Here is a 56,595-nt window from a genome sequence, read left to right as displayed (position 1 = left end):
TTTCATGAAGCGTCGGGTCTGGCGCGAAAGGGTCTTGGTCCGCAGCGTTGCGGCCACCAGATTGAAGCGCAGCCGCGACTGGAAGGGACGAACTGTCAGCCCGGGGCGCAGCGCAACATGGGCCGAAAGCTCGTCCACGACAGCAACGCCCCAGCCCTCGCCAACGATGCGCGAGGCCGCGTTCATGAAGCGGGTTTCGATCGAAGGGCGGTATTCCATCCCGCATTCGTGGAAACAATCCGCGATCATCATACCGACCCGGTTCGCAGTGCGGGGCCCGACCAGCGGATGGCCCTCCAGATCGCGCGGCGTGACCTGCGCCAGCGCCGCCAGAGGATGACCCTCGGGGCAGATGCAGACCGCGCGCAGTTCCGCGATCAGTTCGAAGTCAAGCGCCTGCCGGTCATAGGCCGAGATGACGAAGGCCACGTCCGCCAGGCCGTTCTCGACGACCTGAAGCACGCTGTCGAGCGGTCGGGTCTCAAGCGAAATCTGGATCTGGGGATATTGGCGCGCATAGTCGGCGATGGCGCGGGGCAGCACCGCCTCGCTGATCTCGGCGGTCGAGGCGATGCGGACCCGCCCGATCCGTCCCGCGCGCAGGTCGGCGGCGCGCTGATTGACCGCGTCGCGCAGCAGGAAGAGGGGCTCGGATTCCTCGAGGAGGATCATCGTCTCCTCGGTCGGGATCAGCCGGTTCGACTGCCGCTCGAACAGCGGAAACCCGAGCAAGGTCTCGACATGTCGGATGGTGTTCGAAATCGAGGGCTGGGACATCCCCAGCTGCTCGGCCGCGCCCACGGTGGTGCGGTACTGGACGACCGCGCGCAGAATTTCGAGCTGCCTGAGGTTCAGCATGTCCCGCGCGCGTTCCCTTGCGTGCATCCCCTCAGCTTCGCGTCAGGCGGATGCGGTGAAAGTTCCGAACCTTGTCTGCAAAAGGCCCGAACCCCTTGATAGCGTTGAACTCGGGCGTTTCATAGACCTCGGGGCCGGTGATCGTATAGATCGCGACATGTCGCGCGCCGCCCTCGAGGCATTTCTCGCGTCGTGCATCCAGCCAGCCGGGGCAAGCAAGGATCTCGGGCAGGTGGACGTTGTCGTACCAATCGTCGAAGGCCGCCTCGTGCTCGGGGTCGACATCGACGAAGACAATATGGGATTGCAGTTCCGTCACGGCGAAAGCTCCAGACAGGGACGCAGGGCGGCCATCAACGCCGCGCGTTCTTCGGGCAGCACCGGCGGGGTCGGTGCGCGGCAGGCATCGTCGGGGATGCGGCCCAGCTCGACCAGGCAGGCCTTCAGACGCGCGGCGGCCATGTGACCGGGGGCGGCATAGACGAGGCGCGCGAAGTCGAACAGTGCCTCATGGATCGCCAGCGCCTGCGCGTGGCGGCCTTCGCGGACATGGCGATCAAGGGCCACGATCAGCTCGGGAACCACGGCGGCAAGGCTGACCGCGCTGCCATCGCTGCCGATCACGTAGCAGGTATAAAGGTGCTCGTCCCCCGAAGCCATGACCGCGACATCAGGCCGCGCGGCGCGGGTGATCCGACGCGTCACCTCATAGGCACGGGTTTCCCAACTGCCTTCCTTGATGCCAGCCACGGCTTCGATGTCGAGAAGCGCGCGCAGCACGTCAGGGGTATAGGCCAGCTTTCCCGAACCGACCGAACCCTGGAACAGATAGATCGGCGCGCCCGCCACCTCGGCGATGCCGCGATGATGAGCGATGATCGCGCGCGGGTCGGCCCCGAGCGTCCATGAAAAGGGCGCAAAGACCATGATCGCATCGGCACCGGCATGCAGCGCGGCCTCGGCATCCTTGCCTGCCTGCATGGTCGATTCCGAACTGACCGCGGCAAGGATGCGCGCCTTCGGCGAAACCTCACGCGCGATCCGCACGATTTGCGCCTGTTCCTCGCGCGAGGTGAAAACGCCCTCACCCGCATGGCCGTTCAGAAGCAGCCCGTCCAGACCCGGCGTCGCCATCACGGCGGCGAAATGCCTCTCCTGCGCCGCCGCGTCGATCTGGCCGTCGGACGTCATCGTGCAGATCGTGGCGGCGTAAAGCCCGCCGTTCATTGCAGCACACCTGCCGAGACCAGCGCCTTGCGGACGCCCTCGACGACATCATCGGATTGCTTGAGCAAGGGCAGACGCGGGGCAGAATTCCTGATCACGCCCATCAGGCGCAACCCGTCCTTCATCCGCGTATGCATGTCGACCACGGGCGCAGGACCGTAGACCGCACGCACCACCGGATAGAGCCGCTCATTCGCCGCGCGCATCCGGCCAAGGTCCATGTCCTGCGAGGCTTTCCAAAGATCCGACAGCAAGTCCGGCACAAGACTTGCCAGCCCCGACAGGATGCCATCGCCGCCAAGCGCCACCTGCGCAAAGAACCAGTGGAAATTCGAGGGCAGAATGGCAACATCGGGTGCCGCCGCCTTCACCGCGCGCCGGTTCTCGTCATAGGCGAGAAGCGTGGCCGAGCCTTCCTTGATGGCGACGACCTCCGGGATCCGGGCCATCTCGGCGAGAACCGGTGTCGAGAAGCCAAAGCCCGAAGCGATCGGAAACTGAAAGATCGAGAGAGGCATTTGCAGCTCCGCACCCAGCTTCTCGATAAACTTTACGCCTGCGGCCGTATTCGCGTTGCCGCCGCCAAGCGCTTCGGCCGGGAAGATCACCGCGACATCGGCGCCGGCCTCCCGCGCGGCCTCGGCCTGCGCAATCGCCTCGGGGTAGCCGGTCGGGACCACCCCGGCCAGCAGGACGCGATCCTTGCCGATATGGTCGCGGGTGCGGCGGATGACCTCGGCGCGTTCCTCAGCGGTCAGCGCCGTTGCCTCGCCGGCATGGCCGTTCACGAAGACGCAATCCGTCGTCTCCGGGCGCGCGCAATGGGCCAGCACGCCCTCGTACCCCGCCCAGTCGACGGCGCCGTCCTCATGAAAGGGAAGCACGGTTGCGACGGTAATGCCGCCAAGATCCTTGCCGGAAATCATGCGATGACCTTCTTTCTTGGAAATTTGAGTGTGGCATCGGCCTTCAGCACCTCGACGCCCTCTTCGTTCCGGGCACTCGCCTGCCAGTCGACGGTCCGGTTCTCGGGGTCGATGGCCGAGATCCAGATCTCGAATGTCAGCGTGTCGCCATAGCGGACCGCGCCGGTGAACCAGAAACAGTCGCGGATCGAGACGCCGACCGTGCCCACCAGTTCAGCCGTCAGGACCGAGGTGCAGATCCCCGCGACAAGGATGCCGGGGGCCAGCCGCTCGCCAAAGCGCGTGGTCGAGGCATAGCCCTCATCCACATGGACCGGCCCGAAATCGCCGGTCGCGGCGATATACATCGCACCATCGGCCTCGGTCACGGTCTTGGCGACGCTGACCCGGTCGCCGACTGAAAACTCGTCGATGTTGCGGATGTCATACATCGGATGCGTCCAGCGGCACGAGGCGCGCCTTGCCCGTGATCACCTCGATCCCGTCGAGCGTCGCGGAAAGGTCGAAGCGGACGCCATCCGCCGCGCTTTCGGCGACCGTCGCCGTCGCCTCGAGCGAACTGCCGACGGGAAAGGCGCGGGCAAAGCGCAGCTCGATCCCGCCAAGGCGGAAGCCCGGACCAGCGAGACGGCTGAAAGCGGTGGAGAAAAGGCCGGCTGCCGCAAGTTCAAAGACCAGCATGTCGGGCTGGCCCTGACTGCGCGCGAATGCGCGGTCCACATGGGCGCGGCCCATATTACCCGAGATGCCGGTGAAAAAGCCCTGCTCGGCCACGGTCATCGTCTTGCGGAAGGTCATCGACTGACCCACGGCGGGAAGTTCGCTCATGTTCCGATCCTTCACAGGGCAAGGCCGCGCTTGATGACCGAGCGGGCGATCAGCATGCGATGCACCTCGGAGGTGCCGTCATAGATCCGCGTGACGCGGGCATCGCGATAGATCCGCTCCAGCGGCAGTTCCTTGGTGAAGCCGTAGCCGCCAAAGACCTGAATGCCCCGGTCGGCCACGCGGCCGAGCATCTCCGACGCCTGCACCTTGACCATGCTGACCTTGTCGCGCGGGTCCATGCCCCGGTCCTGCTCCCACGCGGTGTTCAGCACCATCATGCGGGTGGCGAAGATCTCCATCGCGCTGTCGGCGATCATCTGCTGGATCATCTGGAAGTCACCAATGGGCTGGCCGAACTGCTGGCGTGTCGCGGCGTACTGGCGCATCAGCTCGACCACGCGGCTGGCCATGCCCACGGCGCGCGCCCCGATATGGCCGAGGCGAATGCCCCCGACATTGGCCATCATCACCTTGAAGCCCTCGCCCACTGGACCAAGCACGTTTTCCCTCGGGATGCGGACATCGTCGAATGTCAGCTCGGCATGGCCATAGCCGCGATGGCCCATCATCGGCTGGCTGCGCGTGACCTTGAAGCCGGGCGTGTCCTTGTCGACGATCAGCAGGCTGATGCCGCCGCGCGCCCGCTTTTCGGCATCCGTTACCGCCATGACGATGACGTAATCAGCGATGTCCCCGTCCGAGATGAAATGCTTGGTGCCATTCAGCACCCATTTGCCGCCGTCCAGACAGGCATTGGTCTTGATCGCGGCCGCGTCCGAACCCGCACCCGGCTCGGTGATCGCCATGGCGCAGATCTTGTCGCCCTTGACGGTCGGATACAGGTATTTGTCGCGCAGCGGCCCCTCGAAGCGTTCCAGCATCGGATAAACCTGCCCGAAGATGCGCCGGATCAGCGCATCCGACGTCTGGCCCAGCTGCTCCTCGACAAGGCACATGTCGAGCACGCCAAGGCCGCCGCCGCCGACCTCTTCGGACATGTTCAGCGCATAGAAGCCCAGGGACTGCGCCTCGGCCCGGACCGCAGCCAGCTTGTCGGCAGGAATGCGGGCGTTCTCCTCGGTCTCCTGCTCGAGCGGCTGGACCTTTTCGCGCACGAAGCGACCGATCGCCTCGGTCACCATCTTCATTTCATCGGAAATCGCGAAATCCATCTCAGCCCCGCATCTTTTCGGTTTGTGCGACAGCCCCGCTGGTGATCAGCGCGTCGATTTCGTCCTGGCTCAGCCCGACCTCAGCCAGGATCTCACGAGTCTGGCCGCCCAGCGGTTGCGGCGTCAGCCGCACCTCCGGCAGCGCGCCGTCATAGCGGATCGGATGCGACAGCAGCGTCATGGGCGAGCCGCCCTGCGTCCGGGCGTCGATGAAGGCGCCCAGATGCTCGATCTGCGGGTTGCCGCGAAGGCTGTCGTAATCGCGCACCAATTCGTGCCAGACGCCGGCCTGCGCCAGGCGCTCCTGCGCCTCTGCCGCAGTCAGCACGGCCATGCCGCCCGCGACCAGCGTGGAAATCTCGGCCCGCCTGTCGAAGCCGTCTTTTTCGCTGAACCCCGCCAATTCTGGCAGGTTCAGCGCCTCGGCCAGATCGGCGGGTTTCGACATCGAGATCATCAGATGACCGTCCGCGACCGCGTAAATTCCGTAGGGCGCGGGGCTGAACCAGTTGGCCATTCCGGCCTGACCACGCGGACCGCTGCGATCCGCGCCATTCATCCATGCGGTGATCGATTCCCCCTGCAGGTCCAGCGCAGCCTGCAGCATGTTGACTTCGATGCGCTTGCCCTCGCCGGTCCGCTCACGCTCGTAGAGCGCGGCCAGGATCCCCGCCACGGTCAGCGCGGCGGCATGGTGGTCGATCGGAACCGTTCCGATGGCGACCGGGCCGCTTTCCATACTACCGGTATGGGCCGCAAGGCCGGACATCGCCTGCAGCAGCACGTCCTGACCGGGCCGGTCGCGATAGGGGCCGTCGCCGCCGTAACCGGTGGTCGCCGCATAGATCAGACGCGGGTTGATCGCGCGCATCGCGGCCTCGGACAGGCCCAGCCTCTCCAGAGTGCCGGGGCGGAAATTTTCCATCACCACATCGGCGCGCGCGATCAGGCGGCGCACGGCGGCAAGCCCGTCGGGCGACTTCAGGTCCACCGCGATCGAGCGCTTGTTGCGCCCGGTCGTCATGTGATTGACGCTGGTTTCATCCACGAAACGGTTGCCGACGGCCCAGTTGCGCTGGAACGCCCCTCCCAGCGGCTCGACCGCGATGACATCCGCGCCGATGTCGCCAAGGAACTGCGCCGCGGCCGGTCCTGAGAGAAAATGGTTGAAGCTGAGTACCGTAATGCCGTCCAACGCGCCCATGTCGTTACCCCTGTTGGTTCTGGTTTCCGACAGGTTAGGTCAGGCGGCGGGATCAGGGGAATATAGCCGGGTATGATATCGGCGGCCGATAGAATTTGGAAATCAAATACTGACTGACCCCATTGCCCCGGTGCGGCCGTTCAACACGGCGATCGTTGAAGCCGCGCCTGCGGGCAGGACAAGCGGCTAGCCATGCCGCAATCCGGCCTCTTTCATCAGCGGCAGGATCCGGTCGCCGAAATAGGCGAGGTCGGGCGCGAAGTCATAGAAGGACAGCTGGAAGCCATCGACGCCCGCTGCCTTCAGCCTGACCAGATTCTCGACGATCTGCTCGGGCGTTCCGATCAGGTAGATATTGCCGCCAACCTTCGCATAGGGGTCGTTCTTCGCCATATGCCCTTTCCAGGCCTGCGCATCGCTGTCGAAGCGGCCAGCGCCCATCGGCTTGCGCCCGCCGTGATGCGCGACGATGCCATCGGCATAGGCAAGCGCCTCGGCCTCGGTATCGCGGGCCACGATCAGCGGGTTCAGCAGCGTGCGGATTTCGCGCCCCTGGGCGCGGGCGCGCGCCTTGGCCTTGGCCGTGTGGTCCGGCAAGGTCTCCAGCGCCGAGGCGATGTCCGCTCCGCCCGGTGAGGTCACGAAAACGATGTCCGAATAGCGCGCCGCCAGATCCAGCCCGGCATCGGATCCGGTGGCATTGACCAGAATCGGGCGCCCGAAATTCGGCTTCGGCGTGACGAAGGCATCCTTCATCTGCCAGCGCTCGCCGACATGGGAATAGTTTTCATCCGCGGCCCAAAGCTGGCCGACCGCATCGAGGAAATCGGCGGCCAGCTCATAGCGCCGGTCATGCTCGATCCTCGTCCAACCGAACATCTCATGCTCGACGGCGCGGTGGCCGGTCACGACATTGATGCCCCAGCGTCCGCGGCTGATATGGTCCAGCGTCGCCCCGAATTTCGCCAGATGCAGCGGGTGCCACGGACCATAGAGGACATGGATCGTGGAAATCAGCATGATCCGCTGCGTCACCGCCGCCAGTGCCGCCGTGGTGATGAAACTGTCCAGCGCCTGACCGTTCAGCACCTCGCCATAGCCACCCTTCGGCAACCACTGGCTGAGCGCAAAGACCAGATCGAAGCCTTGCCGCTCGGCCTCCAGCACCAGATCGCGGTTATAGTCAAAGCGCCAGTCGGTGCTGCGGGGCAGCGTGGAATCCGTCCAGCCTCCGGCCTGAATCGGCAGGAACAGGCCCAGCAGCGTCGGTTGGCGCAAGGCGCGGGACAGCGGACTGTCGGGAAAATCGGCCGGACCGGGCAGATGGGTCGTCCGGGCGGCCTCTGGGGCATATTGCAGGGTCATCGCGGCCTCATGCAGTGACGAGTTGCGGGCGACCGGGCACCGGCCCGGCGATGGGACGCGCCTGCAGTCCGAAGGAATCCGGGATCGCCCCGGTGGCGGCAAAGCGCCCGATCAGCCGGTCGTGGAAGATGCGCGGATTATGCGAGGCCAGCGTGCGGGCATTGCGCCAATGCCGGTCCAGCCCGTGCGAGCGTTTTGCAGCCGAGGCGCCCAGCGTGTCGAACAGCACCGTCGCCGCCTCGAGCACGAGATCGGTCACGATCGTGACCGTCTGGCTGACATGCAGCTCGGCGATGGCGCTGAGTTCGTTCAACCGCTCCGCGTCGACCTCGTCCCGGCCGCGGTCATGGACGTCCTGCAACCCGCGCGCGGCCTGAAGCGTCGCGGCCCGCGTGACATAGGCGACCGAGGCCAGCCGCCCCAGCACCTGCTGGATCTGGGGATCGTCCGCACTGCGCTCGGCATTCGAGCGGCCGGGATAGCTGCGGTTGCGCGCAATCACCTGATCGGTCGCCTCCTCTGCGATGGTGCGCGCGATCCCGGCCATGGTCGCGATGTGGTAAAGCTGGAAGAAACCATGCGCATGGGGGAAGCGATCCGCAGTCGGGCGCACCCATTCGCGGCGGATCACCACATCCTCCAGCAACGCGGTGCCCGAGGCGGTCAATTGCTGGCCAAAGCCATCCCAGTCGTCAAGGATCGTCACGCCATCGGCCTTGGTCGGCACGATCAGCGTGACCGTCGCGCCTTCGGGCGTCAGGGCATAGGTGTTGAGATAGTCGCCATAGAGCGAACCGGTGGTATAGAACTTCCGCCCGCTGAGGCGATAGTCGCCGCCATCCGGGCGCAGCACCGTCTCATAGCTGCGGTTGGTGGCGCCGCCGATTTCGGACGCACCGCTGCCGACCAGCTTGCCCGAGGCGATCTCGGCCGCGACCAACTGGCTCCATGCAAGGCCGGGCCGCGCCAGCGCATCCTCGAGGATCCCGGCATTGGCACGCAGCGCATTGGCAAGGTTCGGGTCAGCCGCGCCCAGTTCGATGACGGCGGCGAAGAATTCGACCAGATCGAAACCTGCCCCGCCTTGCGCCTCGGGCAGGCGAAGCCGGGTCAGGCCCAGCCGGATCGCTTCGGCAACTTCCTGATGCAGCAGCCGGTGCTTGGCCTCGCGATCGACCGCCTCGGCGCGAACCTGCTCCAGAAAGGGCCGGGCCTTCGCGGCAAAAGCCTCATAGCGGGCGCTGACGGGAAGGGCTTCGATAAACTGTGCCATAGGATGCTCATGTCGTTGAAAGGTTCAGGCCAAAGCCTGTTCGCGCGGCCGGGCGGTCGCGGCAGCAAAGCGGTTGGCCGGGATCTTCAGCCCAAGATGGCCGCGCAGGGTATGGGCGTCGTATTGGTCGCGGATCAGCCCGCGCCGGCGCAATTCGGGCAGGACCAGCTCAATGAAATCGTCGAGCCCGGTGGGTGAGGGCGGCATGATGTTGAAGCCGTCCGCGCCACCTTGGGTGAAATAGGCCTCAAGCTCATCGGCAATGGTTTCGGGCGTGCCGACGATCTGCCAATGGCCGCGCGCGCCGGCGATTTCCAGATAAAGGTCGCGGATCGTCAGGTTCCGGCTGCGGGCCTTTTGCAGCAGCAACAGCGGGCGCGAGACATGGCCACGCTCGCCCACCTCGACCTCGGGAACCGGATCGTCGTCGGAATGGCCGGAGAGGTCGATGCCGCCAAGATGCAGCGACAGGTATTCGCGCCCAACCTCGGGGGTGATGAGGTTTTGCAGCGTGGCGAATTTCTCCTGCGCCTCGTCATCGGACCGGCCGACGACCGGAAAGACGCCGGGCAGGATCAGGATGTCCTCGGGCGCGCGGCCGAATGCCACCGCGCGGGCCTTGACGTCGGCATAGAATTCCTGCGCCTGCGCCAGTGTGGGCTGCGCGGTAAAGACCAGCTCGGCCGAGCGCGCCGCCAGATCGCGCCCGGCGGGCGAGGAACCGGCCTGCACCAGCACCGGCTGGCCCTGCGGAGAACGGGGCTGCGACAATGGCCCTTTCACCCGGAAATGCTCGCCCCGATGGTGCAGGGCATGGACGCGCCCCTCATCCAGATAGCGCCCGGCGGCGCGGTCATCCGCCACCGCGCCAGCCTCGAAACTGTCCCAGAGGCCACGGACCACTTCGGCAAACTCGGCCGCCTGCCGGTAGCGATTGGCATGAAGGCGGTAATCGTCGCCGAGGCCGAAATTCTCACCCTCCAGTTCCGAGCCGGAGGTGACAAGGTTCCACCCTGCCCGTCCGCCCGAGATATGGTCGATCGACGCGATATAGCGCGCCATGTTGTAGGGGCTGTTGAAGCTGGTCGAGACCGTCGCGACCAGCCCGATCCGCTGGGTCGCCGCCGCGATGGCCGCAATCAAGGTCAACGGCTCGAAATAGGTCGCGCGAGTTGTGCGGCTGGCATAGTCCAGATTGGACGACGGCACCGCGATCTGGTCGGCCAGGAACACCAGATCGAAGCTTGCCGCCTCGGCCAGTTGCGCCAGCCGGATATAGTTGCGGATATTGATCCCCGCATCGGCCCGCGCAGCGGGGTGGCGCCACGCGGCGACATGATGGCCGGAGGGATGGAGAAAGGCCCCGAGGGCGATTTTGCGGCTCATCTCATGTCCTCATGCGGCGGATTGCGGGAATGCGGGCAGATCGGGGCGCGGCAGGTCCAAATGCTCGCGCAGGGTGCTGCCGGTATAGTCGTCGCGGAAAAGCCCCCGCCGGCGCAGTTCCGGCAGCAAAAGCTCGCTGATCGGCCCCAGCGAACGCGGCAGCGCGGGCGGCATGATGTTGAACCCGTCCGCCGCGCCGTTCCTGAAATAATGCTCCAACTCATCAGCAATATCCGAGGCGGTGCCGACCAGTTGCCAATGGCCGCGCGCGCCCGCGATATGCAGGTAAAGCTCGCGGATGGTCAGGTTCTCGCGCCGCGCCAGATCGACCAGCAGCTTCTGGCGGCCTATGGCGTCCTTCGTCGGCGGCAGATCGGGCAGCGGACCGTCCGGGTCATGGTCGCGCAGGTCCAGCCCGCCGGCAAAGGGTTGCAGCAGTTTCAACCCCACCTCATGCGTGACCAGTGCCTGCAATTCGTCGAATGCCGCCTGCGCCTCGGCCCGCGTGCGCCCGATATAGGGCGAGACGCCGGGCAGGATGCGCAGGCTGTCGGGCGCGCGGCCGTATCGCGCCATCCTGCCCTTGACGTCCTGATAGAACTGGAAAGCATCGTCGAAATTCTGATGCGCGGCAAAGATCACCTCGGCGGAGCGCGCCGCGATCTCGCGCCCCGCATCCGAGGCGCCGGCCTGCACGATCACCGGATGCCCCTGCGCCGAGGGCGGAACCCCCAGCGGCCCCCGCACGCTGAAATGACGCCCACGATGGGCGAGCGGGTGGAGGTTCTCCGGGTTGAAGAGCCGCCCGGCCGCCTTGTCGATCGGGAAAGCGTCGCCCCCCTGCCAACTGTGCCAAAGGCCGCGGACAACCTCCTCGAACTCCTCGGCGCGGGCATAGCGTTCGGCATGGGGCGGATGCGCGTCGAGCGAATAGTTCGGCCCGTCCTCGGCATTCGAGGTTGTGACCAGATTCCAGCCCGCGCGCCCGCCGCTCAGCAGGTCGAGCGAGGCGAAGCGCCGCGCGAGGTTGAAGGGCTCGTTATAAGTGGTCGAGGCCGTGGCGACCAAGCCGATGCGATCCGTCGCGACACTCAGCGCCGAAAGCAGCGTCAGCGGCTCCAGCCGCACGGCGCGTTCGTCCGATCCGATGGAGGATTGACCGAACTCGCGGATCGAGGCGCTGTCGGCCAGAAAGACCATGTCGAACTTCGCCGCCTCGGCAGCCTTCGCGATCTCGCGGTAATGGTCGAATGAGGTCGCGGCGCCCGGCGGTGCGTCGGGCAGGCGCCAAGCCGCAATGTGATGCCCCGCCCCCATCAGGAACAGGCCCAGCGACATCCGGGCAGAGCTGGAAACGATGCGGGTCATGCTGCTATCCCCTTAAATATACACTGATCATATGGACGATTATTGCCTCGTCTAGGGATGCGGGTTTGCGTATTTCCCTGAAAAACAGTGATGAAAAGTCCCTTCGCCCGGCTCGCGGAGAACACCGGAACCCCTGCGAGGGATTCCAGCGTCCGGTGTCAGACCTCGCCGATCCAGGTGCGGGCGACGTTGCCGCCAAGCCCGGCTGCGCCCGGCGCATAGTCGTGAACGCGCAGGCTGCTGACCACGGGCTGCACCGGCACGGCCAGATTGATCACCGGCAAGTCCTGCGCGATGATCTGCTGGAATTCCTTGAAATATTGCGCGCGTTTTTCCACGTCAGGCTCGATCGCGGCGGCCTCCAGCAGGCGGTCGACCTCGGGGTTTGCATAATGGCTCGCGTTCGAGAACGGCAAGCCGAGCTTGAAGTTCTTGCTCCAATAGACACGCTGGACGCCAACCGTCGGATCGAAGGTCGAAGAGAGCGATTCCACCGACAGATCCCAGGCCCGGTCGGTATAGACGGTCTTCACATAGGTCGCGAAATCAAAGCGCTGGATCTCCGCCGCGATCCCGATGGCGATCAGCGATTGCGCGATGAAATCGGAATAGGCCGGCGCGTTGAACGGGTTCGTCGTCACCCGCAGCCTGAACCGGCTGCCATCCTTCTTGCGTGGGAACTCCGCCTCGTCCAGCAGCTTTTCGGCCAGCGCGGTGTCGAAAGCCGCAAAGCCGATATCGGGGTTGTGGAACTGCTTGAAGCTGGGCGGGATCGGCGTCGGCGAAGGGATGGCATAGCCGTAAAGCACGAGGTTGATCAGCGCCTTCACGTCGATCGCATGGGCTATGGCCTGCCGGACCTTCAGCTCTTTCAACTCGGGCGTGTCCAGATTCAGGACCAACTGGTTCAGCAGCCCGGAATAGGTATAGACCCGGTCATCGACCCTGAGGGTGGGGACCGAGCGGAACCGCTCGATATCGGCGAGCGCGACGGGGTTTTCGCCGATATCGACCTCGCCCGTCTCAAGCGCCGCCGCCCGCGCCCCGGCATCGCCGATCAGGCGGATGATCACCCTGTCTAGGTGCGGCTGCCCCTCGGCCCAGTAATCGGCATTGCGGTCCAGCGTGATATGGCTGCCGGGGGTCCATTCCTTCAGGACAAAAGGCCCACTGCCGATGATCTGCCCCGGACCGGGATTCTGGCCGGGTTCCAGCCCCTCGAAGACATGCCTGGGAACGACCGGCGATTCCGAGGCGGCGAGCGCCGACAGCAGCGCCGGCGCGGGCTTTGCCAGCTCGATCCGAACGACATGCGGGTCCGAACTGTCGATGCTTTCGACATGCGCGAAGGTGATGCGACCGCGCGGATGCGCCTCCTTCAGACGCAGGATCGAAAAGGCCACATCGGCCGAGGTCAGCGGCTGCCCGTCATGGAATTTCGCATCGGGCTGAAGCTGGAAGACATATTCCAGCCCGTCCGGCGTCACCGTCCATTCCCGCGCAAGGCTGGGTCGGGGCGTCAGGTCATAGTCATAGGTCAGCAGCCCGTCGAAGATCTTGGAGCCCACGAATTGCGCGCCGCCCGCGCTGGTGTTGATGGCGACAAGCTGCGACGGCTCGGGGAAATAGGCGATCTTCAGCGTGCCGCCACTGACCGGCCCTTCGGTCGCGGCATGGCCGCCGCCGGGCAGCGCCACATAGGCACCGGCGGCAAGGATGATCTGGTGAAACTGGCGTCGGGAAAGGGTCATGGATCTTCTCTGCGGTAAGGGGAGGACAGGCGCGTTCCCCGGCACGGGGCGCGCTTGATGCCGCACGATGCATGTGCGGCAATCCTGATGAGCGCAGGTTATCGAATACTCGAAAGATGGTCTTTCCCTTGTTTGACCCGACCGAAGCATGACAACTTCGCGCCGATGCCCCGCCGTGGATCGGCAAGGTTTTCCCCGCGCCCGAACGGTTCCGCGCGATGCGAATCTCCCACGTCAGGATCTGCGCCTCACGCGCATTTTTTCTCAGGGAATAACAATCCAAACTTTGCGGCCATATCGCAAATCTCACCTCTGCCGCATGGGCATATCAGATCAGGGCATTCGTCCGGGCGGTTTCGGGCCAGGCCCGCCCCCTGACCTGTCCGATGCGCAATTTGATAGTCTACTGTTCATGTGTATTTTGAACCCCATCCCCGGTTGACGGGGCAGCCGCAGAAACGCAGCGAGGCCGATCATGGCGCAAAGAAAATCCGTCCCGCGCCAGATCTGGCGCATCTTCCTTCACGCCATTCCCACCGTGCTGGGCATCGTCGTGCTGAACTTCCTGCTGCTGCAACTGGCGCCCGGTGATGCAGCGGACGTGATCGCGGCCGAGGCGGGATCGGCGACCGAGGAGACAATGGCCGCGCTGCGCCGCAGTATGGGGCTGGACCTCTCCGTTCTCGAACAGCTCAAGACCTATCTTCTGCATCTCGCGCAGCTCGATCTGGGGCACTCCCCCCGCTACGCCATGCCCGTGCTTGACCTGATCATGCAGCGACTGCCCGGCACGCTGATCCTGATGGCGACGGCGCTGGGGCTGGCCGTGGTGCTGGGCGTCGCGCTTGGCGCGGTGATGTCCAGTTTCGCCGGCCGCATCCCCGACCGCCTGCTGTCGGTCCTGTCGCTGCTCTTCTATTCCATCCCCGGCTTCTGGATCGGGCTGATGCTGATCCTGCTGTTCTCGGTCAAGTTGGGCTGGCTGCCCTCGGGCGGGTCGGGCACCATCGGCAGCAGCCTGACCGGCTGGGCGGCCGTGCTGGACAACGCGCGCTACATGATCCTGCCCGCGATGTCGCTGTCGCTGTTCTATGTCGCGATCTACGCCCGGCTGACCCGCGCCGCGATGCTCGAGATCCGCAATCAGGACTATGTCCGCACCGCGCGCGCCAAGGGCCTGTCGCCGCTGCGGATCACCCTTTCGCATATCCTGCGCAACGCGCTGATCCCGGTCACGACCATGGCGGGGATGCATTTCGGAAACATGCTGGGCGGCGCCGTCGTAGTCGAAACGGTGTTCAGCTGGCCCGGCCTTGGACGGCTGGCCTTCGAGGCGGTGATGGCGCGGGATTTCAACGTCCTCCTGGGAATCCTGCTGCTGTCCTCGCTGGTCGTGATCGTGGTCAACGGGCTGGTGGACCTGCTTCAGTCCCGCCTCGACCCCCGGATAGGAGCGAATTGATGCCCGCCGACAGCACGCTTCACAAGGCGCTGGCGACCCCCGCCGCGCGCAACGCGCCCCAGTCGCCCGCCCCGCAGCCCGAATGGCGCCATATCCACGCCCCGGACGCCCGCAGCGCGACCACGGCACACCTGCCGCCGCGACAGGGCTATGCCGAGCTGAAGCTGTTCCTGCGCAATCCGAATGCCATCTTCGGCATCGTGGTGCTGCTGGCGATGGCCATTTGCGCGCTGACCGCGCCCCTGCTTTTCCCGCGCGATCCGCTGGCGATGGTGGGGCGGCCCTTTCTGTGGCCCGGACAGGATCCCGCCTTTCCGCTGGGGACGGATTCCATGGGCCGCGACGTGCTGGCCGGGCTGGTCCATGGCGCGCGCATCTCGCTTTACGTCGGCGTCGCCGCGACCGCGCTGGGGCTGGGCGTGGGCATCGTCGTCGGTGCGCTCGCGGGCTATTTCGGCGGCGTGACCGACCGGGTGCTGTCGCGCCTGATCGAGATCTTCCAGACCTTGCCCAGCTTTGTCCTTGTCGTAGTCCTCGTCGCGATCCTCGGGCCAAATGCGACGACGATCACGCTTTCAATCGCGATCGTCACCTGGCCCACCGTCGCCCGCCTGACCCGGGCCGAGTTCCGCAGCCTGCGCCAGAACGACTTCGTCACCGCCGCGCGCAGTCTGGGCTTTGGCCACGGCCATATCATCTTTCGCGAGATCCTGCCGAACGCGCTGCCGCCGATCATCGTGACCAGTTCGGTCATGGTCGCGGGGGCGATCCTGATGGAATCGGCGCTGTCCTTCATGGGCCTTGGCGATCCCAATGTGGTCTCCTGGGGGTCGATGATCGGCGGCGGGCGCGAGATGATCCGCACCGCCTGGTATCTGACCGCCCTGCCCGGCCTTGCCATTGTCGTAACGGTGCTCGCGCTGAACCTGATCGGCGACGGCCTGAACGACGCCCTGAACCCCCGCTTTTCGGAGGATCGCCTGTGAGCGCCGTTCTTGCCGTCGAAAACCTGTCCGTCGCCTTCGGCCCCGCCCGGCCGGTCGAGCGCGTGAGCTTTCACGTCAACCCGCGCGAGACGCTGGCCATCGTGGGCGAATCCGGCTCGGGCAAATCGCTGACCGCGCTGTCGATGATGGGCCTGCTGCCCCGCAACGCCAGGGCCTCGGGCCAGATCCTGATCCGCACGCCGCGGGGTCGGGTCGACATGCTGGCCTTGCCCGAACGCCGCCGCCGCCTTTTGCGCGGCAAGCAGATCGCGATGGTGTTTCAGGAACCGATGACCTCGCTGAACCCGGTCCACACGATCGGCCGCCAGATCGAAGAGACGCTGATCGCGCATGAGGATCTGGACCGCGCCGCCCGCCGCGCACGGGTGCGGGAACTGATGAACCTCGTCCGCATCCCCGACGCGGCGCGGCGCATCGACGACTATCCGCACCAATTGTCCGGGGGCATGCGCCAGCGCGTAATGATCGCGATGGCCGTGGCCTGCCGCCCCCGCATCCTGATCGCGGATGAGGCGACGACGGCGCTGGACGTGACCATTCAGGCGCAGATCCTGCAACTTCTCGACAATCTGCGGCGCGAACTGGACGTGGCCGTGGTGCTGATCACCCATGACCTTGGCGTCGTCTCGCAATGGGCCGACCGCGTCGTGGTCATGTATGCCGGCCTACATGTCGAGGAGGCGACGCCCGCCCAGCTTTTCGCCGATCCGCTGCACCCCTACAGCCACGGGTTGCTTGCGGCCTCGCCCCGCAATGCCGAGGGGCTGACCTATCGCGATGCGCCGCTGGCCGAGATCCCCGGCTCCATCGCCTCGGCCCGCGCAGAGGCGGGCTGCCCGTTTCGTCCGCGTTGCCCCGCCGCGCGCGAGGTTTGCGGCGCGGTCGTGCCCCCTCCCGTCGCGTATCGGGGCGACCGGCTGGTCGCCTGCCATTTTCCCGGCATCCTGACCGAGGAGGCAAGACATGTCGCTGCTTTCGCTTGAGAACCTCGCCACCGCCTATGACACGCCGCATGGCCGCTTCCGCGCGCTGGAAGGCGTCAGCTTTTCCGTCGCACAGGGCGAGACGGTGGGCCTTGTCGGCGAATCCGGCTGCGGCAAGTCCACGCTGGGCAAGACGCTGATGCGGCTCGTGCCCTCGGACGAGGGCAGCGTCCGGCTGGACGGGGACGAGATCACCACCGCGCAGGGCCGCGATTTGATGCCGGTGCGGCGAAAATTGCAGATGATCTTTCAGGATCCCTTCGCATCGCTGAACCCGCGCCACAGCATCCGCCGCATCCTGACCGGGCCGCTGAAGATCCACGGCGTCGCCAGTCGCGCCGAGCGCAACCGCATCGCCGAAGAGATCGTGAGCCGCGTCGGCCTGCCCCCGGATGCGCTGGACCGTTACCCGCATGAGTTCAGCGGCGGTCAGCGCCAGCGCATCGGCATTGCCCGGGCCCTGATCCTGCGCCCGCAGATGATCGTCTGTGACGAGCCGGTTTCGGCGCTGGACCTGTCGATTCAGGCCCAGATCATCAACCTGCTGGCCGAACTCAAACGCGAATACGGGCTGTCCTATCTGTTCATCAGCCATGACCTTTCGGTGGTGCGCTATTTCACCGACCGCGTGCTGGTCATGTATCTGGGCCGGATCGTCGAAAGCGGTCCGACGCGCGAGGTCTGGGACAATCCGCGCCATCCCTATACCCGCGCGCTGATCGACGCTCTGCCCGATGCAGGCAACCCGCGCGAGGTCGCGCCCCTCTCGGGCGATCTGCCCGGTGTCCAGAACCTGCCCGGAGGCTGCCGTTTCCACCCGCGCTGCCCCCATGCCACCGACCTGTGCCGCAAGGTCGAGCCGCTGATCCCCGAGAATGGCGATGCCCATGCCTTCGCCTGCCATCACCCGCTGCCCCTCACGGCCTGACATTCCCCGAGGTTCCTTGATGCCGAAACTCTCCCGCTGGCTCATGCCGCTTGTGTTGGCTGGCCTTACGGCCCTGCCCGCCCTTGCCCAGTCTCCGCAGCGTGGTGGCACGCTGACGCAGGTGCTTGCCCTGCAACCGCCGATGCTGGTGCCGTTGTCGCCGGACGGCTCACGTTCGACCGGGCCGAAGATCGTCGAGGGCCTGCTGCGCTATGACTTCGACCTGAACCCGCTGCCGGCGCTGGCGACGGGCTGGCATGTGTCGGACGATGGCCTCGAATACCGCTTCGACATCCGGCAGGGGGTCAAATGGCACGACGGCCAGCCCTTCACCGCGGCGGATGCGGCTTTCTCGATCCAGCTGCTGAAGGAATATCACCCGCGCGGGCGCACGACCTTCGCCAATGTCACCGCGATCGAGACGCCCGACGATCACAGCCTGATCCTGCGCCTGTCCCGGCCCGCGCCCTATCTGATCCGCGCCCTCGCCGCCGTCGAAAGCCCGATCCTGCCCAGGCATCTTTACGAGGGCAGCGATCCGCTGACCAATCCGTGGAACCAGAAGCCCGTGGGCACCGGCCCGTTCCGCTTTGCCGAGTTGCAGGGCGGCAGCTTCCTGCGGCTGGAACGCAACCCGGATTACTGGGACAAGGGCAAGCCCTATCTGGACGGCGTGGTCTTTCGCATCCTGCCCGACGCTGCCGCCCGCGCCGTCGCGGTCGAGACGGGCGAGGCCGACCTGACCACCGGCAACCTGATCCCGATGGCCGATCTGGAGCGGGTTCGCGCCCTGCGCCATATCCGCATCGAGGAGCGCGGCACCATCTTCGAGGCCGGGGTGAAGCGGATCGAATTCAATCTGGACGAGCCGCATTTCAAGGATCTCCGCGTGCGTCAGGCTGTCGCCCATGCGATTGACCGCGACACCATCCGCAACGTGATCTGGTATGGCTATGGCCAGCCCGTTTCGGGACCGATCAGCCCGGACCTGTCGCCCTTCCGGGCCGAGGGCCTGCCGGACCATGCCTTCGATCCGGCGAAGGCCGAAGCCCTGCTGGACGAGGCCGGCTATCCGCGCGGCGCGAACGGCATCCGCTTTTCGCTGCCGCTGGATTTCCGTCCCGCGACCGAGGGCGACCGCCGCACCGCCGATTACGTCAAACAGGCACTGGCGCAGGTTGGCATCGCCATCGAGGTTCGGGTGCAGGATTTCCCGACCTATACCCGGCGCGTCTATACCGACCGCGACTTTGCCTTCACCGTCAATTCCATGACCAATACCTTCGACCCGACCGTCGGTGTCCAGCGGCTCTATTGGTCGAAGAACTTCCGCCCCGGCGTGCCCTTCACCAACGGGGCGCATTACGCCAATCCGCAGACCGACGCGCTGCTGGAGGCCACCGCGGTCGAGACCGATCCGGCAAAACGCAAGGCGCTGTGGGACCAGATCCAGACGCAGGTGATCGCGGATCTTCCCGATATCAACCTGCTGTCGGATTTCAATTTCTCCATCATCAACGGCCGCGTGCAGGATGCCGTGACCGATGCCGAGGGCATCAATGGCAGTCTTGCCGATGCCTGGATCAAGGACGAGGTGACCCAATGACCGACATCTTCCATTACACGCGCTGCCCCGCTCCGACCTCAACCGGGGTCAGCGCCGGGCTGGGGATCCTTCAGGCAGGCCTGCGCGACCACGGCCTTGACGCGCGGGCGCTTCAGGACATCCCCGACCCCGAGATCCGGCGTCATCATTTCGAACATGGCATCGCGAATCTGATGCGCGAGGGCGGCAATATCCCTGCGATCTGGGCGCGCTCGCACGGGGCGGACACGCGGCTTCTGGGCATCACCTGGCTGGACGAATTCCAGGCGGTGATCGTGCGCGAGGACAGCGAATTCACCGATGTCGCGTCGCTCGGCGGGCACCGCTTCGCGCTGCCGCTTTCCTCGGGCCATCGGCTGGACGTGTCGCGCATCACCTCGGTCCGCGGCATCCAGCAGGCGTTGCGCTATGCCGGGCTGGGGCTCGACGCGGTCACGCTGGTCGATGCGCGCGACCTGCGCGGGGTGCTGCCCGGCCAGACCGGCGGCGAAAGCTTCGACGCGGAACTGGCGCTGCTGGATCAAGGCCACGTCGATGCGGTCTGGCTGAAAAGCGCCGCCGGAGTCGCGGCGCTGCGCAGCGGACGCTATCGCGCGGTGCTGCGGATCGACCAGCTCTCCGATCCGCTCTTGCGGGTCAATAACGGGACGCCCCGCACGCTGACCTTCCATGCCGATTTCATCGCCGCCCGGCCCGAGGTGGTGCGCCGCATCCTTGCCGACGCTCAAGGCGCGGTGGCGCGCATCGCGCAGGACCGGGCGCGGCTCTGGGCGATCCTTGCCGGCGAAACCGGCCAGTCGCCCGAGGATGCCGAGGCCGCATTCCAGTCCTTCGTGCCGGAAAACCTGCTGCCCTCGCTGACGGTCGACCGTCTGGCCGCGTTGCAGGATCAGGCGGATTTCCTGCTGGCGCAGGGCCTCATCCCCGAACATGTCGATGTCGCGGGCTGGGCGCTCGACTGGAACGACCTGCCGAATGCGGATCGGGCCGCATGACCCATCTTGCCCCGATCATCCCGCTGCCGACGCGCGACACCTATCTGGAAACGGCGCGCGCCTTTGCCGCCGAGGTGGCAAGGGACGCCGTGCGTCGCGATGCCGAAAACCACGACCTCAGGCGCGAATTCATCGCCTGGGGCCGGACCGGCCTTCTGACCCTGACCATCCCGAAGGCGAATGGCGGGCCGGGCTTGGGCTATGCCGAGCTGTCACGCATGATCCAGATCGTCGCCGAGGCCGATGGCGCGCTGGCCCAGACAACCCAGACCCATTTCGGCACCATCGACGCCTTGCGCACCTTTGGCAGCCCCGAACAGCGGCAATGGGTCTTTGACCTGATGCTGAAGGGCGCGGTCTTTGGCAACGCGCAGGTCGAGCGCGGCCAGCGCGGCGTGGGCCTGCCGAATGTCCGTATCCTTCGGGACGGCGACGATTACGTCCTCAGCGGCCAGAAATTCTATACGACCGGCGCCTGGAACGGCGACTGGATCCGCGTCTCGGCCACGGACGAGGAGGAGCGCTTCACCTTCGCCATCGTGCCCCGCGACGCGGCCGGGCTGAGCTTTGGCCATGACTGGGATCTGTTCGGGCAAAAGGGCACGGCCAGCATGTCGATCACCTTCGACAATGTGCGCGTGCCTGCCGACCGCGTCCTGCACAAGCACGAGGGCGCCGGGCCCTTCCTGCCGCTTTGGGCGACCTTCATGCTGGTTCATTCCGCCATCGACATCGGCATGGGCCGCGCCGCGCTTGATGCCGCGCGCGAATTGATTGCGGCGCGCGGCAGGCTGGCCCCGGAGGCGATCGGCCACGGCCATGCGAGCTATCTGGACGACACCCATATTCTCTACCGCTTCGGTGAATGGGAAACCCGCCAGAAGGCGGCGGAACTGCTGCAAGAGGACGGGGCGCGTGGGCTGGATGCCGTCATCGACAGCGACGATGCCGAGGCGATCGGCCGCGCGACGCTGGAGATCGCCAAGGCCAAGACCTTTGGCGGCGAGGTTGCGCTGCGCATGGCCAGCGACCTTTTCGAGTTCGGCGGCGCCGGCGCGGCGAACCGGACGCTCGGCCTCGACCGGCTCTGGCGCAACCTGCGCGTCCATACCCTGCATGACGCAAGTTGGTGGAAATATGCCCAGATCGGAGAGCATGCGCTCAGCGGCAAGCTGCCCCCGCCTTTGCCGCATCAATAGCCCAGCCGGCTTTCGTAATATCCACCATCATGGTAGAGCATGGGGAACATTGCGAAACGCGGATCATCCATGCTGACCATGAAGGGGAAATACGGCATCAAGGCGCTTATCGAGCTGGCGCGCCTTGATCCGGGCGAAGTGCGGCAGTCGACTGCCATCGCCAACGCGAACGGCATTCCCAAGAAGTTTCTGGACACCATCCTTGCCGATTTGCGTCAGGCTGGTCTGATCCAGACGCGCAAGGGCCGCTCGGGCGGGTATTCCCTTGCCCGGCCGGCCGACACGATCAGCGTGGCCCAGATCCTGCGCGTGATCGACGGGCCGATCGCGCCGATTTCCTGCGTCAGCAAGACCGCCTATCGCAAATGCCACGATTGCCCGACGCAAAGCGCCTGCGAGATCCGTTTGCTGATGCTGGAAGTGCGCGATGCGATGCTGGCCATTCTGGAGCATCGCACCCTGCAGGATCTTTGCAGCTCGGTCCCGCTGAGCGGTCCGCTTACGGGCGAGGATCAGGCGGCCAGCGCCTGATCCCATGCGCGGCGGTCCACCCAATCCGCAATGCTGAAATCGGCGGCAAGGAAACCCTCGGCCAGCAGGAAATCCTTGTAGCTTTCCACCGCGGCCAGGGCCTCGGGCTCCAGCGACAGACCGAAGCTCTGGGCAAAGCGCGGGCCGTGGGCCACATGGATCTGCTCTTCGCTGGCGCCTGTTTCACGGGCGGCAAAGCGGGCGGTGTCGTCGGGATGGGCGGCGGCCCATTCGCCCGCCTGCCGGATGGTCCCGATCAGGGTCGCCGCCAGATCGGGCCGTTCGTCCAGCAGCGCCGCATCGACGGTCAGGAGGCGCGGCGTCCCCGAATTTATGCGGATCGCGGGATCGTCATGGAAGCCGAAGGACACCGCCTCCTGCGCCGCGATAAGGTTCGCGGCGGCAATCCCCGAGGCACCCTTGACGAAGATCGCATCGACCTCGCCCCGGAACAGCGCCGCGATTTCCGGGCCATAGGGGATGCGGCGGGCAAGGCCGAAGCGGTCGGCCTCGTGGCTATCCAGCACGCTCTCCGAGAAGGCGATGTCGACCAGCTCGACCTCGCTGCGCGCCAGACCGGCGATGGTCAGGGCGGAATCGAAGGCCTTGAGCGCACTGGCCCGCCAGAAATCGACGACGAAAACATCACCCTCGGGTTGTTTCGGGACGCCCAGCCTGCGCCCTTCCAGATCCGAGGCGCTGCGGATGCCGCTTTCCGGCAGCGCGATGATCGCTTGATACTCGTCGGTCCAGGTGACGCCGATCAGCCGGGTATTCCGCCCCTCGGACCGGGCGCGGATCGGGGGCACGTTACCGCCAAGGCGGAACGACCATTTCAGGGTGTGGTTGAAATGGCTTTGCCGGATATTGCGGTCCTTGCTGTCGATGATCGAGGCAAGCTCGACCCCCTTGGCCGCAAAGGCGCGATCCAGCAGGCCAAGCTGCACAGCCAGCCCTACCGGAGTCGGAACCGGGCAGCGTGTATACCAAAGCGTATCCATGTTCACCTCATGCGACGAAATGCAGATCGGCGGCATTGCCGAAAAGGCCGGTGCCGTCGGGCGTGTGCCCGGCCAGCCTGCGGCTGAAAACCGTGTGTTCGGGGCTGGTCACGGTATAGATCGACGGCACGTCCTCATGCAGGATCTCCTGCACGCGCCGCCATTCCTGACGCCGGGCCTCATGGTCGTTCTGCACGGCCGAGGATTCCAGCAGCCGATCGACCTCGGCGTTCTGGTAATGGGCGCCATTGCTGAACGGGATGCCGGGCTTGAAGTTCTTCGACCAATAAAGCCGCTGCACACCCACTTGCGGGTCGAACAGGTTCGACATGCCGTTATACAGGAAATCCCAGTCGCGGTCGGTATAGACGCGCTTGGTATAGGTCGCGAAATCCTGCGCGCGGATCTGCGCATCAACCCCGACCTGTTGCAGCGCCTGCCGGATATATTCTGCGCCGCGTCGCGTGCCCTCGTTGCCTGGAACGTAGTCGAGGGCGACGCTGAAGCGCGTGCCGTCCGCGCCGCGCGGATGGCCCGCCTCATCCAGCAGCGCCTCGGCCTTCTCGGGGCTGATCTCGTGCAGGGGCAGGTCGGCGAAGTGATAATCCTTCAGCGCCGGGTGGATCGGGCCGTTCAGCACCGCGCCATAGCCGTAATTCGTGAGGTTCAGCAGAACCTGCGGGTCGATCACATGGGCGAATGCCTTGCGCACCCGGCGGTCCTGAAAGATCGGGCGGTCGAGGTTGAACTCGACCCGGCGGACGCCGTTCGCATATTGATAGCCGTTCCATTCCAGCCCCAGCTCCGGGTTCTGCTCGATCCGCGCCAGATCGGCCAGAGGGATGGGCTCGCCCGGCGCGACATGCACCTCGCCGGATTCGATCGCGGCGGTGCGTGCGGCGGCGTCGGGCAAGAAGCGGATGACCAGTTGGTCGATGGCGGGCTTCGGCGCGTCCCAGTAATCCGGGTTGCGATCATAGACGATATGGCTGCCGCGCACCCATTCGCGGAAAAGGTAGGGTCCGGTGCCGATGGGCGCGTTCTGCGCGGGATTTTCCAGCGGCTTGCCCTCGGCATAGACATGGGCAGCGACGATGGGCGTTTCCGATGCGGCAAGGGCGCGGATCAGATAGGGCGCGGGGGCGCGCAGGATCAGGCTGACGTGATGGTCGTCCTGCACCTCGATCCGGTCGAGATTGGCAAAGGTATTGCGGCCGCGCGGGTGAACCTCGCGGATCGTATTGATCGAGAAGGCCACATCCTTGGCGGTGAAGGGCTGGCCGTCATGCCATTTGACCCCCTGCCGCAGGGTGAAGTCATAGCGCAGGCCGTCATCGCTGATCTTCCATTCCGTCGCCAGCTGCGGCTTGGGCGTCAGGTCGAAATCATAGGTCAGCAGCCCTTCGTTCGTCTTGGCCGAGACGAGGACCGTATAATAGGCGGTATGGCCAAGGGCCGAGATCACCGGCGGCTCCGAGCTGATCGCGATGACCGCAGTGCCGCCGGATTTGCCCTGCTGTGCAAGGATTTTACCCACGGGGAAAACCATTCCGGCAGCCAGCGCGGCAGAGCCGAGCAATATGCCACGGCGAGAGATATTTTCACTGTATTCCATATGATTACCGTCGCTTGTCAGGTTGCGATGCGGGCTTCTGGCGCGCCATCTGATAGCCACATTTATTGACAATATACACAAAGTTAGTCAACAAATAGGCGCGCCAGAATGGACGCTCGGGCCGCCTTGGAACAAGAACGCCGGAATTCTTCCATCTCGCCCGCCGCCGGGAAAAGAAAACGGTCGCGGACCACCACTCTCGCAGCAGATTCGCTATCCCGCGACCGCTGCAAGGACGCACGCAGCAAGGCCCCCTCGGGGCCAGGACAGGAGACCATCATGGTCGAATATCGCTATCTGGGACGCAGCGCCCTGAAAGTTTCCCCCATCACGCTCGGCACGATGATGTTCGGCGGCCCGACCCCGGACGATGTGGCCTTCCGCATCATCGACAAGGCCCGCGAACAGGGCATCAACTTCATCGACACCGCTGACGTCTATCACGATGGCGCCTCTGAAACGACCGTGGGCAAGGGCATTGCCAAGCATCGCGACCATTGGGTCGTGGCGACCAAGTTCACCAACTCCAAGACCGTTGGGCCGAACCTTGGCGGGCAGTCGCGCAAATGGATCATCCAGAACGTCGAGGGCCAGCTGAAGCGCCTGAACACCGACTATATCGACCTGCTGTATTTCCACCGCGCCATTTTCGACGCCCCGCTGGAGGAGCCGCTGCGCGCCATCGGCGACCTGATCCAGCAGGGTAAGCTGCGCTATTTCGGCGTCTCGAACTTCCGTGCCTGGCGCATCGCCGAGGTGGCGCATCTTGCCGACAAGCTGGGCATCGACCGCCCCATCGCCAGCCAGCCGCTCTACAACATCGTCACCCGCGCGGCGGAACGCGAGGAACTGCCGGCCGCGAGTTACTTCGGTCTGGGTGCGGTCACCTATTCCCCCCTCGCACGTGGCGTCCTGACCGGGAAATACGTCCCCGGCGAGGCTCCGGCAGCGGACACCCGTGCCGGTCGCGGTGACAAGCGCCTCCTTGAAACCGAATGGCGGCCTGAATCGGTCCAGATCGCCCATCAGGTCGCCGAACATGCCCGCGCGCGGGGCCTGACGCCCACGCAATTCGCGCTGGCCTGGGTGCTGGAGAACCGCCTCGTCACCTCGACCATCGCGGGGCCGCGCACCGAGGAGCATTGGGATGGCTATGTCGAGGCGCTTGGCACCAAGCTGACCGCCGAGGACGAGGCGCTGGTCGACGGGCTGGTCACGCCCGGCCATGCCTCGACCCATGGCTTCAACGATCCGAGCCACCCGATCGAGGGTCGCGTCAGCCGCGGCTCGGGGCAGGAACCGGCATTCCTGCGCGCGCGCGGCTAAGACGGAAACGGCCCGCCAGACCGGCGGGCCGTCTTTTCAGAACACCTTGCCTTCCAGCAGGTGGGTCGTGGTGCCATTCAGCAGATAATCCCCGATGACCCGCGCCTTGTGGTTCAGCGGGTTGTGGTTCAGGACCGTGCGGATATTGCGCCAATGCCGGTCCAGGTTGAACCGCTGCGAGGTCGCCGAGCCGCCGCCCAGCTCAAAGATCCGGCCCGCCGCCTCAAGCGCCAGCTGACCCGAGACAAGCTGCGCCCTTGCGCCGTTGATCGAGGCCTGCACCAGCAGCCGCTCGACCTGCTCATCCGAGGCGCGGGACAGGATCGCGTCGGCCACCGCCTCCTGCTCGCGCGCGGCCTCACGGATCGCGGCATCGACGCCATAGGAAAGCGCGGCAATATCGCCCAACACCTTCTGCACGAAGAAGTCGTCGCGGGCGAAATCCGCATGGCTATGCGTCGCCGCGCGCCCGTGGTTCAGCACATAGTCCCGCCCGTCATGCAGCGCCGCCGCCACCGCCCCGGCCGCTGAAGCCGCAAGATGCAGCTGCCGCATGGTCGAGGTGTGGCGACCGATGAAGCTGTTGATGTCGCGCTGGCCGATCTCCTCGACCTCAACCCGCACGTCACGCAGGACGATCCCGCCCGAGGCGGTCAGCCGCTGGCCCATGCCGTCCCAGTCATCCAGAATCTCGACCCCCTCGCGGTCGGTCGGGATCATGGCAAAGACCAGCTCGCCCTGCTCATCCGTCGCGCTGATCGAGGCGAAATCGGCAAATGCCGTGCCGGTCGCGTAATGCTTGCGGCCATTCAGGCGGTAGTGATCGCCCTGCCGGGTCAGGGTGGTGCCGATATCGCCGGGATGGCGGGTCAGGTTCTCGGTATGCGCCCCGCCAAAGATCGCGCCGGACAGCAATCGCTGAAAGGCCAGATCGTCGGGCTGGTCGACCGAGCGCAGCACGATGGCCTGCGCAAAGTTGAAATGGCTGCGCAGCGCATGGGCCACGTTGCTGTCGCCCTCGCCAAGCTGACGGATCACCTCGATATAATCGGCAAGCTTGCCGCCCGGACCGCCGCGCTCCCTCGGCACCAGAAGCGTTCCTATCCCCGCCTGCCGGAGCCAGTCGAACGCCTCGAAGGGCAGGATACGCTCGCGGTCCCTTTGCGCCGCACCGGCCCTGATGCGATCCACCAGCGCTGGCAGCGAGGCGAGGATCTGGTCCAGCCGGGGCGCCTTCGCCTCGACATGCAGGTTTGCGCGGACGGGGTTTTGCATCGGTCATCCCATAAGATAAATCTACTTGTGCAATATACATTAATCGCGCCCTCAGCGATCGGACAGCAGCTTCTATGGATCGGGTAGGGAAGCCGGAAAATAAGGCAATTCATTCTGTTCATGGGCGCATATGGGGAAGCCGGATGCTGTCACGGCGCGATCTGTGAAATAGACCTGCCCAGCAAATGCCTATAGTTTTCCTGCATATTTTTACGAGACGACGATGCCTGATTTCCACAGCCTTGATGCGGCAGACGCAGCGCAGGTGCTTCTTTCCGGCGACAGGGTCGTGGCGCCGCTGGATCATGGCATCGACCCCACGCGCCCCCGCAAGGAGCCTTTGCGTCGTCTGCTTGAGGCCCTGCCCTGGGCCACGATCATCGCCACGAACCATTGGGTTCCGACGCTGCTGAACCTGACCACGCGGCATCTGGAGCTTTGCGTCAACGCCGCGGTGCTGATCTGTCCCGGTGACAGCAGCCGCCTGCCCCTGATGCCGCTGCCCTATCCCACCGTCATCCTGACCGACGCGCCCGAGGCGGTCCGAAGACATGCACGGGCGTGGAGCAGTCTGGTCATGCGCCGCAATCCCTCGCTGGCCGAGGCGCAGAACCTCCGTCTGGCGCTGAACATGCTCCGCCCGGCCTGACGAAATCATCACAAGGACAGCAGAATGTCGAACCGCCCGCGCGAGTTGCATCTGAATATCGGCCTGAACACCACCGGCTATCTGGAAAGCGCATGGCCGCATGGCTCGGCCCGGATGCGCGACGTCAACGACCCGGAGTTTTACCTCGGGATCGCGCGGCTGGCGCATCGCGGGCGCTTCGACGCGCTGTTTCTTTCGGATCATCCGGCCTTGCGCACAGGCCCTGGCACCCGCCCCTTTCACACGATCGAGCCGCTGATCCTGCTGACGCATCTGGCGGCGCAGGTTCCCGATATCGGGCTGGTCGCGACCATGTCCACGACCTACAACACGCCCTATAACCTTGCCCGCAGCAGCCAGAGCGTTGATGTGCTGAGCGGGGGGCGGCTGATCGTGAATATGGTCAGCTCCTTCAACCCCGACGTCGCCGCGAATTTCGGCAGTGATCCTCTGCCGCCCCGCAAGCAGCGCTATGAGCGCGCGCAGGAATTCCTCGATCTGGTGAAACAGCTCTGGCAAAGCTGGAAGCCGGGAAAGGATGCCGGCGCGTCCGATAACTTCTGGTCCGGCTGGCAGGCTGAGCCGGTGAATTTCGCGGGAAATCACTTCGTCGCCAAGGGGCCGCTGAATGTCCCGGTCAGCCCACAGACCCATCCGGTCATCGCGCAGGCCGGCGGCTCGGACAGCGGGATCGACTTCGCGGCGCGGCATGGAGAGATCATCTATGCCAATATCCTGTCCCGGCAGGCCGGCCTCGCCTTCCGCAAGCGCCTGCTCGACAAGGCTGCGGAATACGGGCGCGATCCGGCGGGTATCCTGCTGGTGCCCGGCGTCGTGCCCTTCGTCGCCGAGACCCGCGAGGCCGCTTTGCGCCTGCATGAGCGCCTGAGCGGCGTCCGCAACGAAGATGAGCTGGTCGCGGCCTTCCTGCGCCAGTTCGGGCTGGATCCCGCCAAGGTCGACTTCGATCGCGTCCTCAGCGCCGATGACGTGATGCCCGACCCCGAGCAGGGCGGCGCGCTCGGATTCCTGCTGGGGATGGTCGAATTGCTGCGGCACGAAGACCTGACCCCCCGGCAGGCGGCCCGGCGCTCGGCCGGGCATCATCGCATCGTCCTTGGCACCCCTTCTGAGGTTGCGGACCAGTTGATCGACCTCTGGGCGGATGGAACGGTGGACGGCTACACGGTGCAGCCACCCCGCAGCCCCGAGGACACCGCCATCTTCGTCGATCAGGTCGTGCCGATCCTCCAGTCGCGTGGAGTCTATCGCCGGCACTACAAGCCGGGCGAAACCATCCGCGAGCGGTATGGCCTCCCACATGGGGCGTCACCCGCCCGGCAATCCGAAAAGGCATCCCCCGCCCCGGATACCCGCGCCGTCAGGGACGAGGCGGCCCCAGTCGTCTGAACTGCGCCAAAGGCAGAAGGCTCGGGCCGGTCGTTGACGCCGTTCAAGCGATGCGCGGCGAAGCCTTGGTGTCCGCACCCGGCCAAGGTGTTCAAGGCCCGATATTCTTGGCGCGGCTACCGCCGCGCCAATCTGAAGCGCATCTGGGCGAACGCCTCCGTCGCGCCCGATGCCCGGCTTTTAGACCCGATATTGCGCCGCGAGTTCGCCGGCCGCCCGCATGAACAGCCCAACATCCGAACCGATCGCGATGAACTGTGCGCCATCCTCGCGGGCTTCCGCAACATGTTGGGGGGCGCCCAGCAGGATGCCCGGCGCGATGCCGGCCGCGCGGATCCGGCGAGTGGTCTCGCGCAGGATGCGGCGCATTTCGGGATGGGTCGCCTGACCGCGATAGCCCATGTCGGCCGACAGATCCGCCGGACCGATGAAGATGCCATCAATCCGCGGCACCGCCAGTATCTCGTCCAGATTTTCCAGCGCCTGCCGGCTTTCGACCTGCAGCAGAATACAGATCTCGTCATTGGCATTGGAAAGATAGCCTGAACGGCGGCCAAAGTCGGAGGCCCGGGCCAGCGCTGCACCCACCCCCCGGCAGCCTTCCGGTGGATAAAGGCAGGCGGCGACAGCCTGCCGGGCCTGCTCGGCCGTGTTGATCATCGGAACCAGAACCGTTTGAAAGCCGATATCAAGCGCCTGTTTCAGCATCCAGGGCTCACCCGATACGACCCGAATGATGGGATGCGCCGAGCCGCCCTGGCTTGCGCGCAACTGGTCCCGCAGCATGGCCATGTCATTCGGCGCATGTTCGCCATCAAAGAGCAGCCAGTCAAAACCTGCGCGCGAGCTGATCTCGACCGTTTCCGTCGAGGTCAGCGCCTGCCAGAAGCCGATCCTGACCTCGCCCTGGCGCAACGCATCGCGAAATCCGTTACGGGGGGCAAGCAGTGCGCGATCGGGATTATCAGAGGAACTCACAATTCACCTCTCCGAATGGGCCGTAATCGGCCGAGAACCTTGAGCCCTGCGGGGCTTCGACCGGCCGAATGAACGACCCGGACAGGACGACGTCGCCGGCCCTTAGGCATTGACCATAATCAGCAATACGGCCGGCCAGCCAGATGATCCCTGCGACCGGATCGTCGAGAACCCCGGCCCCAAGGCCTGTCTCTTCGACCACGCCGTCGCGCTTCAGAATGCAGCCCATCCAACGCAGATCCGCTTCATCAACGGCGAAGCGGCCCGAACCCAGGACCAGCCCCCCATTCGCGGCGTTATCCGCGATCGTGTCCATTACCGTGCGGATCGCACCTGTTGCCGCATCCCGGCGCCTGATCCGGGTATCGAGCAGCTCCAGTGCCGGGGTCACGAAATCTGTCGCCCTGAGCACGTCGGCCCGGGTCAGGTTTCGGCCTGCCAGATCCTCTTTGAGAACGAAGGCAATTTCTGCCTCGACCCGCGGCTGGATGAAGCGGCCCGCGGGAATGGATGCGCCATTGGCGAATAGCATGTCGTCATACAGCACGCCCGAATCCGGGGACGTGATCTGCAGCGCCTCCTGCATGGCGCGCGACGTCAGGCCGACCTTCCAGCCAATGCGCCGCAATCCTGCAGCGTCCCGCGCGGCCAGCACCCGATCCTGGACCGCATAGGCATCGTCCAGACCCATTTGCGGGAATTCTTGTGACAACAGCGGAATTTGGACGCCGGACTTTTCGGCGTCGAAAAGCGCAGTTCCAAGACGCTGGTGGTCTTCAGGGGTCATGCCGGCCATGTAATCACTCCGCTGCCAGTTCAAATGAGGTCGCCGGTCTACCCAACTGCTTGCGCAGACGATCGACCGATGATGAAAGTTCGTCGCGGTCACAGATCGCGAAGACATAGCGATCCGGGCGCAGGATGAAAAACCTCTGCTTTGGCGCCTTGAGGAGCATATCGCGGAAGACACCATCCAGATCGTCTATGACCAGCGTATCGGGACTCGCCTGCCAGCCGGCGGTGCCGCGCCGCGAGCGGTTCACCTGAACGAGGCGCCCGATGGAATTCACGAACGCGCGGTCTATGGCCGAGAGTTGTGCCGCCGGATCCTCGTTGATGCCAATGACGGCAAAGCCCTTGCCGATGGCATTGTCGAGCAGCATGGCACGCCCCTCGGCATCGGCAACCTTGGGTTGGTTGATCATGCGACCAACCTTTTCCTTGCCGCCTGCATTGGCGAAATCGACGACACCTCGTTCGTAGAAGGGCATCGGTTTGAATTTCATCTGCAGCACATAATCGCGCAGGGACGGCAAGCGGTGAACGCCCCAGAAGAAGGCCTTGCGGAAATATTCGGTCAGATAGCTGTAGGGTGCATAGAACTTGCCGATGCCCGTCGCGAACTTCACCATCTTTTCGGCATGATGCTTGCGCTCCTGCTCGTAGGTTTGCAGCAGCACCGGCCCGGCCTGACCCTGCGTGACCATAGCGAGCTTCCACGACAGGTTCATCACATCCCGCAGGCCAGAGTTCAGACCCTGGCCGAAAAAAGGTGGCTGCAGATGCGCCGCATCTCCGGCGATGAAGACCCTGCCCTTGCCGAAGGATTCAGCGATCCGCGAATGATGGGTATAGATGCGGGCACGGATGACCTCGGGCTTTTCATCTTCGCCAAGGCGCTTGCGCAGCAACTTGTCGACTTCCTTGGGATCCGACATTTTCTCGTCCGTATCCTCGGGGCGCAACCGGAACTCGAAGCGGCGATGACCGTAGGGCAGATCAATCACGATATACGGGTTCCTGGGGTCGCAATAGATCGCCGAATAGGGCTCGAAGCGGTCGTCGTTCTTCAGATCGACCACCAGCCACCGCCACGGATGAGTATCGCCCAGAAGCTTGATGCCGAGGCCTTTGCGGATGAACGACTTCCCACCGTCACATCCCACCACATAGGGCGCGCGCATGATCTTGCTGCCGTCAGCGGTTCTCACGGTCAGCGTTACACAATCTTCGTTCTGATCGAGTCCGATGACTTCGTGGCCCTGCAGAATCTTGACGTGGTCAAACCGGTCAATTCCGCTGCGGATCACTTTCTCGGATAGCGGCTGGATGAAAAGGTTCCGGCGCGGCCAGCCGAACGGCTTTGCCTTGGGACCGACCTCGGCAAACATCCGGCCGTTGGAGTGGTGATAGCGCAGCAGCGTGTTCTGGATCATGTCGCGCAATAGCGGTTCGGCCAGGTCGACGGTCTGGAAGGCGCGAAGCGCCTCATCATCCATCCCGACGGCGCGCGGATAGTCGATGATCTCCTGCTCGCGCTCCAGCACGATGGTCGAAACACCGTAGCCACCAAGCAGGTTGGCCAGCGTCGTCCCCGCCGGACCTGCCCCGACAATGATCACAGCGGCATCGAATTGGGAGGATGTGGTCATCAAGTTCTCTCTCCGGCTGGGAAGTGCCAAGCATATGCTTGTCTCTATTTCGATAATGCTATTACCGCAATACAGTAATTGTTGTCCAAGACCGACACCCAAGAAGAAAGGCCGCCCCAAGGGGCGGCCCGTCCAGTCACAGCTTGTGACCGCGCGCGTTCAGTTCGTGCGGATGCCGGCTTTCTCGATCAACGGCCCCCAAAGAGCGATCGCTTCATCAACCCGTTGCTGAAGTGCTTCCGGCCGGCCTCCGACCGGCGTATAGCCGTTCTTCTCGAGATACTCGGTCACGCGCTGCGACTTGAGGGCATCGTTCACGCCGGCATTGACCTCGTCCACGATGTCGTCGGGCGTGGCAGCGGGCGCGAAAAGACCCCACCAAGCGATCGAGCGCATTCCCTCGACCCCTGCTTCGGCATAGGTGGGCACATCCGGCATAAGCGGCGAACGATAGTCCAGCGCGAGAACATTCATCGTGCCCTTGGTCACTTCGGCAGCCGCGGCGCCCGCGCCAAAGACGCTGACCTCGACCTCGTCCGATGCAAGGGCCTGAATGACCGGGCCAACGCCCTTGAAATGCACGATCTTCAGCTTCGCGTCGGTCAGCGACATCAGCAGTTCCGCCGCCAGATGCGGAGAGGACGCCGGCCCGAAAGTGCCGAAACTCAAGCTCTTGGTTTTCGTGGCTTCGACCAACTCCGGCAGCGTTTTGATGCCCGTGGAATTGCTGACGACGACCGCCAACGGCCATTCACCCGCGGCGACGATCGGACGCAAATCCTTCGACAGGTCGTAGGGCCGCTTCGACATTGTCACTTCATTCAATGCAATGCCGATGTCATTGAACAGGATCTGGGTGCCGTCGGGTTTCGAACGTGCTACAGCCTGCGTCGCGATGGCTCCGCCAGCGCCCGGCTTGTTCTCCACCACGACGGCAGAGCCCCAGCGGGTCTGCAATTCTTCGGCGATCAGACGGGCAATGGCGTCGGTGGTCCCCCCAGCGGCAAAGGGAACGACCAGAGTGACCGGACGGTCGGGATAGGCATCACCGGCAATCGCCGCACCAGCCATGACCGCAAGACCGAGCCCAGCCGAAAGAACAGTCCGGCGGGTAATACACAAGTTTCGGAACAAGATGTTTCCTCCTCATCTTGCGGCCGTAATACGATAACTATCTTATCATATAAAGATGATTTGTGACGAACTCTGCCGGCAAAGCTACAACGCACTGGAAGTCGGTCGGAATTTCTTCATAATATGAGATGGCATTGGCTGAAATACGACACAGGAAAGATGATGGCGAGCACTCTCAGAGGTGAGGACAAGTTGACGAGCGCGAATTCTACCGCCGATCGCGCTATCGAGATCCTGCTGGCTTTCGACGCCGCGCACCCGGTCTGGACGCCGACGGCGCTGGCGCAGCACCTCAACATGCCCCGCTCGACGATCTACCGATATTTCAACAGCCTGAAGCATTATGGGCTGATCATCGAGGACCGCGAGGGTGGGTTTCAGCTTTCCGCCAAGATCGTCGAGCTTGCGCGCGTGGCTAAGGGCAACTCGACTGTGCTGCGCATTGCCCGCCCCTATCTGGAGCGGCTGTCCGAAAAATTCGGCGAATTCACCTCGCTGCGTGAATTGATCGGCCCCGAACTCGTGCCGTTGGACCGCATCGATTGCCGACATCATGTCCGCATTCCCTATCTGCGCAATACCACCCTGCCCTGGCCGGCCACCGCCGGCGCAAAGGTCATGCTGGCATTCCTGCCGCCGAACGAGGTCAAGGAGATGTTCCGCAACTTCACCCCGCGCGCCTATACGCCAAACACGATCACCGACCCCACCCTTCTGGAACGCGAGTTGGAGCGCGTCCGCAAGCAGGGTTTCGCAATCTCGAACGAAGAGCGCGACGAAGGGGTCAGCGGTGTGGCGGGGCCGATCTTTTCCGGCGGTCGCCTGACCTACTGCATCGCGCTTGGCGGACCGGCTTTCCGTTTTGTCGGAAACAATCTGGCCGAAATGACTGACGAGGTGCTTCAGGCCGTCCAGGCAATCACGCGCGAACTGGCCGAATACGAGACTTGAGCCGGTGCGACCACTTCATCGCAGAACGCCCCGCGGGTCTCCACGGGGCGTTTCCAATTGCTTCAGGCGGTGAGGAATTCAAGACTCAACTGGTTGAAGGTCTTGGGATCTTCGAATTGCGGCCAATGGCCAACCCCTTCCATTTCGACATATTCCGCGTTTGGCATCAGCCTGGAGACGATCCGGGCTGTGCGCAGATACTCATCGGCATCTGCCAACGATCCCACCACGAGCGCCGGGGCGGTGATCGACCTCCAATCATCGTCCTTCAGCAGATTGCGTTCCCGGATTTCGGGATCCTGTAGCGCAAGAATATTGATCATGCCGCGCTTCATCTCGGGCATCCGATAGATGGCCTGGCGGTGGGCGACCAGATCGTCGATGCGGCTTTCCTCTTTTGCGAGGAGTTTGTTGAAGATCGCCTTGACGTTGTCCCATGAGGGATCGTCCACCGCCTTGGTCCGCTGCGAGATGATGCGCCCGCGATTTTCCGCCGAGGAGAAATAGCCCGAAGCCGAAAGCAGAACCAGCTTGTTGACACGCTCGGGATGGCGCAAGGCGATGGTGGCCGAGATCCATGCCCCGAGCGAGCAACCCATCAGATGGGCACGGTCCAGCCCCATGGCGTCCATGAAGCCGATCACATGCGCCATGTAATGCTTCACCTCCAGCGGGTGATCCGGCTTGTCAGTGAAGCCGCAGCCGACCATGTCCAGCGCATAAAGGTCGAAATCCTCGGCATGGGCCCGGAAATTGGACGAGAAGGCTTCCCAATGGCCCGCGGTGCCATGCAGCATGACGATCGCGGGCTTGCCCCGGGTGCCGGCATGGGCATAGCGCGTATTCAGACCGTTGACGCGCGTGAAGCCCTGTTCAAAGGCCGTTTCGCGCAGCCCTGTCCAAAGCGAGCGGTAGTCCTGGTTTTGTTCGATCATGGCGATACTCCGCGTTCAGCCTTGTTTGTCTTGCGGCAGGCAGATGCCACCGCCGATCACGCCCATGCCGGTGATCCAGGTTGGCACGGCCTCGTAGCCCACGGTCCTTATGTCGCGGCCCCAGGCCGCGGCCGCGGCCAGCCAGGTGCGCAACTCATGCGCGCCATTGCCAGCAGCCTCCTCGATTTCGGCATCGGACATGAGATGCAGCGGCTCGAAGTTTCCGGTCTCGACCAGATTCAGAAACCAAGCATCCCACGCTTCGGAAACCTTGCCCGTGCGTTTTTCGGCGCGGCGTTCCTTCGAAACGCGCTCCTTCTCGGCATTCACCTCGCGCGAGCGTTCGCGGCCGTTGATGATGTAGTCGCGGGTATTTTCCGGGGTAGCCGTGTCGTCGGCAGACATCTTTGGCAGGAAGTGCGAAAGCCCGCCGGAACCCATGACGATGACATTCATCTCCGCCGGAAACGAGCGGATTGCTTCGCCGACCACGCGGCCGAAATCCATGACGCGGCGGTAGGTCGGCCGCGGACCGCCCTGGCAGTTGATCATGATCGGCACGACCGGAATGTCGAGCGCCGGGTTGACCGCTGCATAAGGCTGGGTGTGGCCATGATCCACACACATGTTCAGCGACACCGCCGGATCGAAGCCCGAGGACATCAGCCGGTCAAGCACATGCTTGCCCAGTTCCCGCTGCACCGGCAGGGGACCGGCCGGACTGTCATAGTCGCCGTATCCATCCAGCTTTTCCACGCCAATGCAGAATTGCGGCATCTGGTCATAGAAGAAGTTGCGATAGTGATCCGGCCCGAACAATACGATTGCGTCGACCTTCTGGCCGTTGAACTTGCGCAGTCGTTCGACCGCCGCGACGAAGGCTGCGCCTGGACCCTCCAGATCCCGCGAGAGATCCCAGGACGGAGAATGTGACAAGGCGGCAATGCCGACAAGATTGGCCATTTCTAATACTCCGGGGTTGAGAAGAAGGCCCGCCGGAATGCACCCGGCAGGATAGTGAGCAGAAAACGAAGCCTTTGCGCTATTCCTCGAAGACCGCTTCGCGCGACCTGCGCAGGCCCGGCAACGTGACCGCCAGCACAAGCAGCACCGCCATGATCAGAAGCGAGAGCGAGATGGGCCGCGTGACGAAGATCGAGTAATCCCCCTCCGAGACGGTCAGCGCTCGCCGCAGGTTCTCCTCCATCATCGGGCCAAGGATAAAGCCAAGGATCATTGGCGCCGGCTCGCAATTGCAGCGCGACAGCAGATAGCCCAGCAGGGTAAAGGCGCCGAGCAGGAGAATCTGGAGGGCATTGCCACCCTCGGAATAGACCCCAATCAGGCAGAACATGATGATCGCCGGAAAGAGCAGCTTGTAGGAGATCGTCAGCAGCTTGACCCATAGCCCGACCAGCGGAAGGTTCAGCACGACCAGCAGCAGATTTCCGATCCACATCGAGGCGACGAGGCCCCAGAACAGCTCGGGTCGGTCGGAGATGACGGCCGTGCCGGGCGCGATGCCGTGGATCATCATTGCGCCCATCAGCAATGCCATGATCGGATTTGACGGCAGCCCCAGTGTCAGCAACGGGATGAAGCTTGTCTGCGCCCCGGCATTGTTGGCGGCCTCGGGCGCTGCAACCCCGGCTGGTGCGCCCTTGCCGAAGCTGGCCGGATTCTTCGACAGCTTCTTCTCAAGCGTATAGCTCGCAAACGAAGCGAGGATGGCCCCTCCGCCGGGCAGAATGCCAAGGATCGAGCCGACCAACGTGCCCCGGACTGCGGCAGGCGCCGCGTCCCGCACCTCCTCACGCGTCGGATAGATGTCGCGCAGCGAGGTCTTGATCGAGCCCAGCGTCGGCTCGGGAAATTCCAGATTTCGCACCACTTCGACCAGACCGAACAGGCCGATCGAGATGGCAAGAAAGCTGATGCCCTCCCAGAGTTCGGGCAGCTCGAAGGTGAAACGCTGCTCGCCCGAATTGATGTCGATGCCGACCAAGCCAAAAAGGAACCCGATCAGCATCACTGCGATGGCCTTGAAGATCGAACCGTGGGCAAGGACGATGGACATGGTCAGGCCCAGCACCATCAGCGAGAAATAGTCGGCGGAATGAAACAGCGCGGCGACCTTCGCGAGCGAAGGCGCAAAGCCGGCAATCAGCAGTGTCGCCACGGTCCCGGCAAAGAACGACGCAATCGCGGCGATCGACAAGGCAGCCCCGGCGCGCCCCTTCCGGGCCATCTCGTAGCCGTCGATCGCGGTCACGATCGAGCCTGCCTCACCCGGCATGCGGACCAGGATTGCCGCGGTGGATCCGCCATATTGTGCACCGTAATAGATGCCGGCCAGCATGATCAGGCCCGAAAGCGGATCAATCCCGAAGGTCAGGGGCAGCAACATCGCCACCGTGGGCACAACGCCGATGCCCGGCAATACGCCCACCAGCGTGCCCAGAAGACAGCCACAGAATGCGTAAAGGATATTCTCGAGCGTGGCCGCGCCGGAGAACCCGATGGCGAGATTGTTCAACAGGTCCATCATGTCAGAACCACCACAGGTCGAAGGGCAGGCCCAGGCCCAGCACAAAGACGACCGCCAGCGCAGCCGGCAACAGGATGCTCTGGCCAAGCAGGTATGGCAGCGAGGGGCGACCCATCCCGAAGGTCGAAAGCAAGACGACCGCGACACTCGCCGGGATGAAACCAGCTGGCTCGACAAGCAAGGCAAACAGACCCACCGCGCCCATGACCACGAGGATCGGACGCAGCTTGATGCCTCCCACACGCGGCGACGCGATCCAGACGCTTCGCAGCATTGTGATAATGCCAAAACCGAGAATGAGCCAGCCGAGGGCGCGGGGCAGATATCCCGGCCCCATCTCGGCCGAAGTGCCGGGTTCCAGCATCCGTCCAAACCACAGTGCGGAACTGCCGATCAAAATGAATATCAGTGCTGCAAGCAGATCTTGCGATAACCGAACGTTTAGCACCTTGCTCCTCCCCAGGCTTTTCAGATCATTGGGGAAGGCGCAGTCATGCAGACCAAGATCAAGAAAGTGACCAGCTCCTTCTCCAAGAGCAGGGCAGGCTCTACTTCAAGCAGGCTTCATTATCAATATGAAAAATAGCTCTATCGAATTGTGGGATTTCTGAGACTCACCTGCTTCTGCCTTGCAGGTGACCTGCGGGTTTCATCAGCATCTCGAGGAATCCAAGAGCGTGGCCGTGATCCGGCCGCTCTGGCGGATCTTGAGATACGTCGCGTCGATCCAGAGGGGGTATTCACCTCGATCGGACGGGTGAGGGAAAGCCTCGACCCCCTTGTCGTTTCCTTACAGAACCGACTGATGCCCCGACCGCAAACAGGGCGAGGCCCCATTTATGAAGCCTCCCCAAGACCTGGTCCTGATCTGCTGTTTCAGATTGCCGAGCAGATGTATTTGATCTCGAGATAGTCCTCGATGCCGTGGTGAGAGCCCTCGCGGCCGAGACCCGATTGTTTGACCCCGCCGAACGGAGCCACCTCATTCGAGATCATGCCGGTATTATGGCCAACCATACCATATTCCAGCCCCTCGCTGACGCGAATGACCCGGGCATGGTCGCGGGTATAGAAATAGGCGGCCAGTCCAAAGATAGTGTCATTGGCCAGCCGCAAGGCTTCGTCCTCGGTCTTGAAGCGGAACAGAGGGGCCAGCGGCCCAAAGGTTTCCTCTTGCGCCACCTTCATCGCCGGGGTCACCCCGGTCACGACGGCAGGTGACATGTAGAGCCCGCCCAGACGCTTGCCCCCTTGCACCAGCTCTGCCCCTTTCGACAGCGCATCGGCAATATGATCCTCGACTTTCTGCAGCGCCTTTTCCTCGATCAGCGGGCCAAGATCGGTGCCCTTCGTGATCCCGTTTCCGACTCTCAAACCCGCAACGCGCTCGGCCAGCTTCTCGGCGAAGGCATCGTAGACACCGTCCTGGACCAGAAAGCGATTGGCGCAGACGCAAGTCTGCCCGGCATTGCGGAATTTCGAGATGATCGCCCCTTCGACCGCCGCATCAAGGTCGGCATCGTCAAAAACGATGAAGGGCGCGTTGCCCCCCAATTCGAGGCTGACTTTCTTGATCGTCGGTGCGCATTGCGCCATCAGCAGCCGGCCCACCTCGGTCGAACCGGTGAAGGACAGCTTGCGCACAATATCGCTTTCGGTCAGTGCCTTGCCGATCCCGGTCGAAGATCCCGTGACGATCTGCAACACGCCTGCCGGTATCCCAGCCCGCTCGGCCAGCGCGCCAAGCGCCAATGCGGTCAGTGGCGTCAGGTCGGCTGGACGAACGATCATCGTGCAGCCCGCCGCCAATGCCGGACCGACCTTGCGGGTGATCATGGCCGCCGGGAAGTTCCACGGCGTAATTGCTGCCGTGACGCCAATCGGCTGCTTCAGCACCGTGATGCGTTGACTCGTCAGCGGCGCGGGAACGGTCTCGCCATAGATGCGCTTGGCCTCTTCGGCAAACCACTCGATGAAGGAGGCGGCATAGATCACCTCGCCCCGCGCCTCGGCCAGCGGCTTGCCCTGCTCGGAGGTCATGATCAGCGCAATATCTTCGGCATTGGCGACTATCAGCTCGAACCATCTGCGCAGAACGCCCGAGCGGTCCTTGGCCGTACGCGCCGCCCAAGGTTTCTGCGCCTGCTCGGCGGCCGTGATCACCTCGGCGATCTCATCGTGATCAAAGCGAGGCACTTGCCCCACGACCGATCCATCGGCCGGGTTGGTGACATCGATCAATCTGCCCGACACGCTTTGCCGCCATTCTCCATTCACGAGGCAGGCTGAACGCAGAAGCGACGGATCGGCGAGATGAAGCATGGTGTATTCCCGGTTGGAGCGGATGAAGCCAAAGGCGTGGCGGCGATAGAAGTTCATTGACAGGCTGTTGTGTTCGATATTATGAACAGTAATCAATATACCGAACGATGGGACATTAGAAAGCCTGGCGCCTTCTGTCAACTTGTCAGAGCCAGTCGCACCTGTCGGAAACGAAGGCCTGTCCTTACAAGCCGGGACGAACGAGGATCGAGTCATGGACAACCTGTCTGCTCCGCGTCAGAAGCTTGTGGTGCCAGCCCTTGGCCGTGCGGTGGCAGTGCTTGACCTTTTGGCGGAGGAGACGGGGCCCTTACGCCTGTCGGAATTGTCGCAACGCCTCCAGATTGCGAAAAGCACGCTGCATGGCCTGTGCGAAACCTTGGTGCGGCTCGGGCTATTGCAAGTCGAGGCCGGGGGGTTTGCTCTCGGTCCGCATGTGCTGCAATGGAGCGCGGCTTATCTCGGCCGCAATGATCTTGTCCGCGCCTTCGACCATCTGATGACGCAGGATATGCGGCTGGCCGATTATACGGTGACACTCTCGGTACTGGACCAGGCGGATGTCGTTTACATCGGCTGCCGCAACTCGGTGCGGCCACTCGGCTTCACCTTTCGCACCGGCATGCGCGTGCCTGCAGTTTTCTCGGCCACAGGCAAGGCGATTCTGTCGACGCTTGCCACCGCCGCGCGGCAGGCGATCCTGCCAACGACCTGGCCCGAGGCCTTTACCCCGGCCAGCGTCTCTGACGCCCAAAGCCTCGAGACGCAGTTGGATGAGGCGGCGGCACGGGGCTTTGCGCTCGATTGCGGCGAAATCCGGGTGGGAATGGTCTGTGTCGGCGTGCCGATCCGCGAGGCTGGAGGGGCAGTGGCTGCGGGTCTGGCTATCTCGATGACCGAGGCCGAGGCCGAGATGCACGGTCCTGCTCATTTCGCCGAGATCGCTCGGGATCTTGCCAGTCGGCTCGCGTTTCATAACCCCTGACCGGGTAATGTGCGGACTGCATCGGCGGCCTCGAGCGGCATTCTCCCCTCGAGGGTAGGGTCAGATTGCGCCAATGCGCTCCTCGACAACAAAGGTCTGCATGGACTTGGCGACGGCCGTGACCCCACCTCCAGCTGCGGCTTTTCCAGCCGCCCGCGTGACCGATCCCGGTGGTAGCCCTCGAAAATTCCATACCCCCGCTACAATCCCGACCCTCTCAACGAAGTGGGAGTGCATCCGAATTCCGACCGAAAGGCGCGTGTCATCGCCGTGGCATCGTCATATCCGCAACGGCTGGCGATCTCCGAGATGCTCTGGCGGCTGTATTCAGCCAGCCGTCGCGCCTCGCGCAACCGGATGGCGCGATAGACGGCCTGCGGGGTCATGCGAAGACGGTCGCGAAACAATGTTTCCAGACGCTTGCGGCTCAGCCCGGCGCGGGCGGCGATCTCGGGGATCGGCAGGGGTGCCTCGATGTTGCGACGCATCAGCGACACCACGGCATGGACGGCGGCGTCGGGCGTGGCGCGGTATTGGCTGGCGTGCTCTCGGGTGCCGTGCATGAACAATGCGGCGACCTCCAACGCCAGCATGGAGCCGTGCTGTTCGCCGATCAGATGCAGGATGAGGTCGAAGGCCGTGGTCACGCCGCCGCAGCACAGCCGGTTGCCGTCGATGGTGAAGCGGTCCGAGATGACCTCGACCTCGGGGAAGGTCTCGGCCAGGGTGCCGATCTCGTCCCAGTGGATGGTTGCGCGACGCCCATCCAGAAGGCCGGCTGCGGCCAGCAACCATGCGCCGGTATCCATGCCGACCAGCATGCCGTAGCGCCGCGCGGCGGCGCGCAAGGCGTGCAGACAGGCGACCGAGGCATGGGCACGAAAGCCGTAGCTCGGCATGACGATCAGGCAATCACCGCCGTCCACATGACGCAATGCGGCCTCGGGCGTCACCGGCAACCCGCTGGAGGACTGCACCGGCGCCCCGTCGATACCAAGGAAGCGCCAGCGATACAGCGATTTGCGCGAAAGGGTATTGGCGGCGCGCAATGGCTCGATCGCATTGGCCAAACAATGGTTCGAGAAATGGTCGAAGAGCAACACGTCGACCTGCCAAGCTGGATCTTTTTCATTCCAACTCTGCATGACCATTGGCCAATCCTGCATGATGCCCTCCGCCGAGATGTTCCATCCTGAAGTCGAATCGACAAGGGGTTTCTTCATGGATTTCGGGCTGGACGATGAACAGCAGATGATCGTTTCCACCGTGCGCAGTTTCGTGGAAAACGAGATCTACCCGCATGAGGTGCTGGTCGAACGGACGGGTCAGGTGCCGCGTGAACTTGGCGAAGAGATCAAGCGCAAGGTCATCGAACTGGGCTTCTATGCCTGCAACTTCCCGGAGGAGGTCGGTGGCGCCGGCCTGTCGCATCTGAGCATGACGCTGGTTGAGCGCGAGCTGGGTCGCGGCTCGATGGCGCTGACGCATTTCTTTGGCCGGCCGCAGAATATCCTGATGGCCTGCAAGGACGAGCAGCGCGAACGTTACCTGCTGCCCACCGTGCGGGGCGAGCGGATGGACGCGCTGGCCATGACCGAGCCTGACGCGGGTTCGGACGTGCGCGGCATGAAATGCACGGCGGTGCGCGATGGCGGCGACTGGGTGGTGAATGGCTCGAAACACTTCATCTCCGGTGCGGAACATGCGGATTTCTTCATTGTCTTCGTGGCGACCGGGTTGGACGACACGCCGCAGGGACCGAAAAAGCGCATCACCTGCTTTCTGGTCGATCGCGGCACGCCGGGATTCGAGGTGCGCGACGGCTACAACTCGGTTTCGCATCGCGGCTATCGCAATTACACGCTGTATTTCGACGGTTGCCGCCTGCCGGATACGCAGGTGCTGGGCGAGGTCGATGGCGGCTTTGCGGTGATGAACGAATGGCTCTATGCCACGCGATTGACGGTCGCGGCCTTCTGCGTCGGGCGGGCGAGGCGCTGCTTTGACCATGCCGTCAGCTATGCGGCAGAGCGGCAGCAGTTCGGCCAGCCCATCGCCCGGTTTCAGGGCATCAGCTTCCAGATCGCGGACATGATCACCGAGATCGACGCCGCCGACTGGCTGACGCTTTCCGGCGCGTGGCGGCTGGACCAGAACCTGCCCGCGAACCGCGAGATTGCCAGCGCCAAGCTTTATGCATCCGAGATGCTGGCCCGCGTCACCGATGCGACGCTGCAGATCCATGGCGGCATGGGGCTGATGGACGATTTCCCTGTCGAACGCTTCTGGCGTGATGCCCGTGTCGAGCGGATCTGGGACGGCACGTCAGAGATCCAGCGCCATATCATCGGGCGCGAGCTGTTCCGGCCTTTGGGGGCGTGATGGAGCGGTTGTTTCGTCCCCGCTCTATCGCCGCCATCGGTGGCAGCGGGTGGTGCGGGAATATCATCAGCGCCTCCCAGCGCATCGGCTTTGATGGGCCGATCTGGCCGGTCAACCCCGGCAAGGCCGAAATCGGCGGGCTGCGCGCCTTTGCCCGGCTGGCCGACCTGCCATCGCCCCCGGACGCGGTCTTTGTCGGCGTGAACCGCGACAGCTCCATTTCAGTGATGACCGAGTTGGCGACGATGAGGGCAGGCGGCGCGGTCTGCTTTGCCGCCGGTTTCCGCGAGGCCACCGCCGAGCTGGCCGATGGCGCCTCCATGCAGGAGCGCCTCGTCGCGGCAGCGGGTGACATGCCGTTCCTGGGACCGAACTGTTACGGTTTCATCAACGCGCTGGATGGTGCTGCGCTCTGGCCCGACCAGCATGGCTGCGAGCGCGTGGACCGGGGTGTCGCCATCATCACCCAGTCCTCGAATATCGCGATCAACCTGACCATGCAGCGGCGGGGCCTGCCGCTCGGCTATGTCGTTACCCTGGGCAATCAGGCCCGGTTGGGCTTTGCCGAGGTCGGAAAGGTGCTGCTGGCGGATCCGCGCGTCACCGCGCTTGGCCTGCATATCGAGGGCATCGGCGATGTGCCCGGCTTCGAGGCGCTGGCCGCCACCGCGCGTGCTTTGGGCAAGCGCATCGTGGCGCTGAAGGTCGGCGCCTCGGCGCAGGCCCAGACGGCGACGGTGTCGCATACCGCCTCGCTGGCCGGGTCGGATGCGGGTGGCCGTGCATTGCTGCGCCGACTGGGGATCGCGCAGGTCGACAGCCTGCCGGCCCTGCTGGAAACGCTGAAGCTCTTGCATGTGGCGGGGCCTCTGGCCTCGCGCCGCATCGCGTCCTTGTCCTGTTCGGGCGGAGAGGCCAGCCTGATGGCCGATGCCGGACTGGCGCATGGCGTGGAGTTTCCCGCGCTGAATGCGGTCCAGAAATGCGCCCTGCGCCAGGCGCTCGGGCCCAAGGTCGCGCTTTCCAATCCGCTGGACTATAACACCTATGTCTGGGGTGACCGTGACGCGATGGCGGCCTGCTTTCGCGCTGTCGCCGACCCGACATTGGCCATGGCCTGCGTCGTGCTGGACTTTCCCCGCGCCGACCGATGCACGGTCGGCGCGTGGGACGAGGTGGTGGCGGCGATGGATGCCTCCCTGACCGGCAGCCCGGCACCCGCGATGCCGCTGGCGCTGATCGCCTCGCTGCCCGAGAACCTGCCGGAGGAGGTCGCGCGGCGCTGCATCGCCATGGGCATCACCCCGCTTTGCGGCATAACGGAAGCGATGACCGCCATCGCGCTTGCCGCGAGCCCGCTGCCCGGCAAACCTGAGCCGGTCTGGCCCCTGCCCCCCGATCCGGCGGTGTTGCCCGCGCTCATGACCGAGGCGCAGGCCAAGGCCGAGCTGGCGGCCCACGGTCTGCGCGTCCCGGCCTCGCGCCGGGTAACCTCGCCCGAGGAAGCCGCTGCCGAGGCGCCCGGCTTTCCGGTGGCGCTCAAGGGCGAGGGCTTTGCCCATAAGACCGAGGCTGGCGCCGTCGTCCTGAGCCTGAACGATGCCGAGGCGGTCAGGGCAGCGGCACGCCGCATGGGCGCGACATCTTTCCTGATCGAGGAAATGGTGACCGGGGGCCTCGCCGAAATCCTGATCGGCGTCACGCGCGACCCGGCGCATGGCTGGCTGCTGACCATCGGTTCCGGCGGTGTGCTGACCGAGCTTTTGCGCGACAGCGCCTCGGCTCTGCTTCCGGTCTCGCGCGATGACGTGATCGCCATTTTGCGCGGGTTGAAAATCTGGCCGCTGCTGCAAGGCTGGCGCGGCGCGCCACCCGCCAACCTGGATGCCATCGCCGATGCCGTCATGGCGGTGCAGGACTATGTTCGCACCACGCCGGGACTGACCGAAATTGAAATCAACCCGCTCATCTGCCGCGAACACGATGCCGTCGCCGTAGATGCGCTGATCCGAAGGGAGCTGCCATGAACCCGATCCGAACCGAGACGCGCGGTCATGTGCTGGAGGTCACTCTGAACCGGCCCAAGGCCAATGCCATCGACCTTGCCACCAGCCGCATCATGGGCGAGGTCTTTACCCGTTTCCGCGATGACCCCGACCTGCGCGTCGCCATCCTGACAGCCGCGGGCGAGAAGTTTTTCTGCCCCGGCTGGGACTTGAAGGCGGCGGCGGGCGGCGATTCAGTGGATGGCGACTATGGTGTCGGAGGGTTTGGCGGCTTGCAGGAGCTGCGCGGTCTGAACAAGCCGGTGATCGTGGCGGTGAATGGCATCTGCTGCGGCGGCGGGTTGGAACTGGCGCTGTCGGGGGACATCATCCTCGCCGCTGAACATGCGCGTTTCGCTTTGCCCGAGATCCGCTCGGGCACCGTCGCCGACGCGGCCTCGATCAAGCTCCCGAAGCGCATCCCCTATCACATCGCGATGGAGATGCTGCTGACCGGACGCTGGCTGGATGCCGATGAGGCCGCGCGCTGGGGCCTTATCAACCGCATCCTCCCCGCCGACGGGCTGATGGCCGCCGCCCGGGCGCTCGCCGACGAACTGTCCTCGGGCCCACCGCTGGTTTTCGCAGCGATCAAGGAAATCGTCCGCGAGGCCGAGGACATGAAGTTCCAGGACGCGCTGAACCGCATCACCAAGAGCCAACTGGAGACCGTCGAACGGCTCTACCGTTCCGAGGATCAACTGGAAGGGGCGCGCGCATTCGCCGAGAAACGTGATCCGGTCTGGAAAGGGCGCTAGCTGCGCCGAGTCGCCCGAATGGTCTGTCCGAAGCTCGCACGATAGGCACGGGCCAACGTGGTGGCAGAGGAAAACCCGGTGCGCGCCGCGATCTCATCCAGAGTATGGCCCGTCTCGATGGCCAGCGCGCGGGCGTGGGACATGCGGATGGTGCGATAATAGCCGCCTGCCGCCATGCCCAGATGCTTGTGGAACAGCCGGTCCATCGTGCGCGGCGACAGTGCCGCACGCGCGGCGATCGCGGCCAGCGGCTTTGGGTTTTCCGCGGTCTCCCGCATGGCCAGCACTGCGCGCTGAAGACCGGGGGGCAATGCGCGGTCCACCATCCGGTTGCTGCCGCTCTCCGGCATCCGCATCTGGCTGCGGCCAAACATATTGGCAACGTCATAACGCAGCGCCTCGTCACCGTGGCGGCCGATCAGATCCAGCGACCATGAGAGCACCCCCTGCGCCCCGCCGCAGGTCACGGTATTGCCGTCGGCGACCCATTCGGACTGCACGACATCGACCTCGGGGAAGGCTTCCGCCATGGCCTGCGCCTCCATCCAATGAATGGACGCGCGACGCCCCGCAAGCAGCCCAGCCTCGGCCAGCAGCCAGGCGCCGGTGTCGATCCCGCCAACCACCGGAAGGCCACGCCCCTTGGAACGCACCAGTTGCAATGTCTCGCGCCGGGCATGATCCCGCGCTCCATAGCCCGCGACCACGATCAGCCCATCCGTCGCACCGACGCGGGATAGGGGGATATCCACCCCCAAGGACAGGCGTGAGGAGCTGACCGCCGGCCCACCATCGACCGAGGCGACCTGCCATGAAAACAGCCGTTTCCCGCTGAGATCGCGGGCCGCGCGCAACGGCTCGATCGCGCTGGCCAGCACCATGTTGGAAAAGCCGTCGAGCAGCAGGAAAGTCAGGTGAAACGGCGATATTGACTGCATAAGCAAATATTATGGCCTAATTCGCATATCATGCCAGCCAAATCCTCGTAACCTGAAGGGAATACTTCTCCGAGGAATCAGATGAATCACGACGTCTTCATCACGTGCGCCGTCACCGGATCGGGGCAGAGCCACAAGAAATCCCATCTCGTGCCGATCACCCCCGCCCAGATCGCCGATGCCTGCATCGAGGCCGCCCGGGCCGGCGCCGCCATCGCGCATGTGCATGTCCGCGATCCCGAAACCGGCGCGCCCTCGCGCGATCCGGCGCTGTATCGCGAGGTGGTGGAACGGGTGCGGTCCTCGGATGTGGACGTGGTGCTGAACCTGACGGCTGGCATGGGCGGCGACATCGTGCTGGGTTCGGCCGAGGCGCCGCTGCCGCTGTCGCCGCAATCCGACATCGTCGGCGCCACCGAGCGGCTGGTCCATGTCGAGGAGCTTTTGCCCGAGATCTGCACCCTCGACTGCGGCACGATGAATTTCGCCGAGGCCGATTACGTCATGACCAACACGCCCGGCACCCTGCGCGCCATGGCTGCCCGCATTCAGGCTGCCGGGGTGCGCCCGGAAATCGAGGTCTTCGACACCGGCCATCTGTGGCTGGCTAAGACGCTGGTGGACGAGGGGCTGATCGACGATCCGGTGATGATCCAGCTTTGCATGGGCATTCCCTACGGCGCGCCCAGCGACCCGAACAGCCTGATGGCGATGGTCAACAACATCCCGCCGGGCTGGGTCTATTCCATGTTCTCGATCGGGCGGATGCAGATACCCTATGCCGCACAGGCGGTGCTGGCCGGGGGTAATGTCCGCGTGGGTCTTGAGGACAATATCTGGCTGGATCGCGGTGTCCTGGCCCGCAACGGCGATCTGGTCGAACGCGCCGCGACGATCCTGACCAATATGGGATGCCGTATCCTCGGCCCGGCCGAGGTCCGCGAAAAGCTGAAGCTGACCCGCCGATAAACGGACGGGCGCCACAATAGGGGGAGAAGAAAGTCATGACCATCCACAAGGGAATCTCGCGTCGTGGCCTGCTTGCAGGTGCGGCGGGAATCACTGCGGCAGGGCTGATCCTGCCGCGCGGGGCGCGGGCGCAGGCCACGCCGCAAAAGGGCGGACAGTTCCGTATCGGTCATTCCGGTGGCGCCACCTCGGACACCATCGACCCGGCGACCTTTGCCGCCGGCCCGGTGGTGACGGCGATGCTGGCAGTCTGCAACAATCTGGTCGAGATCGACGCCAAGGGCCAGGCCGTGCCCGAACTGGCCGAAAGCTATGAGCCCGATGCCGAGGCGCGCATCTGGACCTTTCGCATCCGCGATGCCGCTTTCGGCGACGGGCGCAAGGTCACCGCGCGCGACGTCATCGCCTCGTTCAACCATCACCGGGGCGAGAATTCCGTCTCGGGCGCCAAGGGGGCGCTGGCGCAGGTCAAGGATATCCGCGCCGATGGCGACAATGTGGTGGTGTTCGAACTGGAAAGCGGCAATGCGGATTTTGCCTTCCTGACCTCGGACTATCATTTCATCATCATGCCCGCCAAGGAGGACGGCTCGCTCGACTGGCAATCGGGCCTTGGCACCGGCGGCTATACGCTGGTCGATCACGAGCCCGGCGTGCGCATCACCCTGAAGCGGCGCGACGACTACTGGAAGCCGGACCGCGCCTGGTTCGACGATGTGACGCTGATGACCATCAACGACCCGACCGCGCGGCAGAACGCGCTGATGACGGGCGAGGTCGATGCGATCAACGGCCCGGACCTCTCGACCATCCACCTGTTGCAGCGCCGGCCCGGGATCACCATGGTCGAGACGACGGGAACCGCGCATTACACCATGCCGATGTTCTGTGACGCGGCGCCCTTCAACGACGTCAACGTCCGGCTGGCGCTGAAACATGCCATCAACCGCGACGAAATCGTCGAAAAGGTGCTGCGAGGCTATGGCAAGGTCGCCAATGACAGCCCCATCACGCCGGCGAACCGCTATTTCTCGGCCGACCTGCCGCAGAACAGCTACGATCCCGACAAGGCCAAACACTATCTGAAACAGGCCGGGCTCAGCGAGCTTTCGGTGGACCTGTCGACCTCGAACGCGGCCTTTACCGGGGCGGTGGACGCGGCGCAGTTGTTCCAGCAATCGGCCAAGGCGGCGGGCATCAATATCAACGTCAAGCGCGAGCCCGAGGACGGCTACTGGTCCAATGTCTGGCTGAAGAAACCCTTCTGCGTCGGCTACTGGAACGGCCGCCCGACCGAGGACGACATGTTCAGCCTCGTCTATGCGCGCGGCGTCGAATGGAACGAAAGCCATTGGGACAATGCCCGCTTCAACGAATTGCTGTTGCAGGCCCGGGCCGAGCTGAACGACGATCTGCGCCGCGAGATCTATGCCGACATGCAGGGGCTGGTCAGCCAGGACGGCGGCACCATCATCCCGGTCTTCGTCAATTATGTCGATGCGCATAACGACAAGGTGGCGCATGGCGAGGTGGCGGGGGATCGCTTCTTCGACGGCTGGAAGCTGGTCGAAAGGTGGTATGCGGCATGAAGATCGCGGCAATCGGCGGCGGCGTGATCGGCGGAGGCTGGATCGCGCGCTTCATCCTGAACGGGCATGACGTCCATGTCTTCGACCCCCATCCCGAGGCCGCCCGCATCGTGGGCGAGGTGCTGGCCAATGCCAGCCGCGCCTATGACCGGCTGTTCCAGGCGCCGCTGCCGGAGCCCGGCCGGCTGATCTGGGCCAAAACCGTCGCCGATGCCGTAACGGGCGCGGATTTCGTCCAGGAAAGCGTGCCGGAGCGGCTGGACCTCAAGCATCGCGTCATTGCCGAGATCGCGGCGGCGGCGCCTGAAACGGCGCTGATCTGCTCCTCGACCTCGGGGTTCAAGCCCTCGGAACTGCGGCAGGGCGCGCGGCATCCCGACCGGATCCTTGTCGCGCATCCCTTCAACCCGGTCTATCTGCTGCCCGTGGTCGAGGTCGTGGGCGGCGGCGAGGCGGCGGATCGTGCCTGCGCGATCCTGACGGCGATCGGCATGAAGCCCGTCACCGTCGCGCGCGAGATCGACGCCCATATCGGCGACCGCCTGCTGGAAGCGGTCTGGCGCGAGGCGCTGTGGCTGGTCAAGGACGGCATCGCCACCACCGAGGAAATCGACGACATCATCCGCTTTGGCTTCGGGTTGCGTTGGGCGCAGATGGGCCTATTCGAGACCTATCGCATCGCCGGCGGCGAGGCCGGGATGAAGCATTTCCTGGCCCAGTTCGGTCCGGCGCTGAAATGGCCCTGGACCAAGCTGATGGATGTTCCCGATCTGGACGACGCGCTGATCGACACCATCGCCAGCCAGTCGGACGCCCAGTCCGGCGCCCATTCCATCCGCGAACTGGAGTGTATCCGCGACGACAATCTGGTCGGCATCTTCCACGCTCTGAAGGCCAATGACTGGGGGGCCGGCAAGACGCTGCGCGAGGCCGAGAACCGGCTTTATGCCCGTCAGGTCGAGGCGCCCTCGGGCTATCCCCTGCGCCTGCACCGGGCGCGGGTCGGTGGCTCGTGGCTGGACTATAACGGCCATATGACCGAATTCCGCTATCTGCAGGTCTTCGGCGATGCGACCGATGCGTTCCTGATCCATATCGGTCTGGGCGAGGCTTATCGCAATGCCGGCTTCTCGGCCTATACGGTCGAGACCCATATCCGCCATCTGGCCGAGATCGGCGCGAACGAGCAGCTGATGGTCGAAACCCGGCTGCTGGGCCATGACGCCAAGCGCATCCGCCTGCATCACGCCATCCTGCGCGAGGACGGCACCGAGGCCGCCACCGCCGAACACATGCTGATGCATGTCAGCACCGATCAGGGCCGCGCCACCCCCTTGCCCGACGGGCTGCTGCAAGCGCTGGACCGGATCGCGGCGCAGGACGCCGGCGCCCATCCCGATCACGCAGGCAGGGGCATCCGCGACATCCGCCCGCGCGAGGTCGCGACATGAGCGGCGGGCCGCGCGACCACCCGCTGCGCCGGATGATCCTGATGCGGCTGGGGATCGGGCTGTTCACGCTGCTGGTGATCTCGGTTCTGGTGTTTCTGGCGGTCAGCCTGCTGCCGGGCGACATCGCCCAGCAGATCCTGGGCCAGTCGGCGACCACGGAAACCGTGGCGGCGCTGCGCCGGGAACTGGGCTTGGACCAGCCGCTGATCACCCGCTATTTCGCCTGGATCGGCGGCATCCTGACCGGGGATTTCGGCCGCTCGCTGGCCAATGGCCGCCCGGTCGCCGACCTTCTGGCGGCGCGGCTGGGCAATACCATGCTCCTTGCCGCCTATGCGGCGGTGATCGCGGTGCCGCTGGCGGTGACCCTTGGCCTGCTGGCGGCGCTGTGGCGCGGATCGTGGTTCGATCGCTGCGTGAACGTGATCAGCCTCTCGGCGATTTCGTTCCCCGAGTTCTTCATCGCCTATATCCTGATGTTCTGGCTGTCGGTGCGGCTGGGCTGGTTCCCGTCGATGGCCGACCCCGGCGCGAACCCTTCGCTGGCGGACCTGCTGGGCAAGGCCTTCCTGCCCGCCGTGACGCTGGTGCTGGTCGTGACGGCACATATGATGCGGATGACACGGGCGGCAGTGGTCAATGTGCTGGGCGCGCCCTATATCGCCATGGCGCGGCTGAAGGGCGTGTCGCGCTGGCGGATCATTACCCGGCACGCGCTGCCCAATGCGCTGGCGCCGATCATCAACGTCATCGCGCTGAACGTCGCCTGGCTGATCACCGGCGTCGTCATCGTCGAGGTGGTCTTCGTCTATCCCGGCCTCGGCCAGCTGATGGTGGACAGCGTCAGCAACCGCGATATGCCGGTGGTGCAGGCCTGTGCGCTGATCTTCGCGGCGGTCTATGTGTTGCTGAACCTGATCGCGGATGTGCTGGCCATTGCGACCAATCCGCGCCTGCTGCATCCGAGGTAAGACATGACACTTGCCTCGCTGCGGCAGATCCCGCCTACCGCCCTGCTGGGGCTGGTCCTCATCGTGGCCTATGCGCTGGTCGGCATTCTCGCCCCCCTGATCGCCCCCTATGGCGAGGCGCAGATCGTCGGCGACCAGTTCCTGCCATGGGGCGGAGATTACCTGCTCGGCACCGACAATCTGGGCCGGGACATGCTGTCGCGGCTGATCTGGGGGGCGCGCAATACCGTGGGCGTCGCCTTGCTGACGACGCTGCTGGCCTTCCTGCTGGGGTCGATTGCCGGGCTTCTGGCCGCGGCGCTGCCCGGCTGGGTCGATATGCTGCTATCGCGGCTGGTCGATGTGCTGATGGCCGTGCCCTCGCTGATCTTCACGTTGCTGGCGCTGTCGGCGCTGGGGCCGGGGATCTGGAACCTGATCATGGTCATCGCCGTGCTGGACGCCACCCGGGTCTTCCGGCTGGCCCGGGCCTCGGCAATGAACATCATGGTCATGGATTATGTCGAGGCCGCCCGGCTGCGCGGCGAAGGCACATGGTGGATCATCCGCCATGAGGTTCTGCCCAATATCACCGCGCCGCTGATCGCCGAGTTCGGGCTGCGCTTCTGCTTCGTCTTCCTGACCATCTCGGCGCTCAGCTTTCTGGGGCTGGGATTGCCGCCGCCGATGGCCGACTGGGGCGGCATGGTGCGCGACAATGCGGCCCTGATCACCTTCGGCGATTCCACGCCGCTACTGCCCGCCGCCTGCATCGCGCTGCTGACGGTCTCGGTCAATTTCGTGGTCGATTGGCTCTTGCACCGCGCCTCGGGCCTGAAGGAGTAAACCATGCTGCTCGACATCCGCGACCTGAAGATCGAGGCGAGGGGCGAGGCCGGCTGGACCCCGATCCTGCACGGGGTCGATCTGACCGTGAACCAGGGCGAGGTGGTCGGGCTGATCGGCGAATCCGGCGCCGGCAAATCGACGCTGGGGCTGGCCGCAATGGGCTATGTCGCGCCGGGGCTGCGTTTCGCGGGCGGCAGCGTGCGTTTCGACGGCACCGATCTGCTGGCCTTGCCGGATGCCCGCCGCGCCGCCTTCCGGGGCCGCCGCGTCGCCTATGTCGCGCAATCGGCCGCGGCCAGCTTCAATCCGGCCTGGCGGCTGATCGACCAGTTCTGCGAGGGGCCGAAGATCCACCATACCGCCTCGCGGTCCGAGGCCGAGGCCCTCGCCCGCGAACTCTACGCCCAGATGTCGCTGCCCGAGCCCGACCGGTTCGGGTTGCGCTTTCCGCATCAGGTCTCGGGCGGGCAGTTGCAGCGGGCCATGGTCGCCATGGCGATGGCCTGCCGCCCCGATCTGATCGTCTTTGACGAGCCGACGACGGCGCTGGACGTGACCACGCAGATCGGCGTGCTGGCCGCGATCCGGCAAGCGGTGGAAAGCTACGGAGCCGCCGCGATCTATATCACCCACGATCTGGCCGTGGTCGCGCAGATGGCCGACCGCATCAAGGTCATGCGCCACGGCCGCGAGGTCGAGGAGGCGCCGACCCGCGAGATGATGTCCGCCCCGTCCCAGGACTACACCCGCTCGCTTTGGGCAGTGCGCGAGTTTCGGCGCCCGGCGCGGGAACTACCCGGCGGAGGCCCGGTGATCCGCGTGGCCGGGGTGACGGCAAGCTATGGCACGCGGAACGTGCTGGAGGATGTCGATTTCGCCGTGCCAAGCGGGGCGACGGTGGCGGTAGTGGGGGAATCCGGCTCGGGCAAATCCACCACGGCGCGGGTCATCACCGGCCTGCTGCCGCCCAGAGCCGGTCGGGTCGAGCTGGACGGCCAACCGCTGCCCCCGCGCCTCGCCGACCGCTCGCGCGAGCAATTGCGCATGGTGCAGATGATCTACCAGATGGCCGATACCGCGCTGAACCCGCGCCAGACCATCCGCCAGATCCTGTCGCGGCCGCTGGGTTTCTATCTGGGCCTGACCGGCCGCGCCCGGGACGAGCGCCTGCACCAGCTGATGGACCAGATCGAGCTGGAGCCGAGGCGCTTTCTCGACCGCCGCCCGGGTGAACTGTCGGGTGGGCAGAAACAGCGCATCGGCATCGCCCGCGCTTTGGCCGCCGAACCGCGCTTCATCATCTGCGACGAGGTGACCAGCGCGCTGGACCATTTGGTGGCCGAAGGCATCCTGAGGCTGCTGAGCCGGCTGCAGGACGAACAGGGGCTGTCCTACATGTTCATTACCCATGACATCGAAACCGTTCGCGCCATCGCCGATGAGGTGGTGGTCATGCGCAACGGACGGGTGATGGACAGCGGCACGCGCTCGGCGGTGATGGACCAGCCCCGGCACGATTATACGAGGCAGCTTCTGGCCTCGGTCCCGCAGCCCGATCCCGATTGGCTGACCCGGCGCATCGCCGAGGGTGTCCGATGATCCGCGATCCGCAGGTGCTGGATTTCATCGCCCGGACCGAGGCCGCTTATCCCGCCGACGCGAACCAGGCCAGCGCCGCCGATAATCGCCGCCACTATGACGCGATGTGCGCCCGCTTCCGCGCCCCGCGCCCCGATGGGCTGGCAGTCATGGATCGCCGCGTCGCGGGCGTCCCCTGCCGGTTTTATGGCGCACCGTCCGAAGTCTTCGTGCTTTACCTGCATGGCGGCGGCTTCATGGTCGGCGGTCTGGACAGTCATGACGATATCTGCGCCGAGATCGCGGATGCCACCGGCTTGCAGGTGATTGCGGTGGATTACCGGCTGGCGCCCGAGCATCGCTGGCCCGCGCCCCTCGCGGATGTGCAGGCAGTCTGGCGTGCGATCTCACGCCCCGGGATCGTGGCCGGTGACAGCGCCGGCGGCTTGTTGGCGGCGGCGCTGTGCCTCTCGGAACGCGGCGGGCATCCGCCACTCGCGCAGGTGCTGATCTATCCGGGGCTCGGGGGCATGGGCGATGCGCCGTCCTATGCCGAGAACGCCGAGGCACCGCTGCTGCGGACCAGCGACCTTGTTGTCTATCGTCGCGCGCTGCACGGCGACGAGCCGCCAACCGACCCGATGGCCGCGCCGTTGCTGGTATCGGACCTGCGCGGCTGCGCCCCCGCATTCATCATCAGCGCCGACGTAGACCCCCTGCGCGACGACGCCAGGCTTTACGCCACGCGGCTGCGCGAGGCGGGCGTGCCCGTGCGCTATCGCAACGAGCCGGAACTCCCCCACGGCTATCTGCGGGCCCGGCGCGAAAGCGACCGCGCCCGGCGCAGCTTTCAGACCATCCTCGCCGCGATCGGCCTCTCCGCAGGACATACCGGACCGGGATGGCCTGCCGCGTGACATATTCTTGAAGGAACTCCATGACGCGGCGACGACATCGACACGCTGGTCGCGGGCGGGGCGAAAAGCCTCAGCCTTGCGGCAGGCGCATCAGCTCGATCCGGGTGCCCTGCCCCAGATGGACCTGGTTCCGGGCGATCCGGGTCATGCGCGAGGTGCCCTCGGGCGCGCCGGTATTCGGGTTCACGTCGAATTTCGGATAGTTCGAGGACGAGATGTCCAGCCGCAGCCGGTGCCCCTTGGCAAACAGGTTCGCCGTGGCGAAGGGGTTGATCTCGATCTCCATGATCCCTTCATCCGGCGCGACCGGCTCGGGCCGGTCCCAGCCCTTGCGATAGCGCAGGCGGAAGATCCCGTCCGAGATGATCAGCGCATAGCCGCGCGGGTAATCCGGGCTGGGCGGATAGACGTCGACCAGCTTCGCGGTGAAATCCGTGTCCGGCGCATCGGTCGAAACCTCAAGCCGAACCACCACCGGGCCGACCACGGCCAGATCCTCGGCCAGCGGCGCGGTCTCGAAGCTCAGCACGTCGGGGCGC

General features: G+C 64.7%; 51 protein-coding genes (1 of these 51 only partly in view). 23 read left to right on the top strand and 28 right to left on the bottom strand.

Annotated features, from left to right (window positions below; genetic code table 11):
• The 13 genes from VNQ78_RS02995 to VNQ78_RS02935 form a co-directional block, all read right to left on the bottom strand.
• On the bottom strand, positions 1 to 858 hold the 5' portion of the coding sequence (locus VNQ78_RS02995) for a LysR family transcriptional regulator (RefSeq protein ID WP_325686439.1). Its footprint begins 60 nt before the window's first position; 858 of the gene's 918 nt are visible here — the first part of the coding sequence; it begins with the start codon at positions 856 to 858; the stop codon falls past the left edge of the window.
• A 31-nt stretch (positions 859 to 889) separates the two neighbouring features.
• A complete protein-coding gene (locus tag VNQ78_RS02990; protein WP_325686437.1) occupies positions 890 to 1,177 on the bottom strand; it encodes a hypothetical protein in 288 nt (95 codons plus the stop codon).
• Positions 1,174 to 2,085 carry a dihydrodipicolinate synthase family protein gene (locus tag VNQ78_RS02985; protein ID WP_325686435.1) on the bottom strand — a complete coding sequence of 304 codons (912 nt, stop codon included), beginning with the start codon at positions 2,083 to 2,085 and terminating at the stop codon, positions 1,174 to 1,176. The genes VNQ78_RS02990 and VNQ78_RS02985 overlap by 4 nt, the downstream gene beginning before the upstream one ends.
• Positions 2,082 to 3,011: a dihydrodipicolinate synthase family protein gene (locus VNQ78_RS02980; protein ID WP_325686433.1), complete on the bottom strand. Its 930-nt coding sequence runs from the start codon at positions 3,009 to 3,011 to the stop codon at positions 2,082 to 2,084. Before VNQ78_RS02980 ends, VNQ78_RS02985 begins: the two co-directional genes overlap by 4 nt.
• Positions 3,008 to 3,442, bottom strand: coding sequence for a MaoC family dehydratase (locus VNQ78_RS02975; RefSeq protein WP_325686431.1), 435 nt, complete (start codon positions 3,440 to 3,442; stop codon positions 3,008 to 3,010). Before VNQ78_RS02975 ends, VNQ78_RS02980 begins: the two co-directional genes overlap by 4 nt.
• A complete protein-coding gene (locus VNQ78_RS02970; RefSeq protein ID WP_325686429.1) occupies positions 3,435 to 3,839 on the bottom strand; it encodes a hypothetical protein in 405 nt (134 codons plus the stop codon). Before VNQ78_RS02970 ends, VNQ78_RS02975 begins: the two co-directional genes overlap by 8 nt.
• An 11-nt stretch (positions 3,840 to 3,850) precedes the next feature.
• Positions 3,851 to 5,011: an acyl-CoA dehydrogenase gene (locus VNQ78_RS02965; RefSeq protein WP_325686427.1), complete on the bottom strand. Its 1,161-nt coding sequence runs from the start codon at positions 5,009 to 5,011 to the stop codon at positions 3,851 to 3,853.
• A gap of 1 nt (position 5,012) precedes the next feature.
• On the bottom strand, positions 5,013 to 6,215 hold the full coding sequence (locus tag VNQ78_RS02960) for a CoA transferase (RefSeq protein WP_325686425.1): 1,203 nt from the start codon (positions 6,213 to 6,215) through the stop codon (positions 5,013 to 5,015).
• A 186-nt stretch (positions 6,216 to 6,401) separates the two neighbouring features.
• The gene (locus VNQ78_RS02955; RefSeq protein ID WP_325686423.1) at positions 6,402 to 7,580 is read right to left on the bottom strand and encodes an LLM class flavin-dependent oxidoreductase; all 1,179 of its coding nucleotides are present in this window, start codon (positions 7,578 to 7,580) and stop codon (positions 6,402 to 6,404) included.
• A gap of 7 nt (positions 7,581 to 7,587) precedes the next feature.
• Entirely contained in the window at positions 7,588 to 8,853 is a 1,266-nt protein-coding gene (locus tag VNQ78_RS02950) for an acyl-CoA dehydrogenase family protein (protein ID WP_325686421.1), read from the bottom strand.
• Between the two features lie 24 nt (positions 8,854 to 8,877).
• On the bottom strand, positions 8,878 to 10,239 hold the full coding sequence (locus tag VNQ78_RS02945; protein ID WP_325686419.1) for an LLM class flavin-dependent oxidoreductase: 1,362 nt from the start codon (positions 10,237 to 10,239) through the stop codon (positions 8,878 to 8,880).
• A gap of 9 nt (positions 10,240 to 10,248) precedes the next feature.
• Positions 10,249 to 11,607 (bottom strand): LLM class flavin-dependent oxidoreductase, encoded by a 1,359-nt coding sequence (locus VNQ78_RS02940; protein WP_325686417.1) that lies wholly within the window; start codon positions 11,605 to 11,607, stop codon positions 10,249 to 10,251.
• A gap of 158 nt (positions 11,608 to 11,765) precedes the next feature.
• Positions 11,766 to 13,358: an ABC transporter substrate-binding protein gene (locus VNQ78_RS02935; protein WP_325686415.1), complete on the bottom strand. Its 1,593-nt coding sequence runs from the start codon at positions 13,356 to 13,358 to the stop codon at positions 11,766 to 11,768.
• 475 nt (positions 13,359 to 13,833) lie between these two features.
• Between VNQ78_RS02935 and VNQ78_RS02930 the strand changes: the two genes are divergently transcribed.
• The 8 genes from VNQ78_RS02930 to VNQ78_RS02895 all read left to right on the top strand — a co-directional run bounded on the left by VNQ78_RS02930 (position 13,834) and on the right by VNQ78_RS02895 (position 22,069).
• Positions 13,834 to 14,820, top strand: coding sequence for an ABC transporter permease (locus VNQ78_RS02930; RefSeq protein WP_325686414.1), 987 nt, complete (start codon positions 13,834 to 13,836; stop codon positions 14,818 to 14,820).
• Complete coding sequence (locus VNQ78_RS02925; protein WP_325686412.1) at positions 14,820 to 15,806, top strand: ABC transporter permease; 987 nt, start codon at positions 14,820 to 14,822, stop codon at positions 15,804 to 15,806. Before VNQ78_RS02930 ends, VNQ78_RS02925 begins: the two co-directional genes overlap by 1 nt.
• Complete coding sequence (locus VNQ78_RS02920) at positions 15,803 to 16,810, top strand: ABC transporter ATP-binding protein (RefSeq protein ID WP_325686410.1); 1,008 nt, start codon at positions 15,803 to 15,805, stop codon at positions 16,808 to 16,810. Before VNQ78_RS02925 ends, VNQ78_RS02920 begins: the two co-directional genes overlap by 4 nt.
• A complete protein-coding gene (locus VNQ78_RS02915; RefSeq protein WP_325686408.1) occupies positions 16,791 to 17,738 on the top strand; it encodes an ABC transporter ATP-binding protein in 948 nt (315 codons plus the stop codon). The genes VNQ78_RS02920 and VNQ78_RS02915 overlap by 20 nt, the downstream gene beginning before the upstream one ends.
• 19 nt (positions 17,739 to 17,757) lie before the next feature.
• Positions 17,758 to 19,344, top strand: a complete 1,587-nt coding sequence (locus tag VNQ78_RS02910; RefSeq protein ID WP_325686406.1) for an ABC transporter substrate-binding protein — start codon at positions 17,758 to 17,760, stop codon at positions 19,342 to 19,344.
• Positions 19,341 to 20,339: a hypothetical protein gene (locus tag VNQ78_RS02905; protein ID WP_325686404.1), complete on the top strand. Its 999-nt coding sequence runs from the start codon at positions 19,341 to 19,343 to the stop codon at positions 20,337 to 20,339. Before VNQ78_RS02910 ends, VNQ78_RS02905 begins: the two co-directional genes overlap by 4 nt.
• Positions 20,336 to 21,538, top strand: a complete 1,203-nt coding sequence (locus tag VNQ78_RS02900; protein ID WP_325686402.1) for an acyl-CoA dehydrogenase family protein — start codon at positions 20,336 to 20,338, stop codon at positions 21,536 to 21,538. The genes VNQ78_RS02905 and VNQ78_RS02900 overlap by 4 nt, the downstream gene beginning before the upstream one ends.
• A 69-nt stretch (positions 21,539 to 21,607) precedes the next feature.
• On the top strand, positions 21,608 to 22,069 hold the full coding sequence (locus VNQ78_RS02895; RefSeq protein WP_325686400.1) for an Rrf2 family transcriptional regulator: 462 nt from the start codon (positions 21,608 to 21,610) through the stop codon (positions 22,067 to 22,069).
• Here VNQ78_RS02895 and VNQ78_RS02890 read toward each other — a convergent pair.
• Together VNQ78_RS02890 and VNQ78_RS02885 are read right to left on the bottom strand one after the other, a co-directional pair.
• Positions 22,051 to 23,070: an ABC transporter substrate-binding protein gene (locus VNQ78_RS02890; protein WP_325686398.1), complete on the bottom strand. Its 1,020-nt coding sequence runs from the start codon at positions 23,068 to 23,070 to the stop codon at positions 22,051 to 22,053. The genes VNQ78_RS02895 and VNQ78_RS02890 overlap by 19 nt on opposite strands.
• Positions 23,071 to 23,077: 7 nt before the next feature.
• Entirely contained in the window at positions 23,078 to 24,685 is a 1,608-nt protein-coding gene (locus tag VNQ78_RS02885; protein WP_325686396.1) for an ABC transporter substrate-binding protein, read from the bottom strand.
• A 279-nt stretch (positions 24,686 to 24,964) separates the two neighbouring features.
• Between VNQ78_RS02885 and VNQ78_RS02880 the strand changes: the two genes are divergently transcribed.
• Complete coding sequence (locus VNQ78_RS02880; protein ID WP_325686394.1) at positions 24,965 to 26,011, top strand: aldo/keto reductase; 1,047 nt, start codon at positions 24,965 to 24,967, stop codon at positions 26,009 to 26,011.
• A 36-nt stretch (positions 26,012 to 26,047) separates the two neighbouring features.
• Here VNQ78_RS02880 and VNQ78_RS02875 read toward each other — a convergent pair whose 3' ends face one another.
• Complete coding sequence (locus VNQ78_RS02875; RefSeq protein WP_325686391.1) at positions 26,048 to 27,286, bottom strand: acyl-CoA dehydrogenase family protein; 1,239 nt, start codon at positions 27,284 to 27,286, stop codon at positions 26,048 to 26,050.
• Between the two features lie 223 nt (positions 27,287 to 27,509).
• Between VNQ78_RS02875 and VNQ78_RS02870 the strand changes: the two genes are divergently transcribed.
• Both VNQ78_RS02870 and VNQ78_RS02865 read left to right on the top strand, forming a co-directional pair.
• Entirely contained in the window at positions 27,510 to 27,935 is a 426-nt protein-coding gene (locus VNQ78_RS02870; RefSeq protein ID WP_325686389.1) for a hypothetical protein, read from the top strand.
• Between the two features lie 24 nt (positions 27,936 to 27,959).
• On the top strand, positions 27,960 to 29,345 hold the full coding sequence (locus tag VNQ78_RS02865; protein WP_325686387.1) for an NtaA/DmoA family FMN-dependent monooxygenase: 1,386 nt from the start codon (positions 27,960 to 27,962) through the stop codon (positions 29,343 to 29,345).
• Positions 29,346 to 29,525: 180 nt separating this feature from the next.
• On the opposite strand, the gene VNQ78_RS02860 is transcribed toward VNQ78_RS02865, so the two are convergent.
• The 4 genes from VNQ78_RS02860 to VNQ78_RS02845 form a co-directional block, all read right to left on the bottom strand.
• The gene (locus VNQ78_RS02860) at positions 29,526 to 30,323 is read right to left on the bottom strand and encodes an HpcH/HpaI aldolase/citrate lyase family protein (RefSeq protein WP_325686385.1); all 798 of its coding nucleotides are present in this window, start codon (positions 30,321 to 30,323) and stop codon (positions 29,526 to 29,528) included.
• Positions 30,310 to 31,110, bottom strand: coding sequence for a 2-oxo-hept-4-ene-1,7-dioate hydratase (gene hpaH, locus VNQ78_RS02855; protein ID WP_325686461.1), 801 nt, complete (start codon positions 31,108 to 31,110; stop codon positions 30,310 to 30,312). The genes VNQ78_RS02860 and hpaH overlap by 14 nt, the downstream gene beginning before the upstream one ends.
• Before the next feature lie 13 nt (positions 31,111 to 31,123).
• Positions 31,124 to 32,755, bottom strand: a complete 1,632-nt coding sequence (locus tag VNQ78_RS02850; protein WP_325686459.1) for a bifunctional 3-(3-hydroxy-phenyl)propionate/3-hydroxycinnamic acid hydroxylase — start codon at positions 32,753 to 32,755, stop codon at positions 31,124 to 31,126.
• 159 nt (positions 32,756 to 32,914) lie between these two features.
• The gene (locus VNQ78_RS02845; protein WP_325686383.1) at positions 32,915 to 33,889 is read right to left on the bottom strand and encodes a tripartite tricarboxylate transporter substrate binding protein; all 975 of its coding nucleotides are present in this window, start codon (positions 33,887 to 33,889) and stop codon (positions 32,915 to 32,917) included.
• A gap of 162 nt (positions 33,890 to 34,051) precedes the next feature.
• On the opposite strand from VNQ78_RS02845, the gene VNQ78_RS02840 reads away from it, so the two are divergent.
• On the top strand, positions 34,052 to 34,840 hold the full coding sequence (locus VNQ78_RS02840) for an IclR family transcriptional regulator (protein WP_325686381.1): 789 nt from the start codon (positions 34,052 to 34,054) through the stop codon (positions 34,838 to 34,840).
• Between the two features lie 62 nt (positions 34,841 to 34,902).
• On the opposite strand, the gene VNQ78_RS02835 is transcribed toward VNQ78_RS02840, so the two are convergent.
• The 5 genes from VNQ78_RS02835 to VNQ78_RS02815 all read right to left on the bottom strand — a co-directional run bounded on the left by VNQ78_RS02835 (position 34,903) and on the right by VNQ78_RS02815 (position 40,645).
• Complete coding sequence (locus VNQ78_RS02835; RefSeq protein WP_325686379.1) at positions 34,903 to 35,775, bottom strand: alpha/beta hydrolase; 873 nt, start codon at positions 35,773 to 35,775, stop codon at positions 34,903 to 34,905.
• A gap of 15 nt (positions 35,776 to 35,790) precedes the next feature.
• The gene (locus VNQ78_RS02830; protein WP_325686376.1) at positions 35,791 to 36,738 is read right to left on the bottom strand and encodes a hypothetical protein; all 948 of its coding nucleotides are present in this window, start codon (positions 36,736 to 36,738) and stop codon (positions 35,791 to 35,793) included.
• A gap of 79 nt (positions 36,739 to 36,817) precedes the next feature.
• Entirely contained in the window at positions 36,818 to 38,323 is a 1,506-nt protein-coding gene (locus tag VNQ78_RS02825; protein WP_325686374.1) for a tripartite tricarboxylate transporter permease, read from the bottom strand.
• A gap of 1 nt (position 38,324) precedes the next feature.
• Positions 38,325 to 38,771 carry a tripartite tricarboxylate transporter TctB family protein gene (locus VNQ78_RS02820; protein WP_325686372.1) on the bottom strand — a complete coding sequence of 149 codons (447 nt, stop codon included), beginning with the start codon at positions 38,769 to 38,771 and terminating at the stop codon, positions 38,325 to 38,327.
• A gap of 428 nt (positions 38,772 to 39,199) precedes the next feature.
• Positions 39,200 to 40,645: an NAD-dependent succinate-semialdehyde dehydrogenase gene (locus tag VNQ78_RS02815; RefSeq protein WP_325686370.1), complete on the bottom strand. Its 1,446-nt coding sequence runs from the start codon at positions 40,643 to 40,645 to the stop codon at positions 39,200 to 39,202.
• 214 nt (positions 40,646 to 40,859) lie between these two features.
• On the opposite strand from VNQ78_RS02815, the gene VNQ78_RS02810 reads away from it, so the two are divergent.
• A complete protein-coding gene (locus tag VNQ78_RS02810; protein ID WP_325686368.1) occupies positions 40,860 to 41,630 on the top strand; it encodes an IclR family transcriptional regulator in 771 nt (256 codons plus the stop codon).
• A 200-nt stretch (positions 41,631 to 41,830) separates the two neighbouring features.
• Here VNQ78_RS02810 and VNQ78_RS02805 read toward each other — a convergent pair whose 3' ends face one another.
• Positions 41,831 to 42,781: a GlxA family transcriptional regulator gene (locus tag VNQ78_RS02805; protein WP_325686366.1), complete on the bottom strand. Its 951-nt coding sequence runs from the start codon at positions 42,779 to 42,781 to the stop codon at positions 41,831 to 41,833.
• 70 nt (positions 42,782 to 42,851) lie between these two features.
• Between VNQ78_RS02805 and VNQ78_RS02800 the strand changes: the two genes are divergently transcribed.
• The 3 genes from VNQ78_RS02800 to VNQ78_RS02790 are packed head-to-tail and all read left to right on the top strand — an operon-like array spanning position 42,852 to position 46,815.
• Positions 42,852 to 44,012, top strand: coding sequence for an acyl-CoA dehydrogenase family protein (locus tag VNQ78_RS02800; RefSeq protein WP_325686364.1), 1,161 nt, complete (start codon positions 42,852 to 42,854; stop codon positions 44,010 to 44,012).
• Positions 44,012 to 46,039 (top strand): acetate--CoA ligase family protein, encoded by a 2,028-nt coding sequence (locus VNQ78_RS02795; RefSeq protein ID WP_325686362.1) that lies wholly within the window; start codon positions 44,012 to 44,014, stop codon positions 46,037 to 46,039. Before VNQ78_RS02800 ends, VNQ78_RS02795 begins: the two co-directional genes overlap by 1 nt.
• The gene (locus VNQ78_RS02790) at positions 46,036 to 46,815 is read left to right on the top strand and encodes a carnitinyl-CoA dehydratase (protein WP_325686360.1); all 780 of its coding nucleotides are present in this window, start codon (positions 46,036 to 46,038) and stop codon (positions 46,813 to 46,815) included. The genes VNQ78_RS02795 and VNQ78_RS02790 overlap by 4 nt, the downstream gene beginning before the upstream one ends.
• Here the strand turns inward: VNQ78_RS02790 and VNQ78_RS02785 are convergent.
• Positions 46,812 to 47,753, bottom strand: coding sequence for a GlxA family transcriptional regulator (locus tag VNQ78_RS02785; protein ID WP_325686358.1), 942 nt, complete (start codon positions 47,751 to 47,753; stop codon positions 46,812 to 46,814). The two genes, VNQ78_RS02790 and VNQ78_RS02785, sit on opposite strands and share 4 nt — an antisense overlap.
• Positions 47,754 to 47,834: 81 nt before the next feature.
• Here VNQ78_RS02785 and VNQ78_RS02780 point away from each other — a divergent pair, with 81 nt between their 5' ends.
• Genes VNQ78_RS02780 through VNQ78_RS02750 form a run of 7 tightly spaced genes read left to right on the top strand, consistent with a single transcriptional unit; the run spans position 47,835 to position 56,056 of the window.
• Positions 47,835 to 48,722, top strand: coding sequence for a 3-keto-5-aminohexanoate cleavage protein (locus VNQ78_RS02780; protein ID WP_325686356.1), 888 nt, complete (start codon positions 47,835 to 47,837; stop codon positions 48,720 to 48,722).
• Between the two features lie 35 nt (positions 48,723 to 48,757).
• A complete protein-coding gene (locus VNQ78_RS02775) occupies positions 48,758 to 50,311 on the top strand; it encodes an ABC transporter substrate-binding protein (RefSeq protein ID WP_325686354.1) in 1,554 nt (517 codons plus the stop codon).
• Positions 50,308 to 51,762 carry a carnitine 3-dehydrogenase gene (locus tag VNQ78_RS02770; RefSeq protein WP_325686352.1) on the top strand — a complete coding sequence of 485 codons (1,455 nt, stop codon included), beginning with the start codon at positions 50,308 to 50,310 and terminating at the stop codon, positions 51,760 to 51,762. The genes VNQ78_RS02775 and VNQ78_RS02770 overlap by 4 nt, the downstream gene beginning before the upstream one ends.
• Positions 51,759 to 52,733, top strand: a complete 975-nt coding sequence (locus tag VNQ78_RS02765) for an ABC transporter permease (protein ID WP_325686350.1) — start codon at positions 51,759 to 51,761, stop codon at positions 52,731 to 52,733. Before VNQ78_RS02770 ends, VNQ78_RS02765 begins: the two co-directional genes overlap by 4 nt.
• 3 nt (positions 52,734 to 52,736) lie before the next feature.
• Positions 52,737 to 53,558 carry an ABC transporter permease gene (locus VNQ78_RS02760; protein ID WP_325686348.1) on the top strand — a complete coding sequence of 274 codons (822 nt, stop codon included), beginning with the start codon at positions 52,737 to 52,739 and terminating at the stop codon, positions 53,556 to 53,558.
• Positions 53,559 to 53,561: 3 nt separating this feature from the next.
• Positions 53,562 to 55,160, top strand: coding sequence for an ABC transporter ATP-binding protein (locus VNQ78_RS02755; protein ID WP_325686346.1), 1,599 nt, complete (start codon positions 53,562 to 53,564; stop codon positions 55,158 to 55,160).
• Positions 55,157 to 56,056, top strand: coding sequence for an alpha/beta hydrolase (locus tag VNQ78_RS02750; RefSeq protein WP_325686344.1), 900 nt, complete (start codon positions 55,157 to 55,159; stop codon positions 56,054 to 56,056). The genes VNQ78_RS02755 and VNQ78_RS02750 overlap by 4 nt, the downstream gene beginning before the upstream one ends.
• Before the next feature lie 70 nt (positions 56,057 to 56,126).
• Here the strand turns inward: VNQ78_RS02750 and VNQ78_RS02745 are convergent.
• On the bottom strand, positions 56,127 to 56,595 hold a 469-nt coding region (locus VNQ78_RS02745), incomplete at its 5' end, for a CocE/NonD family hydrolase (RefSeq protein ID WP_325686342.1).

It is taken from the genome of Paracoccus sp. (in: a-proteobacteria) (assembly GCF_035556475.1).
GTDB lineage: Bacteria > Pseudomonadota > Alphaproteobacteria > Rhodobacterales > Rhodobacteraceae > Paracoccus.
This window is presented reverse-complemented; position numbering and strand designations above follow the sequence as displayed.

Excerpts from the sequence above, each read along its gene's own strand:
- VNQ78_RS02905 (WP_325686404.1), top strand. The coding sequence starts at position 19,341 with ATGACCGACATCTTCCATTACACGCGCTGCCCCGCTCCGACCTCAACC.
- VNQ78_RS02965 (WP_325686427.1), bottom strand. The coding sequence starts at position 5,011 with ATGGATTTCGCGATTTCCGATGAAATGAAGATGGTGACCGAGGCGATC.
- VNQ78_RS02945 (WP_325686419.1), bottom strand. The coding sequence starts at position 10,239 with ATGAGCCGCAAAATCGCCCTCGGGGCCTTTCTCCATCCCTCCGGCCAT.
- VNQ78_RS02780 (WP_325686356.1), top strand. The coding sequence starts at position 47,835 with ATGAATCACGACGTCTTCATCACGTGCGCCGTCACCGGATCGGGGCAG.
- VNQ78_RS02850 (WP_325686459.1), bottom strand. The coding sequence starts at position 32,755 with ATGACCACATCCTCCCAATTCGATGCCGCTGTGATCATTGTCGGGGCA.
- VNQ78_RS02790 (WP_325686360.1), top strand. The coding sequence starts at position 46,036 with ATGAACCCGATCCGAACCGAGACGCGCGGTCATGTGCTGGAGGTCACT.
- VNQ78_RS02925 (WP_325686412.1), top strand. The coding sequence starts at position 14,820 with ATGCCCGCCGACAGCACGCTTCACAAGGCGCTGGCGACCCCCGCCGCG.
- VNQ78_RS02785 (WP_325686358.1), bottom strand. The coding sequence starts at position 47,753 with ATGCAGTCAATATCGCCGTTTCACCTGACTTTCCTGCTGCTCGACGGC.
- VNQ78_RS02765 (WP_325686350.1), top strand. The coding sequence starts at position 51,759 with ATGAGCGGCGGGCCGCGCGACCACCCGCTGCGCCGGATGATCCTGATG.
- VNQ78_RS02815 (WP_325686370.1), bottom strand. The coding sequence starts at position 40,645 with ATGCTTCATCTCGCCGATCCGTCGCTTCTGCGTTCAGCCTGCCTCGTG.
- VNQ78_RS02800 (WP_325686364.1), top strand. The coding sequence starts at position 42,852 with ATGGATTTCGGGCTGGACGATGAACAGCAGATGATCGTTTCCACCGTG.
- VNQ78_RS02770 (WP_325686352.1), top strand. The coding sequence starts at position 50,308 with ATGAAGATCGCGGCAATCGGCGGCGGCGTGATCGGCGGAGGCTGGATC.
- VNQ78_RS02835 (WP_325686379.1), bottom strand. The coding sequence starts at position 35,775 with ATGATCGAACAAAACCAGGACTACCGCTCGCTTTGGACAGGGCTGCGC.
- VNQ78_RS02865 (WP_325686387.1), top strand. The coding sequence starts at position 27,960 with ATGTCGAACCGCCCGCGCGAGTTGCATCTGAATATCGGCCTGAACACC.
- VNQ78_RS02760 (WP_325686348.1), top strand. The coding sequence starts at position 52,737 with ATGACACTTGCCTCGCTGCGGCAGATCCCGCCTACCGCCCTGCTGGGG.
- VNQ78_RS02930 (WP_325686414.1), top strand. The coding sequence starts at position 13,834 with ATGGCGCAAAGAAAATCCGTCCCGCGCCAGATCTGGCGCATCTTCCTT.
- VNQ78_RS02810 (WP_325686368.1), top strand. The coding sequence starts at position 40,860 with ATGGACAACCTGTCTGCTCCGCGTCAGAAGCTTGTGGTGCCAGCCCTT.
- VNQ78_RS02795 (WP_325686362.1), top strand. The coding sequence starts at position 44,012 with ATGGAGCGGTTGTTTCGTCCCCGCTCTATCGCCGCCATCGGTGGCAGC.
- VNQ78_RS02885 (WP_325686396.1), bottom strand. The coding sequence starts at position 24,685 with ATGGAATACAGTGAAAATATCTCTCGCCGTGGCATATTGCTCGGCTCT.
- VNQ78_RS02980 (WP_325686433.1), bottom strand. The coding sequence starts at position 3,011 with ATGATTTCCGGCAAGGATCTTGGCGGCATTACCGTCGCAACCGTGCTT.
- VNQ78_RS02900 (WP_325686402.1), top strand. The coding sequence starts at position 20,336 with ATGACCCATCTTGCCCCGATCATCCCGCTGCCGACGCGCGACACCTAT.
- VNQ78_RS02915 (WP_325686408.1), top strand. The coding sequence starts at position 16,791 with ATGTCGCTGCTTTCGCTTGAGAACCTCGCCACCGCCTATGACACGCCG.
- VNQ78_RS02985 (WP_325686435.1), bottom strand. The coding sequence starts at position 2,085 with ATGAACGGCGGGCTTTACGCCGCCACGATCTGCACGATGACGTCCGAC.
- VNQ78_RS02910 (WP_325686406.1), top strand. The coding sequence starts at position 17,758 with ATGCCGAAACTCTCCCGCTGGCTCATGCCGCTTGTGTTGGCTGGCCTT.
- hpaH (WP_325686461.1), bottom strand. The coding sequence starts at position 31,110 with ATGACCCCTGAAGACCACCAGCGTCTTGGAACTGCGCTTTTCGACGCC.
- VNQ78_RS02940 (WP_325686417.1), bottom strand. The coding sequence starts at position 11,607 with ATGACCCGCATCGTTTCCAGCTCTGCCCGGATGTCGCTGGGCCTGTTC.
- VNQ78_RS02875 (WP_325686391.1), bottom strand. The coding sequence starts at position 27,286 with ATGCAAAACCCCGTCCGCGCAAACCTGCATGTCGAGGCGAAGGCGCCC.
- VNQ78_RS02975 (WP_325686431.1), bottom strand. The coding sequence starts at position 3,442 with ATGTATGACATCCGCAACATCGACGAGTTTTCAGTCGGCGACCGGGTC.
- VNQ78_RS02805 (WP_325686366.1), bottom strand. The coding sequence starts at position 42,781 with ATGGTCATGCAGAGTTGGAATGAAAAAGATCCAGCTTGGCAGGTCGAC.
- VNQ78_RS02955 (WP_325686423.1), bottom strand. The coding sequence starts at position 7,580 with ATGACCCTGCAATATGCCCCAGAGGCCGCCCGGACGACCCATCTGCCC.
- VNQ78_RS02935 (WP_325686415.1), bottom strand. The coding sequence starts at position 13,358 with ATGACCCTTTCCCGACGCCAGTTTCACCAGATCATCCTTGCCGCCGGT.
- VNQ78_RS02840 (WP_325686381.1), top strand. The coding sequence starts at position 34,052 with ATGGCGAGCACTCTCAGAGGTGAGGACAAGTTGACGAGCGCGAATTCT.
- VNQ78_RS02830 (WP_325686376.1), bottom strand. The coding sequence starts at position 36,738 with ATGGCCAATCTTGTCGGCATTGCCGCCTTGTCACATTCTCCGTCCTGG.
- VNQ78_RS02895 (WP_325686400.1), top strand. The coding sequence starts at position 21,608 with ATGCTGACCATGAAGGGGAAATACGGCATCAAGGCGCTTATCGAGCTG.
- VNQ78_RS02880 (WP_325686394.1), top strand. The coding sequence starts at position 24,965 with ATGGTCGAATATCGCTATCTGGGACGCAGCGCCCTGAAAGTTTCCCCC.
- VNQ78_RS02750 (WP_325686344.1), top strand. The coding sequence starts at position 55,157 with ATGATCCGCGATCCGCAGGTGCTGGATTTCATCGCCCGGACCGAGGCC.
- VNQ78_RS02960 (WP_325686425.1), bottom strand. The coding sequence starts at position 6,215 with ATGGGCGCGTTGGACGGCATTACGGTACTCAGCTTCAACCATTTTCTC.
- VNQ78_RS02950 (WP_325686421.1), bottom strand. The coding sequence starts at position 8,853 with ATGGCACAGTTTATCGAAGCCCTTCCCGTCAGCGCCCGCTATGAGGCT.
- VNQ78_RS02775 (WP_325686354.1), top strand. The coding sequence starts at position 48,758 with ATGACCATCCACAAGGGAATCTCGCGTCGTGGCCTGCTTGCAGGTGCG.
- VNQ78_RS02970 (WP_325686429.1), bottom strand. The coding sequence starts at position 3,839 with ATGAGCGAACTTCCCGCCGTGGGTCAGTCGATGACCTTCCGCAAGACG.
- VNQ78_RS02755 (WP_325686346.1), top strand. The coding sequence starts at position 53,562 with ATGCTGCTCGACATCCGCGACCTGAAGATCGAGGCGAGGGGCGAGGCC.
- VNQ78_RS02870 (WP_325686389.1), top strand. The coding sequence starts at position 27,510 with ATGCCTGATTTCCACAGCCTTGATGCGGCAGACGCAGCGCAGGTGCTT.
- VNQ78_RS02825 (WP_325686374.1), bottom strand. The coding sequence starts at position 38,323 with ATGATGGACCTGTTGAACAATCTCGCCATCGGGTTCTCCGGCGCGGCC.
- VNQ78_RS02890 (WP_325686398.1), bottom strand. The coding sequence starts at position 23,070 with ATGGATACGCTTTGGTATACACGCTGCCCGGTTCCGACTCCGGTAGGG.